Here is a 57091-nt window from a genome sequence, read left to right as displayed (position 1 = left end):
GGCACCCCCTGCTCCGGCCACTGCACGGCGGCGGCCAGCAGTGCCTCCTGCACCGCGTCCTCGCAGGTGTCGAAGGTGCCGTAGCGGCGCAGCAGCGCGGCGAGGACCTGCGGCGCCAGCTCGCGCAGCAGGTCCTCCACCTCGTGGGGCACGCGGATCACAGGTCCGCCCGGGACTCGTGCAGGACCGGCCACAGCTCCACCGGATCGACGTCGGCGAACGGCATGTCGGCGGCGATCTGCTGCGCCCGCTCCAGGTTCTCGCAGTCCAGCAGGTAGAAGCTGGCGATGTACTCCTTGGTCTCCAGGTACGGGCCGTCGGTGACGGCGGGGGCGCCGTCCTTCCGGCGCACCAGCTGCGCGGCGGCGGCGTCCGCGAGGCCGTACGCCCCGAGCAGTTCGCCGCTCTCGCGGTACTTCGTGTTGAACGCCTCCTGCTTGGCGATCGCCTCCGGCCACGCCTCGGCGGGGAAGGAGTCCCACTTGGCCTGGTTGCCGTAGATCATCGCGACGTACTTCATTCCGGGTGTCCTCCCCGTCCTGCGTGCCCCTGCGGCACGCCGTCACCCATCAGTCGGAGCGGGACACCGGTCCTCGACATCCGGTCCCAAAGTATTTCGGACAACCGCCCGGGGCGCGGAGGAATACACAGTCAGATGCGGTGGAGGGCCTCGCCGGCGGGTTCGCGGGCGGCGCGGAGGGCGGGGAGGGCGGCGGTCCCGGCGGCGGCCGCCACCGCGGCGAGGACGAGGGCGGCGAGGGCTGCGGCGGACGGGGTGTGGGCGAGGCCGGCGCCGACGCCGGTGGCGGCGCCCTGGGCGTCGATGAGGGCGAGGGCGAGAGGCACACCGACGGCGGTGCCGAGCAGGGCGCCGAGCAGGGCGACGGTGGCGCAGCGGATCACCACGAGGGCCATGGCCTGCCGCGGGGTGAGGCCGATGGTGCGCAGCAGGGCGAGGTCGCGGCGGTGGGCGCGCAGTGCGGCGGCGGCGACGGTGAGCAGTTCGGCGAGGGTGATCAGGGCGAGCAGGGCGACCAGGCCGACGACGGCGGCGCGCAGGGTGGCGAGGCCGGTGAAGGGGGCGCTGGTGGGGCGGACGTCGAGCCGGCCGGGGAAGGCTGCGGCGAGGGCGGCGGAGACCCGGTCGGGGTCGGCGCCGGGGTGCAGGGTGATCGTCCAGTAGTCGGGCTGCGGGTCTGCGGTGGCCGCGTCGGCGAGGGTGTCCAGGGTGGTGGAGACGATGCGTCCGCCGCGGTCGGGTTCGACGACGCGTCCGACGACGTGGAGGATGCGCGGGGTGCCGTCGGTGGTGACGCGGGCCCACTGGCCGACGTGGATGCCGAGCAGGTCGAGGGCGCCCTGGCCGGCGACGGCCTCGTTGACGGCGCGGACGGGTCGGCCCTCGACGACGTCGAAGGGGTAGGGGCGGCCGGTGGTGCCGAGGGCGCGCAGGGTGACGGTGGCGGACTGGCCGGGGGCGAGGGCTTCGCGTTCGGCGCCGGGGTGGACGCCGGAGACGGCGGGGTCGGCGGCGAGGGCGGCGGGCAGCGGATCGGCGGGTCCGGCGGCGCGGACGGTGAGGGTGGCGGGGGAGCCGGCGGTGGCGGTGCGGCCGAGGCCGTCCAGGGTGGACCAGGCGGTGAGGGCGAGGGTGCAGGCGACGACCGGTACGGCGATGCGGACGGCGGCGAGCGCGGTGCGGCTGCGGCCGCGGACGGCGCCGCGGACGCCGAGCACCAGGGCGGGCGGCATCCGGCGGAGCAGGGCGAGCCGGGCGGGGCGGGGCGGGCGGTCCGTGGCGGGTTCGCCGTCGGCGGGCGGGACGGCCGGGACGCGGGCGGCTCGCAGGGCGGGCAGGGCGGAGGCGAGGGCGACGGTGAGCAGGCAGGCGGGGGCGGCGAGGACGGCGAGCGGTCCGCTGCCGAAGACGGCCTGCCAGAGCGACCAGGGGGTGGTGGAGACGCCGGGTTCGGGGGCGAGGGCGGGCAGCAGGGCGGCGGCGGTGAGGGCGCCGATGCCGCCGAGGAGGAGTCCGGCGCCGGCGAGCAGCAGGTGCTGGAGGACGAACATCCGGGTGATGCCGGCGGGGGTGAAGCCGAGGGCCTTGAGTGTGGCGATGTCGCCGAGGCGGGCGCCGATGCGTCCGGCGGCCGCTCCGGCGACGGCGAGGGCGGCGGCGGCGAGGGCGGCGAGTCCGCATAGGCCGAGCAGCAGGCCGGCGGGCCGGCTCTCGCGTTCGTGGGAGTCGCGGGCGTCGGTCCAGGTGGCGACGCGGGTGACGGTGTCGCCGCCGAGGGCGGTGACGGCGCGCTGGGCGGTGTAGTCGGCGTCGACGGGGTGGGCGAGGCGCAGGCCGACGGCGTGGCCGCGGCGTTCGGCGGCGGGTTGGACGGCGTCGAGGGTGCCGGGCAGTACCCAGGCGAGGCCGGGCCGCAGGTCGGGGTAGCGGGCGCGGTCGGGGCTGTCGGCGATGCCGCGGACGGTGACGGTGTGCACCTGGCCGTCGGGGCCGCGGAGGGTGAGCAGGTCGCCGGGGCGGGCCCAGGCGGCGGCGGCGAGGGAGTGTTCGAGGACGATGCCGTCGGGGTGGGCGGTGTCCAGCCAGCTGCCGGAGGAGGGCAGCGGGGTGGAGACGGCGGGCGGCTGCGGGTCGGCGGCGCGCAGGGCGAGGGGGAGGGCGGGGCCGGTGACGGGCCGCCCGTTGCGGGCGGTGACGGTGGCGGTCGCGGTGGGGTAGGGGCCGGCGATCGCGGTGACGCCGGGCAGCAGGGCGAGTGCGGTGTCGGCGTGTTCTGTGCGGGTCTCGATCCACACGTGGGCGCCGTCGGCGCGGGCGAACTGGCGCTGCCAGGGCCCGGTGACGTTGTTGAGGAGGGCGCCGGCGAGCAGCAGCGCGGCGGAGACGCCGGCGGTGGCGAGCACGACGAGCAGGGCGGGCAGCCGGTTGGCGGCGAGGTCCGCGCGTATCCAGCGGAGGGCGGCGCGCACGGGATCAGCCGCCCAGGTCGAGGACGTCGCCGACGCCGCGGGCGGGCGGGGTGTCCGTGACGCGGGCGTCGTCGGTGATCAGGCCGTCGAAGAGGCTGACCACGCGGTCGGCGCTGCTCGCGACCCGGGCGTCGTGGGTGACGAGCACGATGGTGCGGCCGCGGGCGTGGTGGCGGGTGAGCAGGGCGAGGACCTCGCGGGCGCTGCGGCTGTCGAGGCTGCCGGTGGGTTCGTCGGCGAGCAGCAGGTCGGGGTCGTTGACGAGGGCGCGGGCGAGGGCGGCGCGCTGGCGTTCGCCGCCGGAGAGGGCGGCGGGGGAGGCGGCGGCCCGGTCGGTGAGGCCGAGGTCGGCGAGGAGTTCCTCGCGGCGTTCGCGGGCGGCGCGGGCGCTCTGGCCGGCGAGCAGGGCGGGCAGTTCGACGTTGTCGGCGACGGTGAGGTCGGAGACGAGGTTGCCGGTCTGGAAGACGATGCCGATCCTGCGGCGGCGCAGGACGGCCCAGTCGGCCTCGCGGAGGGTGTCGACGCGCCGGCCGTCGAGGTGGATCTCGCCGGCGTCGGGGCGCCGCAGGCCGCCGAGGAGGTGGAGCAGCGTGGACTTGCCGGCGCCGGAGGGGCCGGTGATCGCCACGAAGTCGCCGCGTTCGACGGTGAGGTCGACGCCGCGGACGGCCTTCACCTCGGCGCCGCCGCGCCCGGCCCGGTGGGTCTTGACGAGCCCCGTGGCGCGCAGCACCGGGACGGCGTTGTCCTGGCCTGTCACGTGAGTTCCTCCTGGCAGCGCTCCAGCCAGTCGAGGTCGGCCTGCAGGTGCAGGACGGCGCCCTCGATGAGGAGCTGGGAGACCTGGTTTCCGCGTTCCTCGGCGGCCATCCGGTTGAGGCCGCGCATGACGTTGAGATAGTGCCGGCGCTGGTTGTTGATCAGCGTCAGCCGGTCGGCCAGTTGCGTCTCGGGTGCCAGGATGAGTTTGAGGAAGAACTCGTCGCGGACCCTCGGCCCCTCGGTGGGCTCGGTGAGCCACTTGGCCACCTCCTGGCGGCCGGTGTCGGTGATGGCGTAGACGCGCTTGTCGGGCTTGCCGTCCTGGGCGACGTCCCGGCCTTCGATGAGGCCGGCCTTCTCCAGGCGTCCGAGGGTGACGTAGACCTGGCCGATGTTCGCACGAGGGTACGCCGCGCCGAAGGTCTGCTCAAGGGCCTGCTTCAGCTCGTATCCGTGGGCGGGCTCCTTGGCGAGCAGCGCGAGCAGCGGTAGCCGCACTCGGACCCTCCCCTCCCTTCTTCGCCCGGCATACTCTGTGGTCATTGGCGTGTCGTCCGGCCGGTCCCGAGGGTCCGGCAAGGTCACACGGTACGCGAGGCAGACCGTCTGGCCCATCGGCGGGCGGAGTGGAGGTCGGTGCGGTGCGCCGTCGGAGTCTTGGGAAGTTGGCGGGGCTGCTGGCCGGTGTGCTGCTGGCGGGCGGGTGTTCGCTGCCCGACGGGGATGCGCAGCGCGGCGACGAGTCGGGGATCGGGCCGGTCACGCTGGTGACCGGCCGGGACCGGGCCGGGTATCTGCAGGGGCTGTTGGACAGTTGGAACACCGGCCATCCCGGGGAGCGGGCGACGCTGGTGGAGCTGCCGGACGCGGCGGACGAGGTGCGTGCGCAGCTCGCCGAGGGGCTGGCCCGGGGCAGCGACCGCTTCGACGTGGTCAACCTGGACGTGGTGTGGACGGCGGAGTTCGCGGAGAAGGGCTGGATCGCGCCGCTGGACGCGGCGCAGGCGCCGACCGGTCCGCTGCTGCCCGCCGCGGTGGGCACCGGGCACTGGCACGGGAAGCTGTACGCGGTGCCGTTCACGACCAATGTCGGCCTGCTGTACTACCGCAGTGACGTGCTGGCCGCGGAGGGTGCGCAGCCGCCGCGCACCTGGGCCGAGTTGGAGCGGCTCGCGCGGGAGGCGGCGCCGCGGCACGGTCTGGACGGCTACGCGGGGCAGCTGTTGCCGTACGAGGGCCTGACGGTGAACGTCGCGGAGGCGGTCGGTTCGGCGGGCGGGCGGCTGCTGGACGACCGGGGTGCGGTCGCGGTGGACGGCCCGCAGGCCCGGGCGGGGCTGGAGTTCCTGTCGCGCGGGGTGCGGGAGGGCTGGATCCCGCGGGCGGCGCTCGGTTACCGCGAGGAGGAGTCCCGGCAGGCGTTCCAGGACGGGCGGCTGCTGTTCCTGCGCTGCTGGCCGTACGCGTACCCGCTGGCGGAGGGGCCGGGGTCGGCGGTGGCCGGGAAGTTCGGGGTGGTGCCGCTGCCGGGGCCGGACGGGCCGGGCACCTCGGTGCTCGGCGGTTCGGACCTGGCGGTCAACGCGGGTTCCCGGCACCAGCGGACGGCGCGTGAGCTGATCCGCTTCCTGACCGGCCGGGACGTGCAGCGCCGGGTGCTCACCGAGGGCGGTCTGCCGCCGGTGTGGGCGGACCTGTACACCGACCCTGAGCTGGTGCGACGCTATCCGTACCTGCCGGCCGTCCGGCAGGCGCTGGACGGCGCGGTGCAGCGGCCGGCGTCGCCGGAGTACCAGCAGCTGAGCCTGGCGGTGAGCGCGGCGGCGTACGACGCGCTGCTGGGCCGCAGTAGTGCGGACGAGGCGGTCACGCGGATGGCCGCAGACCTCAAGGCGATCACCGGCTGAGGCCGATCCCGACCCGACGAGGGCCCAGATACTTACTTGTTAAGTATCTGGGCCCTCGACTTTTGCCCTCATCTATAAAGTTTTGTCTGTGTTTACGGCATGCGGGGGCTCTGGACTCATCCCGTCTACCTACCTAACATGCATGTATCCCCGCCGCCCGGGACGGCGCGAGCGGGGACCGTGCTCCTCCGCGGCGCCGCTCCGCCGTGTCCTCCCTGAAGGTGACGAATGCTCACGTCCCCCACCCCGGGCGACCCGCCGGCCACCCCCGGCCGCGCCCTGCTCACCGCCCCGCCGGCCGCCGGCCCCGACCGCCGCTGGTGGCGGGACGCGGTCGTCTACCAGGTCTACCTCCGCAGCTTCCAGGACTCCGACGGCGACGGCGTCGGCGACCTCGCCGGCGTCCGCACCCGCCTCCCGTACCTCAAGCGCCTCGGCGTGGACGGCATCTGGCTCAACCCGTTCTACGCCTCCCCGCAGCACGACCACGGCTACGACGTCGCCGACCACTGCGCCGTCGACCCGCTGTTCGGCAGCCTCGACGACTTCGACCTGCTCGCCGAGGACTGCCGCCTGCTCGGCCTCAGGCTCATCCTCGACGTCGTGCCCAACCACTGCTCCCGCGAGCACCCGTGGTTCAGGGCCGCCCTGCGCGCCGCACCCGGCAGCCCCGAGCGCGCGCTCTTCCACTTCGCCGACGGCCGCGGCGAGGGCGGCGAACTGCCGCCCAACAACTGGCGCGCGATGTTCGGCGGCCCCGCCTGGACCCGCATCCGCGAGGCCGACGGCAGTTGGGGCCAGTGGTACCTGCACCTGTTCACCCCCGAGCAGCCCGACCTCAACTGGCGCCGTCCCGAGGTCGCCGCCGAGTTCGAACGCATCCTGCGCTTCTGGCTCGACCGCGGCGCCGACGGCTTCCGGATCGACGTCGCCGCAGGCCTGTTCAAGCACCCCGAACTGCCCGACTCACCCGACCCGGAGGCCGACGAACGCACCCGCGACTCGGTCAACCCGCTCGCCTGGAACCAGCCCGAGGTGCACGGCATCTGGCGCCGGTGGCGGGCCGTCTGCGAGGAGTACACCGCCCGCGACGGCCGCCAGCGCCTCCTCGTCGGCGAGGCCTCCGTGCCCACCGCCGCCGAACAGGCCGCCTACCTGCGCCCCGACGAACTCCACCAGGCCTTCTTCTTCCACCTGCTGCACGCCCCCTGGGACGCCGCCCACTGGCACCGGGTCGTCGACGACGCCGTCCGCGACATCGCCGCCACCGGATCCACCGTCACCTGGGTGCTCAACAACCACGACCAGGTCCGCACCACCACCCGCTTCGGCGCCGACGACCCGCTCACCGGCGCCGCCCGCGCCCGCGCCGCCGCCCTCCTCATGCTCGCACTGCCCGGCGCCGCCTACCTCTACCAGGGCGAGGAACTCGGCCTCCCCGAGGTCGAGGACCTGCCAGACGAGGCCCTCACCGACCCCATCTACCACCGCACCGGAAACCGCACCGGCATCCGGGACGGCTGCCGCATCCCGATGCCCTGGTCCGGGCAGGAGCCCCCGTTCGGCTTCGCCCCCGAGGGCGCCAAGCAGCCTTGGCTGCCGCAGCCCGTCCACTTCGCCGCCCACACCGCCGAACGCGCCCTCGCCGACACCGGCTCCGCCTGGCACCTCTACCGCGAGGCGCTCCACCTGCGCCGCGTCCTGCCCCAGCTCGGCGAAGGCACCCTGCGCTGGATCGACACCCCGCCCGGTGTCCTCGCCTTCGTCCGCGGCGACGGCCTGATCTGCGCCGTCAACTTCGGCGACGAACCCGCCCTGGCCCCCGTCGACGGCGAACCGCTGCTCGCCAGCGGCCCCTGCCCGCCCTGCACCCTGCCCGCGGCCACCGCCGCCTGGTGGATCGCCGGCAACGCCAAACTCTGACGCATCGTCACCACCGTTCCGGCACACCCCCGGACGGGCCGCGCGCCCACACCCGCGGCCCCGGCCGCCCCGGACCTCACCGGTGCGGCGGCCACCGGCCCGCCCCGCGGCTCCCACCCGCCCCCGCGGGACGGGCCACCCCCTGAAACGTCCGCGCGACCTGCCTCCCCGCGCGGCGCCGGCCGCCCACACGGCCGAGCCCGCCCCGCCGCCCGCTGCGCCACGCACCTGCGCGGCGGCGGGGCGGGCACCCACGACACTCCTCCACCGGCAGACCGGCCGCCCACGGCCGGCCCCACCCCCGCACGGCTCCCGGCCCCGGCCGGGAGCCGACGAGAGGACACCACCATGCGATTCCTGCGAACGGCCACCGCCCTGGCGGCCACCCTCGGACTGGCCGTCACGGCCACCGCCTGCGGCAGCTCCGGCACCGCCGGCGACAACGCCGCCGGCAAGACCTCCGCCAAGCCGCTCGACGGGCAGACCGTCAGCGTCGCCGCCGCCTGGACGGGCGTCGAGCAGAAGAACTTCCAGAAGGTGCTGGACGCCTTCAGCGCCAAGACCGGCGCCAAGACGGTCTACATCTCCACCGGTGACAACGTCTCCACCCTCGTCGGCAGCAAGATCGAGGGCGGCGACCCGCCGGACGTCGTGATGATGCCGCAGCTCGGCGTCCTCCAGCAGTTCGCCCGCAAGGGCTGGCTGGAACCGCTCGCCCCCGCCGTTGCCGACAGCCTGAACCGCGACTTCGCCAAGATCTGGGCCGACTACGGCACCGTCGACGGCAAGCTCTACGGCCTGTACTTCAAGGCCGCCCACAAGTCCACCGTCTGGTACAGCCCTTCGGCCCTGGAGACGGCCGGCGTCAAGCCGCCCGCCACCTTCGACGAACTGCTCGCCGCCGGCCGCGCCGTCTCCGACTCCGGTCTGCCCGCCTTCTCCGTCGCCGGCGAGGCCGGCTGGCCGCTCACCGACTGGTTCGAGAACATCTACCTCTCCCAGGCCGGCCCCGACAACTACGACAAGCTCGCCAAGCACCGGATCCCGTGGACCGACCCGACCGTGGTCGCCGCCCTCACCACCCTCGGCAAGGTCTTCGGCGACCCGCAACTCGTCGCCGGCGGCGGCAAGGGTGCCCTGCAGACCGACTTCCCCGAGTCCGTCCAGGCCGTGTTCGGCGACAAGCCCGCCGCCGCCATGGTCTACGAGGGCGACTTCGTCGGCGGTGTCATCTCCGGCGAACTGAAGAAGAAGGTCGGCGAGGACGCCAAGTTCTTCCCGTTCCCGGCCGTCGGCGGCGGGAAGCCCCCGGTGGTCGGCGGCGGCGACGCGGCCGTCGTCCTCAAGGACGCCAAGCACAGGGACGCCGCCCAGCAGCTGCTGGCCTACCTCGCGAGCCCCGAGGCCGGCGAGGTCTGGGCCGGCGCCGGCGGCTTCCTCTCGCCCAACAAGGCCGTCAAGCCCGCCGCGTACCCGGACGACACCACCCGGCAGACCGCCGAGTCGCTGATCGCCGCCGCGGACGGCTTCCGCTTCGACCTCTCCGACCAGGCGCCCGCCGCCTTCGGCGGCACCCAGGGCAGCGGCGAGTGGAAGCTCCTGCAGGACTTCCTGGCCAACCCCGCCGACGTCAACGGCACCGCCCAGCGCCTCGAAGCCGCCGCGGCCGCCGCGTACAAGGGCTGACGGACCGAACCATGAGGACACCCACCCGTCCCCGGAGCTCCGGCGCCGCCCTGCGGCGCCGGGGCCTGGCCCTGGTCTTCCTGCTGCCGGCCCTCGCCCTGCTCGGCGCGTTGGTGCTGTACCCCATCGGCTGGTCCGTGGTCCGCAGCCTCTTCGACGCCTCCGGCACCGGCTTCGTCGGACTCGGCAACTACCGGGCCGCGTTCGCCGACGACGCCACGCTCACCTCGCTGCGCAACAGCGCGATCTGGGTGGCCGTCGCCCCCGCCCTGGTCACGGCCCTCGGCCTGGTCTTCGCCGTGCTCACCGAGAAGGTCCGCTGGGGCACCGCGTTCAAGCTGCTGGTCTTCATGCCGATGGCGATCTCCTTCCTCGCCGCCGGCATCACCTTCCGGCTCGTCTACGAGCAGGACCCGCAGCGCGGCGTGCTGAACGCCGCCGCGGTCGCCGTCCACGACACCTTCGACCCGGACCCGTCCTACCCCGGCGCCCGGCCCCGCCCCGGCGGGCCCGCAGTCGCCCCCGACGGCTCCGTGCGCACCGCCGCGGCCGGACCGGGCGCCGCCGTCACCGTGCCGCTCGTCGGCATCAAACCGGCCACCCTGCCGGCCGCGGCCAGGCCCGCCGCCGCACCCGCCGACGGCGGCGGCGTCCACGGCACCGTCTACCTCGACGTCACCCCGGGCGGCGGCACCCCCGGCACGGTCGACCCGGGGGAGCGGGGGCTCCCCGGTCTCACCGTGAACCTCCTCGACGGCGGGAAGGTCGTCGCGGTCACCACCACCGCGCCCGACGGCTCCTTCCGGTTCGCCGGGCACCCGCGCGGCACGGTGGAGCTGCCCGCCGCGAACTTCGCAGCCCCCTACCGCGGCGTCGCCTGGCTCGGCCCCGGGCTCGTCACCCCGGCGATCATCGGCGCCTACATCTGGATCTGGGCCGGCTTCGCGATGGTGATCATCGCCGGCGGCCTCGCCAACCTCCCCCGGGAGACCCTGGAGGCGGCCCGGATGGACGGCGCAGGCGAATGGCAGATCTTCCGCCGGATCACCGTGCCGCAGCTCGCCCCCGTCCTCGGCGTGGTCCTGGTGACCATGGTGATCAACGTGATGAAGATCTTCGACCTGGTCTTCGTCATCGCCCCCGGGCCCGTCCAGCAGGATGCCGGCGTCCTCGCCCTGCGCCTGTGGCTGGTCTCCTTCGGCGGCGGCAACGACCAGGGCCTCGGCAGCGCCCTCGGCGTGCTCCTGCTGCTGCTCGTGGTACCCGCCATGGTCCTCAACATCCGACGTTTCCGGAGGAGCACACGATGACCGAGCTGCTCTCCCGCGCCGCCTCCGACCCGGCCCCGGCGCCGGCCCGGACCGGCCCGCCGCGGCGTTCCCTCGCCGCCCGGCTCGGCGCCCGCACCCGCAGCGGCATCGTCCAGGCCGTCCTGCTGGTCGCCGCCGCGCTGTGGCTGATGCCCACCGTCGGCCTGCTCGTCACCTCGCTGCGGCCCAAGGAGGACAGCGCCGCCTCCGGCTGGTGGACGGTACTCGGTGCACCCGCCCGGCTCACCCTCGACAACTACACCGCGCTGCTCGACGGCGGTCAGGTGGTCGGCGCGTTCTGGAACACGGTGCTCATCTCGGTGCCCGCCACCGCACTCACCGTCGCCCTCGCCGCGCTCGCCGGATACGCCTTCGCCTGGCTGGACTTCCCCGGCCGGGACTGGCTCTTCCTGGTGGTGGTCTGCCTGCTGGTCGTACCCGTGCAGATCGGCCTCATCCCGGTCGCCCGGCTGCTCGGTGCCGTCGGCCTGTTCGGCACGGTCCCCGGCGTGGTGCTCTTCCACGTCGCCTACGGGCTGCCGTTCGCCGTCTTCCTGCTGCGCAACCAGTTCCTGGAGATCCCGCAGGAACTCCTGGAGGCCGCCCGGATGGACGGCTGCGGCGAGTGGACGATCTTCCGCAAGCTGGCCCTGCCGCTCGCCCTGCCCGCCCTCGCCTCGCTGGCGATCTTCCAGTTCCTGTGGGTGTGGAACGACATGCTGGTGGCGCTGGTCTTCGCCGGCAGCGACTCCCAGCCGCTCACCGTCCTGCTGCAGTCCCAGATGCGGCAGTTCGGCAGCAACCTGGACGTGCTCGCTCCGGGCGCGTTCCTGTCGCTGCTCGTGCCGGTGATCGTGTTCTTCTCGTTCCAGCGCTACTTCGTGCAGGGCGCCATGGCCGGCTCGGTCAAGTAGCCCGCCGGCGGCGCCCGTACCCCGGTACGGGCGCCGCCGCGCGTGCGCTCAGGGCTTGCGTCCGACCCCCGCCCAGATCGCCACCTCGGCGTCGGTCGGCGCGGGCGCCGTGTCCGGCCGCCACAGCGGCGCCGTCACCAGGCCGGGCTCCAGCAGCTCCAGACCGTCGAAGAACTTCAGCACCTGCTCCCGGCTGCGCATGCTCAGCTGGGCCGTGGCGCTGCGGTAGATCGCCGGGCCCTTCGCCGCGTCCTCGGCCGGCACGAAGTCGCCGGTGGCGTGCGAGATCGCCAGGTGGCTGCCGGACGGCAGCGCGTCCACCAGCGTCCGCACGATGCCGTACGGGTCGTCCGCCTCGTCCACGAAGTGCAGCACCGCGAACAGCAGCAGCGCCACCGGACGCCCCAGGTCCAGCAGTTCGCGCACCTGCGGGTCGGCCAGGATCTTCGCCGGGTCGCGCAGGTCGGCCTGGGTGACCGTGACCGTGCCGCGGCTGGAACCGGCCAGCAGCGCCCGGCTGTGCACCAGCACGATCGGGTCGTTGTCCACGTACGCCACCCGGGCGTCCGGGTGCAGCAACTGCGCCGTCTCGTGGGTGTTGCCCGCGGTCGGGATGCCGGTGCCGATGTCCAGGAACTGCTTCACCCCGGCCTCGGCGAGGTGGCGCACCGCCCGCTGCAGGAACGCCCGGTTGGCCAACGCACTGATCCGCACCAGCGGGCTCAGCGCCAGCACCTTCTCCGCGGCCTCGCGGTCCGCCGGGAAGTTGTCCTTGCCGCCCAGGTAGTAGTCGTACATCCGGGCCGGGTGCGGGACCTCCGGGCGCAGGTCGACCGGCACGTGCGCCTCGCCGCCGCCGGACATCCAGTCCAGCGATATGTCCTGATGCTCGGTCATGTCCGCTCTCCCCGAAGCCGTTCGACTCTCACCCCGGCAGCATAGACGGGCAGCACGCGCCCCCAGCGGCCGAACGCCCGATCAGGCCCGCCGTCCCGCATACCGGTCAGGAGCCCCGGCACGAAGGCCCCGTCGGTCCGTCAGCCCGTCCCCTCCGCCGGGCCCGGCTCGGGGCCGCCCGCCGGGTCCTGGGTCAGCAGGTACCGGGCGCCGGGACCGGTCGCCGCCGCCCGGTCGCCCGCGTTGTACAGCGCGCAGCGTGACAGGGACAGGCAGCCGCAGCCGATGCACCCGGTCAACTTCCGCTTCAGCAGCTCCAGTTCCTCGATCTGCCGGTCGATCCGCTCGTGCCAGGTGACGGCCACCGCACTCCACTCGGCGGTGCTCGGCGCCCGGTCCTCCGGCAGCCGGTCCAACGCGGTGCGCGCCTCCTCCAGCGACAGGCCGACCCGCTGCGCCGCCCGGACGAAGGCGATCCGCCGCAGCGTCGCACGGGCGTACCGGCGCTGGTTGCCCGCGGTGCGCTCGGCGGAGATCAGCCCCATCCGCTCGTAGTAGCGCAGTGCCGAGGGGGCGAGGCCGCTGCGGGCGGCCAGTTGCCCGATGGTCAGCAGGTCGTGCCGGGTGGGTCCCATGCGGCCGAGGATAGCCGCTTGACCTGAAGCCGACTTCAACTTGCAGGCTGGTCGGCATGACCACCGCAACCACCCGGCCGCGGCCGTACGGGTTCACCGACCTGCCCGCCCTGATGGGCCTGATGACCGGCGACGAGAAGCACGGCCCCGCCGCCACCTCCACCCTGGACGCCCTCTGGGTGCTCTACGACCGCGTCCTGCGCGTCACCCCGCAGACCGCCGACGACCCCGACCGGGACCGCTTCCTGCTCTCCAAGGGCCACGGCCCGATGGCCTACTACGCCGTCCTCGCCGCCAAGGGCTTCCTGGACGAGGCCGTGCTGCCGAGCTTCGGCGCGTACGACTCCCCGCTCGGCCACCACCCGGACCGGCTGCTGGTGCCCGGCGCCGAGATCGCCTCCGGCTCGCTCGGCCACGGACTGCCGCTCGCCGTCGGCACCGCCCTCGGCCTGCGCGCCCAGGGCCGCACCGACCCGGCCGTCTGGGTGCTCGTCGGCGACGCCGAGTTCGACGAGGGCAGCAACCACGAGGCCGTCGCCTTCGCCGGCGCCGCCGGCCTGGAGCGGCTGCACACCGTGGTGATCGACAACTCCTCGGCCACGCACGGCTGGCACGGCGGCATCGCGGCCCGCTTCGCCACCGAGGGCTGGTCCACCGCCACCGTGGACGGCCGCGACCACCGGGCCCTGCACGCCGCCTTCACCGCCCCGCACCCCGGCCGCCCGCACGCCGTCGTCGCCCGCGTCGAACCCAAGAACTGACCCCGAACTCCGGACACCCCCGCCCCGAGAAAGGCCCCGCACCCGTGGACACCATGCGCGAACGCTTCGCCGCCGTCACCACCGAACTCCTCGACGACGACCCCCGGCTCGCCCTCGTCCTCGCCGACATCGGCGTCGACGCCTTCCGCCCGGCCGCCGACCGCCACCCCGACCGCGTGGTCAACGTCGGCATCCGCGAACAGCTGCAGATCGGCGTCACCGCGGGCCTCGCCCTCACCGGGCTGCGCCCGATCGCCCACACCTTCGCCAGCTTCCTGATCGAACGGCCCTGGGAGCAGGTCAAGCTCGACCTCGTCCACCAGGGCGTCGGCGCCGTCCTGGTCAGCGCCGCCGGCTCCTACGACTGGCCGGCCGGCGGCCGCACCCACATGGCACCCGGCGACGTCGCCCTGCTCGACACCCTGCCCGGCTGGACGGTCCACGTCCCCGGCCACCCCGACGAGGCCGAGACCCTGCTGCGGCACGCCGCCGCCGACGGCGACAGCCTGGTCTACCTGCGGCTCTCCGCCCACCAGAACGCCGCCGCCCGGCCGGTCGAACCCGGCCGCCTGCTGCCCGTCCGCACCGGCCGCCGCGGCACGGTCGTCGCCGTCGGCCCCATGCTCGACGCCGTCCTCGAGGCCACCGAGGGCCTCGACACCACCGTGCTGTACGCCGCGAGCATCCGGCCGTTCGACGCCGCCGGGCTGCGCGCCGCCCTCGGCGACCGGGCCGACGTCGTCCTCGTCGAGCCGTACCTGGCCGGCACCTCCGCCAATGCCGCCCACGACGCACTCGCCGACCTGCCGCACCGCGTCCTCGCCCTCGGCGTCCCGCGCGAGGAGCACCGCCACTACGGGTCGATCCCCGAGCACCTCGCCGCCTACGGCCTCGACGCGGCCGGCCTGCGCGCCCGGATCGCCGCCTTCCTCCGCTGAGCGGGCCCGGTCCCTGGTAGCTTCGCGGACGAAGGGGGATGCCATGACCACGCAGTACCGCACACCGCTGGACGTCCGCTGGATCCACGGATCGACGTCCTCGAAGCACAACACCGACCCCGACCTGCAGGTCCACCAGGTCGACGAGGCGACGTACATCCTGCGGCAGAACAAGGCCGTCCACTACGAGGCGCCCTTCCTGTACCTGCTGTTCGGCACCGAGCGGGCCGTGCTGATCGACACCGGCGCCACCGCCGACCCGGCGCACCTGCCGCTGCGCCGCACCGTGGACGAGCTGATCGAGCGCCGCAGCCCGGGCCTGCCGCTGCTGGTGCTGCACAGCCACGGGCACGGCGACCACACCGCGGGCGACGGCCAGTTCGCCGGCCGGCCGGACACCGAGCTGGTGCCCGCCGGCGAGGCGCTCGCCTGGTTCGGCTTCCGCGGCGAGGAGAGCCGGGCACTGGACCTGGGCGGCCGGGTGCTGGAGTGCCTCGCCACCCCCGGCCACCACGCGGCCGCCATCACCTATTTCGACCCGCGGACAGGCTTCCTGCTCACCGGCGACACCGTCTACCCGGGCCGCCTGTACGTCGGCGACTGGCCGGCCTTCACCCGCACCGTCGACCGCCTGGTGGAGTTCGCCGCCACCCGCGAGGTCACCCACGTGCTCGGCTGCCACATCGAGATGACCACCGAGCCGGGCACCGACTACCCGCTCGGCACCACCCACCAGCCTGACGAGCCCCCGCTGGAGCTCTCCGTCGCCGACCTGCACGAGCTGCAGGCCGCCTGCCGGGAGATCGGCGACCGCCCCGGCCGCCACCCGTACAAGCGCTTCGTCGTCTGCAAGCCGGAGTAGGAGCACCGACCGAGCAGCGGGCGGCCCCCGGTGGCCGCCCTAAGCGACTTGCAGGACGGCAGTCGACTCCGCCGCCAGGTGCAGGGAGCCGTCGGACTCGGGCCAGCAGTCGCCGTACAGGGCGAGGGTCTGCGCGTAGGGCCGGTCCAGGGTGATCCGCCGCGGGCCGTCGGTGCCCAGGTGCACCACCACCCGGTACGGCCCGCGGTGCACCACCAGCCACTGCTCCGCGGCGTCGTACGCCACCCGCACGGCGCCGAGGTCCGGGTCGGTCAGCTCCGGATGGGTGCGCCGCAGCCGGATCAGCCGCCGGTGCCAGTCGAGCAGCCCGGCGTGCGGCTCCCGGGTGCGTTCCGACCAGTCGAGCGTGGATCCGAGCACGGTGGCGCGGGCCTGCGGGTCGGGCACGTCCTCCGGCTGCCAGCCGTGCGCGGCGAACTCCCGCCGCCGGCCCTGCCGGACGGCCTCGGCGAGGCCGGGGTCGGTGTGGTCGGTGAAGTACTGCCAGGGGGTGCTCGCCCCCCACTCCTCGCCCATGAACAGCATCGGCGTGAACGGCGAGGTCAGCACCAGGGCCGCGCCCGCCGCCAGCCGCCCGGGGGAGAGCGTCGCGGAGAGCCGGTCCCCGGCGGCCCGGTTGCCGATCTGGTCGTGGGTCTGGGCGTAGCCGAGCAGCCGGTGCCCGTACCCGGCCGGGAACGGCCGGCCGTGCGAGCGGCCGCGGAAGGAGGACCAGCTGCCGTCGTGGAAGAAGCCCCGGGTGAGCGCCTTGGCGCAGGCCGCGTACGGGTCCGCGGCGAAGTCCGCGTAGTAGCCGCCGGACTCGCCGGTGAGCAGGGCGTGCAGGGCGTGGTGGAAGTCGTCGCTCCACTGGGCGGTCAGCCCCAGGCCGCCGGCCTCCCGGGGGGCGGTGGTGCGCGGGTCGTTGAGGTCGGACTCGGCGACCAGGAACAGCGGCCGCCCGGTCGCCTCGGCCAGCTTCTCGACCTCGGTGGCGAGTTCCTCCAGGAAGTGCAGGGCCCGGTCGTCGGCGAGGGCGTGCACCGCGTCCAGCCGCAGCCCGTCGATCCGGTAGTCCCGCAGCCAGCCGAGCGCACTGCCGATCAGGTAGCGCCGCACCTCGTCCGAGCCCGGCGCGTCCAGGTTCACCGCCGAACCCCACGGCGTGTGGTGCCGGTCGGTGAAGTACGGCCCGTACACCGGAAGGTAGTTGCCGGACGGGCCGAGGTGGTTGTGCACCACGTCCAGCACCACGCCCAGCCCCTTGCGGTGCGCCGCGTCGACGAACCGCTTCAGGCCGTCCGGCCCGCCGTACGGCTCGTGCACCGCCCACAGCGACACCCCGTCGTAGCCCCAGCCGTACCGGCCCGGGAACGGGCAGACCGGCATCAGCTCGACGAAGTCCACCCCCAGCGCCACCAGGTGGTCCAGCCGCTGCGCCGCCGCCTCGAACGTCCCCGCCGGGGTGAAGGTGCCCACGTGCAGCTCGTACACCACCCCGCCGGGCAGCGGCCGCCCGCGCCACGGCGTGTCCGACCAGCGGAACGCCGCGTGGTCGACGGCCCGGCTCAGCCCGTCCGGGCCGTCCGGCTGGCGCGGGGAGCGCGGGTCGGGCAGCGCCCGGCCGCCGTCCAGCCGGAAGCCGTAGTCGCCGGCCGGCGCCTCGCCCCGCCACCAGCCGCTGCTCCCGTCGCCCTCCCGGGCCATCGGGTGCGGCCTGCCGTCGACCTCCACCTCCACCATGTCCGCCTCGGGCGCCCAGACTCGGTACGTGGTCAACGGCCCTCCGTGAGCAGTGCGACCGGGTGGCGTTCCAGCAGCCAGGAGACCGGCAGCGGCCCGCCCTCGTAGCGGCGCTGGGTCAGCTCGTCCGTCCAGTGGCCCTCGGGCAGCTCCAGCACCGTGTCGCCCCAGCCGCCGGCCCGCTGCAGCCCGTACGGCAGCCGCGTCACCGCGGCGATCACGCCCGGGCCGCGGAAGAACGCCAGCAGGTGCGCCGCCTGCGCCCCCGCCGCGGGCAGCGGGCGGTACGCGCCGAGCGGGCGGCTGCGGCGCAGGTGCAGCGCGGTGGTGGTCAGGTGGAGCTTCTCCCGGGCGAGGTCGCCGCCGCGGTCGACCGCCGAGTCGGTCAGCCGCACGGCCAGCGCCCCGAGGTCGACCGGCGCCCGGTTGTCCGGGTCGACGAGCGTGTACAGCGGCTCCTCGCTGCCCTGGTACACGTCCGGCACGCCGGGCACGGTCAGGTGAAGCAGGGCCGCCGCCAGCGTGTTGACCCGGGCGTACGGGGCGAGCAGCTGGACGAACCCGGCGATCCGCGGGCACAGCCCGGCGTTGGCGAGCGCGCCGCGGGCGTAGCCGGTCAGCGCCCGTTCGAAGGCCTCGTCCGGCGCCGTCCAGGAGGTGCGCAGCTTCGCCTCCCGGGCGGACTTCAGCACCACCTGCACGAGCCGTTCCTCGCCGATCGGCCAGGCCGCGACCATCGTCTGCCACAACAGCCACGCGGTGGAGCGGTCCGGGCAGGGCCCGGCCGCGGCCGTCCAGGCCGCGCACTCCGCCGCCCAGGCCTCCGGCAGCTCGGCGAGCACCGCCAGCCGGGCCCGGGCGTCCGCGCTGCGCTTGGTGTCGTGCGTCGACAGCGCGGTCATCCCGTCCGGCCAGTCCCGCTCCTGGTCGGCGCACCAGCGGTGGAAGGCCGCCGGGCTCAGGCCGGGCCGGCCGGGCTCGCCGCCGACCTCGTTCAGCGAGACCAGCGCGTTCCAGCGGTAGAAGGCGGTGTCCTCCACGCCCTTGGCGGCGACCGCGGACGTCGTCTGCGCGAACCGGCGGCAGAACTCGTCCTTCTCCGGGCTGCGCCCGAGCCGCCCGAGGGCGAGGTCGCGCAGCAGCCGGTCGCTGCTGCCCTCCGCGCCGCCGGCCAGGTGGGCGACGGCCTCCTCCGGCGCCGTCTCGCCCGGCACCACGTACGGCCGGTACACGGGGTGGTCGGTGAGCAGCGCGCACAGCGCGTCCCGCACGGCGGGCAGCGGGTGGTCGGCCAGGGCCGGATCGGCGGCGCAGATCCGGCGGACCAGCCGCAGCAGCCGGTCGACCTCGGCGGCGAGCTCCCCGCGCGGGCCGGTCAGCTCGGCGCGGCCGCGCAGCGCGGCCTCCGCCGCACCCGTCCGGTCGGCGACGTCCCGCTGGTAGGCGGCGACCAGCCGCTCGGCGCCGGCGTGGTCGGTGAGGACGCCGTCGATGCGGCGCAGCGCGTCGTAGCCGGTGGTGCCCGCGCACGCCCAGTCCTGCGGCAGCCGCTCGCCGCCGGTGAGGATCTTCTCCACCACCGTGTACGCCCCGCCGGTGGCCTCGGCCAGCCGCTGCAGGTAGCCGCGCGGGTCCGCCAGGCCGTCCGGGTGGTCGATCCGGAAGCCGTCCAGCACGCCCTCGCCGTGCAGCCGCAGCAGCACGCCGTGGGTGGCCTGGAAGACCTCCGGCACCTCCACCCGTACCGCGATCAGGTCGTTGATCGCGAAGAACCGCCGGTAGTTCAGCTCGCTGCTGGCCAGCCGCCACCAGGCCAGCCGGTACCACTGGCGGTCGAGGAGGTCCGGCAGCGGCAGGTGCGCGGTGCCGGGGCGCAGCGGGAAGGCGTGGTCGTGGTAGCGGAGCACGTCGCCGTCGACCACCAGTTGGCCGAGCACGGCGCCGAGCCGGTCGCCGAGCAGCGGCAGCAGCAGCCGGCCGCGGCCCGGCGCGTCGGACGGGCCGGGCTGTGCCGTCCAGTCGATGTCGAACCAGGTCGCGTACCGGGAACCGGGGCCGTCCCGCAGCACCTGCCAGAGCGGCTGGTTGAGCTGCTCGGGGACGGGCAGCGCCATGTGGTTGGGCACCACGTCGGCGATCAGCCCCAGCTCGTGCCGGTGCGCCTCCTCGGCCAGGGCGCGCAGTGCCGTCTCGCCGCCGAGCTGCTCGCTGATCCGGCTGTGGTCGACGGTGTCGTAGCCGTGGGTGGAGCCGGGCGCGGCCTCCAGCAGCGGGGAGAGGTGCAGGTGCGAGACGCCGAGCGCGGCCAGGTACGGCACCGCGCGCTCGGCGTCGTGCAGGGTGAAGCCCGGCTGGAGCTGGAGCCGGTAACTGGCCGTCGGAGGATGTGCGGCGGCGGACGTCATGGGCTGATCCCTACCCGGGCCCGGGCAAGGCTATGGCCCGGGTGGCACGAATGGCCCACCCCGGCCGCCGGGGACGCCCCGCCCGTCACGCGGGTCGCTGCAGCACCATGAGCGAGCGGTCGGTGAGCCACAGCGAGTCGCCGGCCTTCACCCGGGTGCCGGTGCCGCGGGCGGGCAGCACGGGCAGCGCGGTGTCGACGGCGATCTGCCAGGCCTCGCCGTGCCCGGCGGGGACGCTGAACTCCAGGGGCTCGGAGTGGGCGTTGAACATCAGCAGGAAGGAGTCGTCGACGATCTTCCCGCCGCGGCGGTCCGGCTCGGAGATGGCGTTGCCGTTGAGGAAGACGGAGAGCGACTTGGCGTAGCTGGTCGACCAGTCCTGTTCGGTCATCTCCTCGCCGCCGGGGGTGAACCAGGCGATGTCGGTCAGGTCGTCGTGGGTGCCGGAGACCGGGCGGCCGTGGAAGAAGCGGCGGCGGCGGAAGACCGGGTGGTCGCGGCGCAGCCAGATCATGCCCTGGGTGAACTCCAGCAGCTGCGCGGCGGCGCCGCCGCGCTCGGGCCAGGCGACCCAGGTGATCTCGTTGTCCTGGCAGTAGGCGTTGTTGTTGCCCTGCTGGGTGCGGCCGAACTCGTCGCCGTGCGCCAGCATCGGCACGCCCTGCGACAGCATCAGGGTGGCGATGAAGTTGCGCTGCTGGCGGGCTCTGAGCTCCAGCACCGCCTCGTCCTCCGTCCCGCCCTCGGCGCCGCAGTTCCAGGAGCGGTTGTGCGACTCGCCGTCCCGGTTGGACTCGTGGTTGGCCTCGTTGTGCTTCTCGTTGTAGGAGACCAGGTCACGCAGGGTGAAGCCGTCGTGGCAGGTGACGAAGTTGATGGAGGCGATCGGGCGGCGGCCGTCGTCCTGGTAGAGGTCGGAGGAGCCGGTCAGCCGGGAGCCGAACTCGGCGAGCGTCGCGTTCTCGCCGCGCCACAGGTCGCGGACGGTGTCGCGGTACATGCCGTTCCACTCCGTCCACAGCGGCGGGAAGTTGCCGACCTGGTAGCCGCCCTCGCCCAGGTCCCACGGCTCGGCGATCAGCTTGGCCTGGGAGACGACCGGGTCCTGCTGGACGAGGTCGAAGAACGAGGACAGCCGGTCGACCTCGTGGAACTGCCGGGCCAGGGTCGCCGCGAGGTCGAAGCGGAAGCCGTCGACGTGCATCTCGGTGACCCAGTAGCGCAGCGAATCCATGATCATCTGGAGTACGTGCGGGCTGCGCATCAGCAGGCTGTTGCCGGTGCCGGTGGTGTCCTCGTAGAAGCGGCGGTCCTTGGCCGCCAGCCGGTAGTACGAGGCGTTGTCCAGCCCGCGGAAGGACAGCGTCGGGCCCAGGTGGTTGCCCTCCGCGGTGTGGTTGTAGACCACGTCGAGGATCACCTCGATGCCCGCCGCGTGCAGCGCCTTCACCATCGACTTGAACTCCTGCACCTGCTGCCCGCGGTCGCCCGTCGACGAGTACGAGGAGTGCGGCGCGAAGTACCCGATGGTGTTGTAGCCCCAGTAGTTCGACAGGCCCAGGTCGCGCAGCCGGTGGTCCCGGACGAACTGGTGCACCGGCATCAGCTCGATCGCCGTCACGCCGAGCTTCGCCAGGTGCTCGATCAGCGCCGGGTGGGCCAGCGCCGCGTACGTGCCGCGGATCTCCTCCGGGATGTCCGGGTGCAGCCGGGTCAGGCCCTTCACGTGGGCCTCGTACAGCACCGTGCGGTGGTAGTCGGTGCGCGGCGGCCGGTCGGTGCCCCAGTCGAAGTACGGGTTGATCACCACCGAGTGCATGGTGTGCGGCGCCGAGTCCAGGTCGTTGCGGCGCTCCGGCGCGCCGAAGTGGTACCCGTACACCGACTCGTCCCAGTCGATGTCCCCGCTCATCGCCTTGGCGTACGGGTCCAGCAGCAGCTTGGCGCTGTTGTGCCGCTGGCCGAGCCCCGGGTTGTACGGGCCGTGCACCCGGAAGCCGTACCGCCGGCCGGGCTGGACGCCCGGCAGGTAGGCGTGCCGCACGAAGGCGTCCGTCTCCCGCAGCTCGATCGCCGTCTCCGAGCCGTCCTCGTCCAGCAGGCACAGCTCGATCCGGTCCGCGCTCTCGGAGAACACCGCGAAGTTGGTCCCGGCCCCGTCGTACGTGGCGCCGAGCGGGTAGGGCTGCCCTGGCCAGACCTGCATGGGGGACCTCAACTTCCTTGCTCCGTGGGGGAACTGGCGCTCCCTCGGATCTGCCCGGGGGCGGGCCCCGGCATGTGCGGACCGCCCTCGGCGTGACGCACGGCACACGTACGGCACATGTCGCATACTCCCCAACCCCCGCCCGCCGACCGAACCCATTCACCTGTTGTTCGCCCGAACGGGTGTCCGTGGCGCGAAAACCCGGCGCTCGGGCCCACCGCCCGCCCTCCCTTCGAATTGTTGTGCCGTCAACAGGCTGCGTCCCGCCCGGAGCGGGCAGTACCCTTGATCGTCCGGCGGCGCACACCCGTCGGCCCATGCGGAGACAGGCTCTGCCAAGGCCGCCATGGTTGAGACGCTGTCAGTGACGGCCCGCCACTCACGGTGAGTGGCAGGGTCGAGAGGTGAGGTAGTGCATGGGGTTCCCCGTCGACGGCCGGGGCGACGGCCTCGACGGGCCGGAGCCCGGCCGCAGCGAGGCGCCGACCGTCGTCATGCGCTCCGGCCTCCCCGGCCGCCAGGCCGGCCCGGCCCCCGGCGACGGCCCCCCGCTCGGCTGGACCGCCCTCGAATGGGAGGGCGCCTACCGCCGCGTCCGCCTCACCGGCCGCGCCTACGTCTGGCTCAACCTCGTCGAACAGCGCCTGCGCGCCCTCGTCGACGAGGCGCTGCGCCCCGTCTACGCCCCCGCCCACGGCGAGGACTGGGTCACCGCCGCCGCCGGCCCGGCCGGCGAGGAATGGGTGCTGCGGTCAGGCGCCGTCCGCGAGGTCAGCCGCCGCAAGGGCTACCTCCTCGACCCCGCCGACGACGACCCGCTGGTCTTCCTCACCCTGCCCCAGCTGCGCGAACTCATGGTCCAGCACTGGCCCTGCTTCGAGCCGTACGTCGTCGACCGGCGCGAGGTCGAACTCGCCCTCGACGAACTCGAGGTCGCCCGGCACGTCGTCTCCCGCAACCGCAGCCTCTCGCAGACCGTCCTCGACCAGACCGAGCGGGCCGCCGCCCGGCTGCTCGCCCTCCTCGACGGCGGCACCGGAGGCGTACCCGCCGACGTCGTCGAGGAACTCGTCGCCGGCCGCTACGCCGACGTCGTCGCCGTCCACGCCGACCGCGTCCGCCTCCAGCGCGAGCTGCCCGTCGAGGACCTCCTCGACGGCGCCCGCCGCCTCGACGCCCTCGGCATAGGCCTCGGCATGCTCTGCCAGAACTACACCGGCAAGCGCCTCGTCCGGCTCGCCACCGACGGCTGCCGCGTCCGCCTGCTCTTCCTCAATCCCGCCAGCAGCGCCGTCCGCCGCCGCGAGCGCGAACTCGGCCTCGGCCGCGGCGAACTCGGCCGCTCCATCGAGATGAACATCATGCACGTGCGGCGGGTCCGGGCCCGGCTGCGCGACCCCGGCGGCTTCGAGATCCGGGTCTTCGACGAGATGCCCCGCTTCACCGCCTACCTGGTCGAGGGCCCCCGGCTGCCGGGCCAGCCCGGCAGCCGCCGCCGCTCCGGGGACATCGGCGTCGTCCAGCCCTATCTGCGGCGCGCCCGCGGCATCGAGTCGCCCGCCCTGGTGCTCCGCGGCGGCGCCGGCCAGGAGCCCGGCGGCACCGAACCGGGGCTGCTCGAGGTCTACCGCGAGGAGTTCGAGGGCAGCTGGGCGGACTCCCGCGCGGTGTCCTGACGGACCGTGCGGGCCGTGCGGGGCGAGCCGACCGCACAGGGCATCCCTTGGGGCGCGGGGAACTGCGCGCAGCGGAAAGGGCGCCGGCCCGCAGTCTTCCGCCTGGCGCAGTTCCCCGCGCCCCTTGTGGTTGGCCGTGCCTGACAGGGCGACGGCTGTCCCGGTGCGGCCGGTCGGCGGATCGGGGGTTCCTCCGGGGTGCGGTGGCGGGCTCTGCGCAGCACCGTTGATCCGTGTGCGAAGCGGCCGCGACGGCCGACCGCCGCCAGCCCCCACTTCGCCCGACACCGGGAGCCCCCGATGACCGAGCCCGCCGCTGCCGCGCCCGCCCGCCGCAGCTTCGTCAAGGCCACCCTCGCCGCCGGCGCAGCCGTCGCCGCCGGACCGGTCCTCGCCGCCGAGCCCGCAGCCGCCGAGGCAGCCGCAGCCACCGAGGCGGCCGCCCGCCGGGAGGCCGTCCCCTTCCACGGCGCCCACCAGGCCGGGGTCACCACCCCGCCGCAGCGGTTCGCCGCCTTCGCCGCCGCCCGGGTGACCGTCACCGACCGGCAGGGCCTCGAGGAACTGCTGCGCACCCTGACCGCCCGCATCCGCTTCCTCACCGCCGGCGGCACGCCGCCGCCCGCAGGCGCCGGCGACCCGCCCTCGGACACCTGCCTGCTGGGCGCCGAGGTGCCCGCGGACGGACTCACCGTCACCGTGGGCGTCGGCGCCTCCCTCTTCGACGGGCGCTTCGGGCTGGCCGCCGCCAGGCCCCGGCGGCTCACCCCGATGCCCGCCTTCCCCGGCGACGACCTCGGCACCGAACTCCACGGGGACCTCTCCCTGCAGGTCTGCGCCGACAACCGGGACACCGTGCTGCACGCCCTGCGCGACCTCGCCCGGCACACCCGCGGCGCGCTGCGGACGGTGTGGCGGGTCGACGGCTTCCAGAACCCGGCCCGGCCCGACGGCGCCCAGCGCAACCTGCAGGGCTTCAAGGACGGCATCTCCAACCCCGACGCCGGCTCGGACCGGCTGATGGACCGTCTGGTGTGGGTGCAGGCCGACGGCGACGAGCCCGCCTGGGCCGTCGGCGGCAGCTACCAGGTGCTGCGCATCATCCGGATGCTGGTGGAGCCCTGGGACGCCGTCCCGGTCGCCACGCAGGAGCGGATCGTCGGGCGGCGCCGCGACACCGGCGCACCCCTCGGCGGCACCGCCGAACAGGACGCGCCCTCCTACGGCCAGGACCCGGACGGCGCCGTCATCGCCCTGGACGCGCACATCCGCCTCGCCAACCCGCGCACCGCCGCCGCCGCCGACTCCCGCATCCTGCGCCGCGGCTACAACTACGACCGCGGCACCGACGCCGCGGGCGACCTCGACATGGGCCTGCTCTTCTGCTGCTACCAGCAGGACGTGGCCCGGCAGTTCGAGGCCGTCCAGGCCCGGCTGAACGGCGAGCCGATGGCCGCCTTCCTCGCCCCCACCGGCGGCGGCTACTTCTTCGTCCTCCCCGGCGTGCCGGACGAGGACGGCTGGCTCGGCAGCGGCCTGCTCGCCGCCGGCTGACCGGCCGGCCCGCGGCGCCCGCGCCCGCCCCCGACGGCACCGGAGAGCACCGGTGACGGCCCCGCCCGGCGACCCGCCCGGCGGGGCTGTCACTGGTGCGGGCGATGATGGTCCCCGTCACGGCAGGAGCGACGGAAGGAACGCCAGATGACCAGATGGAGGGGGACACCGGCCGCATCCGCCCCGGCCGGCCGGGGCGCGGCGAGGGGCCTGCGATGAGCTGGCTGGGCGCCAGCCTGCTGGCCTTCGACCTGGAGACCACCGGCACCGACATCGAGAACGACCGCATCGTCACCGCGGCCCTCGTCCGGCTCGAACCGGACGGCAGCGCCTCGGCCGAGCGCCACTGGCTGGTCGACCCGGGCATACCCATCCCCGCGCAGGCCACCGCGATCCACGGGATCGACACCGAGCGGGCCCGCGGGCGCGGCGTCCCGGCGGCCGGTGCGGTCGAGGAGATCACCCGGGCGATCGCCGAGGCGCTGGGCTCGGGCATCCCGCTGGTGATCATGAATGCGCGCTACGACCTGTCGCTGCTCGACCGCGAGTGCCGCCGGCACGGCGTCACCCCGCTGTCCGCCCGGCTCGGCGGCACGCCCGCCCCGGTCATCGACCCGCTGGTGCTCGACAAGCACGCCGACCGCTACCGCCGGGGCAAGCGCAATCTGCAGGCGCTCTGCACGCACTACGGGGTGGCCCTCGACGGGGCGCACCAGGCCGGCGCCGACGCGGTGGCCGCCGCCGGCGTGGCCCGCCGCCTCGGCGAGGTCTTCCCCGCGGTCGGCGGTGTGCCGCTCGCGGACCTGCACGCGCTCCAGGTGCGCGCCGCCGCCGAGCAGGCAGCCTCCTTCGAGCAGTACCTGCGCCGCACCTCCGACCCGGAGGCGCGGGTCGAGCCGGCCTGGCCGGTCGTCCCGTACGGCGCGGTCGCGGCGGCCGGCTGAGGCGGGCTCACCGGAGGCGGTGTCGGGGCGGGGCGTCAGCCGCCGGCGGGGAAGTCGAAGGTGTAGCCCTGGGCCTGCAGCCAGGGCAGCAGCTGCTTGAGCGCCTCGATGGTCTGGCTGCGGTCGCCGCCGCCGTCGTGCATCAGCACCACCCCGCCGGGGCGCAGGTGCTGCTGGACATTGGCGACGATGGCGGGCGCGCCGGGCTTCGCCCAGTCGCGGGGGTCGACCGACCAGCCGAGCGACGTCATGCCGTGGTCGGCCGCTATCTGCTCGTTCTCGGCGGTGAAGTCGCCGCCCGGCGCCCGGAACCAGGGCACCTCGGCGCCGGGCCCGGCGGCCCGCAGGATGCTCTGCTTCGCATCGGCGATCTCGTGCACCTGCCGGTCGTGCGGGCGGCTGTGCAGCGGCTGGGGGTGGTCGACGGTGTGGTCGCACAGCCGGTGGCCCTCGGCGACGATCCGGCGGACGGCCGCCGGGTCGCGCTCGACCTCGTTGCCGACCAGGCAGAAGGTGGCGTGGGCGTGGTACTCGCGCAGCAGGTCGAGGATCGGGCGGGTGGCCGGGCCCGGGCCGTCGTCGAAGGTCAGCGCGACGCTGCGGCCGCCGTGCGCGGTCCAGCGGACGATCTGGTGGGACCGGCCGTCGCCGGTCGGGGACGGCGTGGCCGAGGGGCTCGCGGGGGCGCTGCTCGGTGCCGCGGTCGGCGAGCCCGTGGCCGGTGCGGACGAGGGGCTCTTGGCGGCGGTGGAGGGCGGCGCGGTGCGCTGCCCGGGGATGCTCGCGGAGGGGCTCGCGGGTGAGGGCGAGCCGGTGGTGCCGGCGCTGTCGCGCGGGGTGACGGCGGCGGCGGTGGTCCGGGCGCCCTCGGCGCTGGTGGTGCGTGCGGCGGTGGCCGAACCGCAGGCGGCGATCATGGACGGGGCGAGCAGCGCGGCGAGGCCGAGGCCGAGGGTGCGACGGGATCGGGGGCTGGGCATCCGCATGGTGACGACTCCTGACGTCGTACCGGCCACCCCTGCTGGGGGCATGTGCCGGGGACGACGCCGCGCGGAGACCGCCGGTTCCGTCGTCGTGTACGAACGGACCCGGTTGTCGGGTCTCAGAACGGATACCAGCGTACGGAGGTGAGGCCGTCGCGCAAGGAGTCCACCCGGCGGCGGAACTCGGCCGCGGCGGCCGGGTTGCCGGGCACCTGCTGGGCGACCCAGGCGGCGCTCGCGGTCTCCCGGGCGCCGCGCAGCACGGCGAAGCCGTCCCACTCGCGCACGTCCCAGCCGTAGGCGTCGGTGAAGGCCCGGTAGTCCTCCTCCGGTACGCCGTAACGGTCGTGACCGAGTGCCAGGACGACCAGGTCGTGCTCGCGCAGGTCGACGCAGGCGTTCTCCAGGTCGAGCAGGACCGGCCCGTCCGGACCGACACGGACGTTCCTCGGGAGGGCGTCGCCGTGCACCACGCCGGGGGCGAGGTGGGGGGTGAGGGCGGCGACCGCCGTGACGAAGCTCTCCTTCCGGTCGCGCAGGAACGCCGCGTCCTTCGGGTCGACGTGTCCGGCGGCTGCGGCGAGCCAGCGGTCGACCGGGGCGAGCAGGTCGCGGCGGCCGAGCGGCAGGCCGGGGGAGGGCAGGGCGTGCAGGGTGCGCAGCAGGGGCGCGAGGTCGGCCGGGCGCGCCGGGCGGACGGCCTCCGGCAGTCGGTGCCAGAAGGTGACGGGGTGCCCGTCCGCGGTCACCGGAGCGGTGTGCCAGGGGCGGACGACCGGGACGCTGCGGGTACCGAGCCAGCCTGCGACGGCCAGTTCGCGCTCGGCGCGGGCGAGGAGCCCGGGGCTGCGGCCGATCTTGGCGACGACGGCGGGGGAGCCCAGGTCCAGGACGGCGTTCTCGCCGAGTGCCAGCAGCCGGGCGCCGTCCGGGGCGGGCAGGCCGGCCGTCCGGCAGGCCCCGGCCAGCAGCTCGCGGGCGCGGGCTTCGTCGAAGGCGGTCACGGCGCTCTCCTCGGGTGCGTTCCGGTCCATCCTGGCGCACGGCGGCCGGGCCCCGCGCAGTGCGGGGCCCGGCCGTGGGGGAGTGCGCTCGGGGCGGGGTCAGACCCGGGCGCCGCCGGCGGGCTGCCCGTCCGGCAGGCTCAGGCCGGCCGGGGCGGGGGCGGCCGGGGTGACCGGCGGGAAGGACTCGCCGTGCGAGAGGTTCGGCAGCCAGTTCAGCCAGCGCGGCAGGTACCAGTTGCGCTCGCCGAGCAGGCTCATCACCGCGGGCAGCAGCACGGCGCGGATCACCGTGGCGTCGATCAGGACGGCGACGGCCAGGCCGACGCCCATCTGCTTCATGGACTGCATCGACAGGGTGCCGAAGACCGCGAACACACCGACCATGATCACCGCGGCGCTGGTCACCACGCCGGCCGTGGAGCGGATGCCGTACGAGACGGCGGCCGCGGTCGCCAGGCCCCGGTCGTGCGCCTCCTTGATCCGGGAGACCACGAAGACGTGGTAGTCCATGCTCAGGCCGAAGAGGATCACGAACAGGAACAGCGGCACCCAGGACTCCACCGCGCCGACCCCGGCCGTGCCGAACAGCGAGGCGCCGACACCGTGCTGGAAGACCAGCGCGAGCACGCCGTACGCGGCGCCGACCGACAGCAGGTTGAGCACCACGGCGGTGAGGGCGATGCCCAGCGAGCGGAACGAGCAGAGCATCAGCAGGAAGGCGAAGGCGACGACGAAGCCGAACACCGGGAGCATGGAGTCGGACATCTGCTCGTTGAAGTCGTGCGAGCCCGCCGTGCTGCCGGTGACCGGGGCCTCGGTGCCGGGCACCTTGAGCACGGTGTTCGCGACCACGTCGCTGCGCAGCGCCTCCAGCGCCTCGGTGCTGGCGGTGTCGTTGCCGGTGCCTGCGAGCGGGATGTCGACCAGGGCGATGTTCTGCTCCTTGTGCACGGTGACCTGGATCGGCTCGTGCATCTTCCCGGAGGCCAGCGCCCGGGACTTGAGGTCGGCGAGCGCCTGCTGCATCTCGGGGGAGTCGACGGCGCGGGCCTTGACGACGACCGTGGCGGGCGCCGGGCTGCCGGGGAAGGCCGTCTCGATCCGCTGCGAGGTGGCGACCAGGGCGTTGCCCTTGGGCAGCTGCTGCTGGAAGGTCAGGTTGGCGGTGTGCATGGTGAGCAGCGGGGCGGCGAGGCCGAGCAGCAGGCCGCCGGCCAGGACGGTGGCGGCGAGCGGGCGGTTCAGCACCGGGGTGAGCAGGGCGTTCCAGAGCTGGCCGCCGGCCGCGGCCTCGTTGCGGCGCAGCTTGTGCAGCAGCGGGAGGCGGCCCTTCTCGACGCGGTCGCCGAGCATGGACAGCAGGGCGGGCAGCACGGTGAGCGAGCCGAGCACGGCGGTGATCACCACGAGGATGGTGGCGAAGGACATCGCCTGGAAGTCGGCGATGCCGGTGAGGAAGAGGCCGGCCATGGCGACGACCACGGTGACGCCGGAGACCAGCACGGCCCGGCCGGAGGTGGCGGCGGCGACCTGGAGGGCGGTGGCGGCGTCGCGTCCGGCGGCCCGCTCCTCGCGCTCGCGGCGCAGGTAGAACAGGCAGTAGTCGACGCCGACGGCGAGGCCGACCAGCAGCATCACGGAGCTGGCGTCGTCGCTGGTGTGCAGGATGCCGCTGGAGAGGGCGACCAGGCCGCCGGCGGCGATGAAGGCGGTGATCGCGAGGACGACCGGCAGCACGGCGGCGACCATGGCGCCGAAGGCGATCAGCAGGATGCCCAGTGCCAGCGGGACGGCCGTCCACTCGGCGCGCTGGAAGTCGTTCTGGAACTGCTCCTGGAACCACTTGCCGGCGCTGGCCTCGCCGAACTCCTCGACGGTGAGGTCCTTGTGCTTCGCCTGCACCCCGGCGACGGCGTCCAGCAGCGCGGGCACGTTCTCGACGGCCTTCTCGCGGTCCTCCCCGACCACGGTGAACTGCAGCAGCGCCGAGTGCCGGTCGGCGGAGACCGCCCCGGTGTCGTACGGGCTGCGCACGTCCGCCGCCTTGCCGGTGGCCCCGACGGCGGCGGCGGCCTCCTCGACCACGGCGCGGAAGGCCGGGTCGTCGGCGGTCAGTGCGGCGCTCTGCACGAGCACGGTCTCGCCGGCGGGGGACTTGATCCCGGCGTCGTCGAGGATCTTCGCGGCGCGGGCCACCTCGCCGGGCATCATCTCGGAGTCGGTGACCTTGGTGCTGCCGTGGAGGCCGCCGAGGAAGGCGGCGAGGACGACGAAGAGCAGCCAGCCGAACACTGCGGTCTTGCGGTGTCTGGCGCTCCATGCGCCCATGGCGGCGGCGAGTCCGAGCTTGGGTGTCACGGGTCCCCCAGGGAGAGCGGCGGGTGCGGTCCGCCGGAGCGTGGTGCCGGGGTCTCCCGGCTGCTGGAACGACCCTAGGGAGCGGGGAGTTGACGGAGTATCCGGCTGGCGGGTGAGTCGTCCCTGGGCCTGCCCCGAGGTCCGGGGTGGGGTTTTCCCCACCCCGCGCTCCTCCTGGCGGGCAGGTCCGGCTCCACCCTGAGGGGGAGGCGAATCCGCCCGAAGCAGGAGGTGCGCAGGGTGTGCCGCAGGTCAGGATGGTCGGGGGAGCCGGCCGGTACCCCCTAGGGGTGCCCCTGGGGGCAGGGTTACCTGCCGACCGGCTAGTGGCATCGCATAGGATGCCGACACACGTACTTGCCTGCCGACCGGCTAGGGATTTTCCCGGGCCGGTCCTGCCGTTGCCCGGTTTCCGTCCCCCGAGGGCTGCGGTGAACCATGCCCAGGAGGCATCACGAGCATGTTCCACCGAATCGGACACTTCGTCGTCAGGCGGGCCTGGTGGGTGATCGGAGCCTGGCTGATCGCGGCCGTCGCGATCATCGGCTCCGCACCGACGATGACCGCCCAGACCGACGAGAGCGCCTTCCTCCCGAAGCACTACGAGTCGATCCAGGCCGCCGAGCTCCAGGCCAAGGCGTTCCCGGCGAACTTCTCGCCCGGCGCCTACGCCGTGTTCGAGCGGAAGGACGGCGGCAAGCTGGATGAGGCCGACAAGGCCACCGCCGAGAAGGTCGTCAAGGGCCTCACCGACAAGCACATCGAGTACGTCGAGACCGTCCTGCCGGTCGGCAAGTCCTACTCCCCGGACGGCACCTTCGGCATGTCGATGATCGCCGTCGACAAGAAGGTCATGCAGAAGCCCGAGGCCGCCGACGCCGCCAAGGCGCTGCGCGAGGCGGGCGCCGAGCTCACCGCCGGCACCCCGGTCAAGATGCTGCTCGGCGGACCGGCCGCCAGCATCCTCGACCAGCAGGACTCCTCCAAGCTGGCCGAGGCCCTGATCGGCGTCGGCACCGTCGTGATCATCCTGCTCACGCTCTGGCTGATCTTCCGCAGCCCGATCGTCGCCCTGCTGCCGATCGTGTCGATCTTCGTCTACTCGATGGTCGCCAACGGCCTGATCGCCGACGCGAGCAAGATCTTCGGCCTGAAGGCGGACAACTCGATGTCCGCCATCCTCATCGTGGTGCTCTTCGGTGTCGGCACCGACTACTTCCTGTTCCTGATGTTCCGCTACCGCGAGCGGCTGCGCGCCGGCGACGACCGCAAGGAGGCCGTGGTCAACGCGGTCGGCCGGGTCGGCGAGGCGATCGCCTCCGCGGCCGGCGCCGTCGTCGCGGCCTTCGCCGTCCTGGTGCTCTCCAGCCTCGGCATGTTCACCGCGCTCGGCCCGGCCCTGGCCATCGCCGTCGCGGTCACCGCCTTCGCCTCGATCACCCTCGTCCCGGCCGTGCTGTCCGTGCTCCCCGAGCGCGTCCTGTTCCGCCGCGTCGTCGAGTGGTTCCGCTGGGACTGGCGGCAGCTCGCCTGGCTGGCCCGCGGCGCCCGCCGCCCCCGCCCGTCCGGCGGCTTCCCCGAGCACTGGATGCGCCAGGCCAAGGGCACCCGCTTCGCCGCCCTCGGCGGCGGCGTGCAGCGCCGTCCCGCGGTCGCCGCACTGGCCTCCGGCCTGGTGCTGGTCGCCCTCACCGTCGCCGCCCTCGGCTACAAGGGCACCTTCGACCTGGCCAGCGGCTCGATGCCGAAGACCAAGGAGTCGATGGTCGTCCAGGACAAGATGATGAAGGCCTTCTCGGCCGGCGCCGCCGACCCGAGCCACGTCTACCTGACCTCGACCGGCGGGGCCAAGCTCGACCCGGCCGGCCTCGACGGCTACCGCTCCGCGCTCGCCGGTACTCCGGGCGTCGCCGCGGTGCCCGCCGAGCGGACCCAGCTCAGCAAGGACGGGCTCACCGCGGACATCACGGTGATCCTCAAGGACGCGCCCGCCACCAACAAGGCCATCGACACCATGGACGGCCTGCGCGACACCGCCCACGGTTCCGCCCCGAGCGGCACCAAGGCCCTGGTCGGCGGCCAGACCTCGGTGTTCAAGGACATCAACACCGCGATGGTCCACGACTACACGCTGGTGTTCCCGCTGGCCGCGCTGCTCATCCTGGTCATCCTGGCCCTGCAGTTGCGCAGCGTGGTCGCCCCCTGGTACCTGATGGCCTCGGTCGGCCTCGGCTTCGGCGCGACCCTCGGCGCCACCTCGCTGATCTTCCAGAAGATCGGCGGCGAGCCGGGCCTGATGTTCATGCTGCCGATCTTCATCTACCTCTTCGTGGTCGCGATCGGCACCGACTACAACATCCTGATGATCGCCCGCCTCCGCGAGGAGGTGAAGGAGGGCCGCACCCCGCGCGAGGCCGCCGGCGAGGCGGTCAAGCACGCCGGTCCGACCGTCGCCGCGGCCGGGTTCATCCTGGCGGCCACCTTCGGCACCATGCTGCTGGCGGGGAACTCGCTCTTCAGCCAGATGGGCTTCTCGATCGCCTTCGGCATCATCGTCTCGGCCTTCGTGATGGCGATGTTCTTCACCCCGGCGATCACCGCGCTGCTGGGCCACGTCGCCTGGTGGCCGGGCCACGGCGACAGCCCGGCGCAGGACGGCCCCGCCGCCGTCCGGGACGCCGAGCCGGAGCCGGCCGGCCGGCTCTGACCGCACCCGAGGGCGGGGCATACGAACCAAGCCGTATGCCCCGCCCTCGGGCCGTTCAACCGTGCCCGGCGCACGGTGTGACGAGGAAGACTTTCCCGATCATCGCCGGCTGCCACCGTGCTACAGTCGAAGCAGTTGCAGTTTTGGTTCCCATGAACGTGTGTGTGCGCCTGCTGGTTCCAACCGCCAGGCGCATTTGTTTTTATCCGGTGTTTTGTCTCCGGATGGGGATCGCGGCTACTCGGGGTCTGCGAGGTGCAGTCCCCTGATGCCCCAGAAAGAGGAGACGGTTATGGCTACCGGCACCGTGAAGTGGTTCAACAGCGAAAAGGGCTACGGCTTCATCGAGCAGGACGGCGGCGGCGCCGACGTCTTCGCCCACTACTCGAACATCAACGCCCAGGGCTTCCGTGAGCTCATCGAGGGCCAGAAGGTCGAGTTCGACGTCACCCAGGGCCAGAAGGGCCCGCAGGCGGAGAACATCCGCCCCCTCTGAGTCCGGCCTGCGCCGACTCAAGCAATAAACGAGTGAGGGTCCGCACCTGCGGGTGCGGGCCCTCGCCCATTGCCGCCGAACGGCCGGGGCGGCTCCGCATCCACACCTGACGGCCGACCCGCAAGGTCCGGGCGCACGGCACCGCCGTGCCCGCCGGCCGATCAGGATGGAGCAGCATGACCGATCAGGCACGCCCGCAGCGCGGCACCACCTCCCGACGGGCCGCCGGTACCGGCCGCCCCCAGCGCGGCAGCGGCCCCCGCGGCGGCGCCGAGCGCCGCATCCAGCGCGCACCGCGAAACCCGCGCCCCGCAGCCGCCGAAAGCCAGGACTTCACCGTCGTCCAGGGCACCCCGGCCCGCCCGCCGGCGGCCACCTTCGCCGAGCTCGACATGCCGAAGGCGCTGCTCACCGCGCTCACCCGCGAGGGCGTCACCGAGCCCTTCCCGATCCAGTCCGCGACCCTGCCGGACTCCCTGGCCGGCCGCGACGTCCTCGGCCGCGGCCGCACCGGCTCCGGCAAGACCCTCGCCTTCGGCCTCCCGCTGCTCGCCCGCACCGCCGGCAAGCGCGCCGACGCCCGCCGCCCGCTCGCCCTCGTCCTGGTGCCCACCCGCGAGCTCGCCCAGCAGGTCACCGAGGCCCTCGCCCCGTACGCCCAGGCCCTCCAGCTGCGGATCGCCACCGTCGTCGGCGGCATGCCGATCGGCCGCCAGGCGAACCAGGTGCGCCGTGGCGTCGAGGTCCTCGTCGCCACCCCCGGCCGGCTCGACGACCTCATCAACCGGCAGGACGTCAACCTCGGCGACGTGGTGACCACCGTCCTCGACGAGGCCGACCAGATGGCCGACATGGGCTTCCTGCCGCAGGTCAGCAAGCTGCTGGAGCAGGTCGCCGAGGGCGGCCAGCGGATGCTCTTCTCCGCCACCCTCGACCGCAACATCGACCGGCTCGTCCGCCGCTTCCTCGACGACCCGGTCACCCACTCGGTCGACCCGTCGGCCGGTGCGGTCACCACCATGGACCACCACGTCCTCCAGCTCGACCCCGCCGACAAGGCCGCCGCCACCGCCCACATCGCCTCCCGCGAGGGCCGGCTGCTCATGTTCGTGCACACCAAGCACGGCGCCGACCGGCTCGCCAAGCAGCTGCTCGCCAGCGGCGTCAAGGCCGCCGCCCTGCACGGCGGCAAGTCCCAGCCGCAGCGCAACCGGGTCCTCGACCAGTTCCGCGACGGCCGGGTCACCGCACTGATCGCCACCAACGTCGCCGCCCGCGGCATCCACATCGACGGCCTCGACCTGGTCGTCAACGTCGACCCGCCGATCGACCACAAGGACTACCTGCACCGCGGCGGCCGCACCGCCCGCGCCGGCGAGTCCGGCACCGTCGTCACCCTCGTCCTGCCCGAGCAGCGCCGCGAGGTCAACCGGCTGATGGGCACCGCCGGCATCCGGCCCACCGTCACCAAGGTCCGCCCCGACGACGCCGAACTGCGCCGCATCACCGGCGCCCGCACGCCCACCGGCGTGCCCGTCACCATCGCCGTCCCCGAGCAGGCCGCCCCCGCCGACTCGGCGGCGGGCGAGAAGACCGCCGCCAAGGCCGGTACGCCGCGCCGCCGCCCCGGCAAGCGCTCCGGCCTGCCCAAGGACGTCGACGCCAACGGCAACGCCCGCCAGCCCCGGCCCAAGCAGCGGATCGGCGGCGGCAGCAGCCGTACCGCGGCCGGCTTCATCGGCCGCTCCTCCGGCCGCTCCAAGCCCGGCTCCGGCTCGCGCAGCGGCGGCAACTACGGCACCGGCCGCCAGCGGCACGACTACAACTGACCCACCGTCAGGGAAGGGGCGCCGACCGCACCGCGGTCGGCGCCCCTTCGGCTTTTCCCCCGTCGGTCCCGGCACCCCGCCGGATCGGCGACGAACCCTCACATCACCCGCCGCAGTGCGCGCGAACAGGTGTGTTAGCTTCTTTGTCCGTTCATGGCTTTTCCATGACCTGAATCGGATGTTCCATCAATTCCGCGCCGCCCGAGGCGCACTGCACGGGGGAGGACACGTCGTGTCAGGGGAGTACCGCGTCGATCCGGAGGCCCTGCGGCGATTCGCCCGCACCTCCGCCGACCGCTCGGAGAAACTGCGCGCCATCCGCGCCGAACTCGGCGCCCACCAGCTGTCGGTCGGCGCCTTCGGCAAGCTGCCCGAGGCCGAGGAGACCGGCCGCGACTACACCGAGCGCGCCGACGGGGCGGTCGAGAACCTCACCTCCGCCGCCGACACCATGGCCCGGATCGACGAGCACATCCAGAGCGTCGCCCGGAACTACGAGCAGGCCGAGGCCGCGACCGCCGATTCCCTCAACGCGATCGTCAGGGGGCTGTGATGAGCGGACCTGTTTCGGGCGCAGTCGACGCCTACAGCAAGATCAACCAGTGGATGAGCCCGCTGGGCAGCGTGATCGACGAGATCATGCGGCCCATCGTCGAACCGCTCGCCGAACCCCTCGAGTTCGTCACCGGCGACCCCGAGGGCCTGGAGGCCGCCGCCCAGCTCTGGCGCCGTCAGGCCGTCGAACTGCGCGAGGTCGTCGCCGACCAGCGCCGCGACCGCGCCGCCCTCGCCTACGACTGGCAGGGCGAGGCCGCCGAGAAGTTCCTCCAGGAACTCGCCGAGTACGAGACGGCCCTCGAGGCCGAGGCGGACGACATGGACGCCACCGCCGAACTCCTCGAGGAGGCCGCCGCCGAGAGCCGGATGGCCCAGGACCTCGTCGAGACCGTCATCCGCGAACTCATCGAGTGGGCCATCATCACCCTGGCCGCCTCGCTCGCCTTCAGCGTCGTCACCGCCGGCATCTCGCTCGCCGCCGAAGCCGCCGCGGCCGCCGCCGAGGGCGCCATCGCCAGCGCCCGCATCGCCAGTCTGGTCGCCAAGCTCGCCCGCGCCCTCAAGAAGGTCGCCGACGCGATGAAGGCCCTCAAGGCCATCGGCAAGCGCCCCCACCTCAACCCCGCCAAGCCCTGGACGTGGAACAGGCCGATCGACATCCCGGCCTACCTCGCCAAGAAGACCACCAAGACCATCGGCAAGGCCGCCCTGGGCGCCATCGGCCTCACCGGCGACCCGGTCGGCCAGACCGTCCAGCAGGCCGTCCAGTCCGGCGCCGGCATCGTCGCCGACGAGATCGACGACCGGATCGCCGGCAACCCCCACCCCTCCACCGCCGCCCGCGAACACGCCGGCATCGCCCAGCCCCGCCAGGAGCCGGAGCTCAGCCCGGAGGAACGCAAGGCCCGCTTCGACGCAGCCTTCGGCTGACCGGGAGGACCACCGTGCTCAACCGCGACCGCGACATCGTCGCGCCCTTCCTGCACCCCGGCGAACAGCTCCTCGGCGCCGCCTCCATCGACCTCGCTCCCGGAGTTCCGCGCCCGCCGGCCGAACTCCTCGCTCCCCGGCGGCCCAGTGAGCTGGAGCAGAAGCTCGGCAAGCCGTTCAACGTGCTGCGCCGCGCCTACGCCGTCGTCAACCCGGTCTCCGCCACCGTCGGCGCGGTCGAGGACCGGATGATGGACGCCGTACCGGACTCGGTCTGGCACGGCGAGGGCATGGCCGGCGGCTGGCACAGCGAGGCCGGCCGGTTCGTGCTGCGCATGCGCGAGGAGAACAACGGTGGCGGCACCTTCGCCGTCACCGACCGGCGCCACCTCGTGATCGTCGACCGCTCCAAGCTGTGGCAGCTCAAGGAGCAGTACGCGCTGCACTGGGAAGCACCCCGGCACGCCGTGGCCCTGCACCGCAACCCCACCGGCGTCCTCCAGCGGGGCCGGATCGACCTGTGGTTCGCCGACCGTTCCTGGGCCGCCGTCACCACCCCGCTGCCCTCCACGGCCGACGAGGTCGCGGCCGTGGCCGCAGGCCCCTACCGCTGACCCGCGGTCAGGCCCGGGCGGACGCCAGATCCGCAGAGGAGGCCGGGACGAGCCGCCGCAGGCGCTCCCCGGTCTCCTCGTCCCGCGGCGAGGCCACCACCACCTGCAGCCCGCCCGGCGCACGCAGCACCACCTGGTCCAGCCGCAGCACGCCCACCACCTCGTGCCGCACCTCCTTCTCGGTGCCGGCCTTCTCGCTCACCCGGTGCTCGTCCAGCCAGCGGTCCGCCTCCGGGAACGACGACCGCAGCCGCTCGATCAGCGCCGCCAGCCGCCGCGCCCGCGGCGAGCCCGCCCCGCCCTGCTCGCCGTACGCGGCCCGCAGCTCCGCCAACGTGCGTCGGGCGTGCCGCTCCCAGTCCACCGTGCGCGTCCGGATGTGCCCGTCCGCGAACACCAGCCAGGCCAGATTGCGATCCTCCGGCGGCAGCCCGGCGAACTCGAACATCGCCTCGGCCGGAGCATTCCACGCCAGCACGTCCCACTCCGCGTCCATCAGGAACGCCGGCGCGGGCGCCTGAGCGTCCAACAGCCGCCGCAGTGCCTCCGGCACATCCGCCGACGCCTCGTCCCCGCACCCGTCGGGGTACGGCCCCGCCCCCGCCAGCCGGAACAGGTACGCCGTCTCCGCGGCGTCCAGCCGCAGCGTCCGCGCCAGACTCGCCAGCACCTCAGGCGACGGATTGATGTCCCGTCCCTGCTCCAGCCAGGTGTACCAGGTCACCCCGACCCCGGCCAGCAGCGCCAGCTCCTCCCGCCGCAGCCCCGGCGTCCGCCGCCGCACCCCCGGGGCGATCCCCACGTCCGCCGGGGCCAGCGCCGCCCTCCGGGTCCGCAGGAAGTTCGACAACGCCCGCCTCCGCACGTCCTGACCGGCCAAGGTTCCTCCCCCTAAAACTGGTGGCCCGACTACCAGTATCGCCACGCACTGCCGCGCGGCCGCACCGGGCGGAAGGCTGGAAACCGTCCGAACACGCCGTACTGACGGGAAATCAGATGAACCGCCGCACCCGCAGCGCCGTCCTGCTCGCCGCCCTCGCCGCCGCACCCGCCGTCCCGGCCGCCGCCGCGCCTTCCACCGCCGTCCACTGCGGGCCCGCCGCGATCGCCGGCCACGCCGACACCCTGCACCCCGAAGGCGCCACCTGGGACGCCGCCCGCGGCCGCTTCCTGGTCGGCTCGCTCCGCCACGGCACCGTCTCCGCCGTCCGCCCCGACGGCACCACCACCACACTGGTCGACGACCCGGCCGTGCTGGTCTCCACCATCGGCATCCACGTCGACGCCGCCCGCAACCGGGTCCTCGTCGCCAACGGCGACCCCGGCACCTCCCTGCGCACCGACCCCGCCGGCTCCGGACGGATCGCCGGCATCGGCGCCTACGACCTCACCACCGGCCGCCGCCTCTTCTACACCGACCTCGCAGCCACCGCCGGAGACGGCGGCCCCCACTTCGCCAACGACCTGGCCCTCGGCCCCGACGGCACCGCGTACGTCACCGACTCCTTCGCCCCGATCGTCTACCGCGTCGCCCCCGACGGCACCGCGGGCATCCTCCTCCGCGACACCCGGCTCGCAGCGCCGCAGGGCGGCTTCGGCCTCAACGGCATCGTCCGCCACGGCAGCACCCTGGTGATCGGCAAGTACGACGACGGAACCCTCTGGCGCCTGCCGATCGACCGCCCCCGGGAGCTCGCCCGCATCCCCGTCACCGGCCCGGCCGGCTCCCTCACCGGTATCGACGGGCTGCTGCTCCGCCCGGACGGCACCCTGCACGGCATCACCAACCACATCGGCGGCAACGGCGCCAACGCCCGGGTCGAGATCCGCTCCACCGACGGCTGGCGCACCGCCCGCAGCTCGGTGCACCCGCTGACCGATCCGGCCCCCACCGTGCTCACCCCCGGCCCCGCCGGCAGCACCTACATCCTCGACGGCCGCGCCGACCTCCTTTTCGCGGGCACCCCCGTCGACACCTTCACCCTCCACCGCCTCTGAACCACCAGCCTTCGGCCGGCCCGGCAATCGCCAGGGGCGCGTGGGGGCACCTCCCGGCCGAAGGCTGGGGGAGAACTGCGCGAGACGGAAGGTCACGGTCCGCACCTTCCGTCTCGCGCAGTTCCCCGCGCCCCTGTTGTGGTACCCGAACCGGCCACCTTGCGATATCCCGGGCTGCGCAGTTCCCGCGCCCCCTTGGGGTTCCCGGTTCTCCCACTCCGTCAGGCCGCGACTGCGGCGGGTTCCGGTGCGGTGGCCGGTGCGGTGCGGCGGCGGGCGGCGGCGAGGCCCACGGCGGCAAGCCCCAGGCCGGCCCACAGGAGCAGGGTCAGCAGCGGGCCGCCGGCCCCCGCGCCGTCGAAGTAGGACACCGACCGCAGCAGCGTCCCGGCCGCCCCCGGCGGCAACTGCTGCCCGAGGACGCCCGCCGGGGCCGGCAGCATTTCGGGTGCGGAGGCGACACCGGAGAAGGCATTGCCGATCAGCACCATCAGCAGGCCGGCCACGGCGAGGCCTGCGGTGCCGAACAGTGCCGCCGCTCCGGCGGCCGTGGCGCCGACCGCGAGGACGGTCAGCCCGATCACCCCGGCCTCGGCCCACCAGTCGCCGGTCAGCGTCCCCAGCCAGCCGTGCGCGAGGGCGGCGCCGCCCAGGCCGGTGAGCAGTGCGGCCCCGAGGAGTGCGGCGATCGCCCGGCCGCCGCGCAGCCGCATCGCCGTCACCACCCCGCCGGCCGCCACCCCGGCCAGCACCAGTGGCAGCAGCCCTGCGCCGAACGCCGCCCCGCGCGGGTCGGCGGCCGGGGTCGGCACCACGTCCGTCACGTGCACGGAGGTGCCGGCCGGGGCGGCGGAGTCGGCGGCCGTGCGGAGCAGCTGCGCCACGGCCGGCCCGGCGGCCGAGGCGGTGAGCAGCTCGGGGCCGCCGGGGCCGGCCACCAGGGCGCCGTAGACGTCGCGGTCCTCGACGGCCTGCCGGGCGGCGGCCGCGTCGGCGTAGTGGTGGATCTCGAAGGCGCCGGGGTGGGCGGCCAGCCGCTGTTCCACGGTCGCGGTGGCGGCGGCCGGCCCGGCGACGCCGATCGGCAGGTCGCGCGGGGCGGTGCGGGCGGCGGGCCAGGCGAAGGCCCAGAGGGCGAGGGCGGCCAGCAGCGGTACGAGTGTCCAGACGGCGACGAGGCGCCGGGAGGCGGGTGCGGACTCGGGGGAGGCGGACATGGCAGCCCCTCGATTCAAAGAGAAGGATCGTTCGTTTTACGTGGCTCACTCTCCGCCCGCCCGTCGCGCTTGTCAAGAATGAACGTTCGTTTTACTGTTGCCCCATGGCTCGCGTATCCCAGGCGCACCTCGACGCCCGCCGCCGGCAGATCCTCGACGGCGCCGCCCGCTGCTTCGCGCGCAACGGCTTCCACGCCACGTCCATGCAGGACGTGCTGCGCGAGTCCGGGCTGTCCGCCGGCGCCGTCTACCGGTACTTCGCGAGCAAGGACGAGATCGTCGCGGCCATCGCCGACGAGGCCTTCGGCCTGGTCCGCTCCGCCTTCGCGGACGCCGCCGCGGCCGTCCCCCCGCCCACCCCGGACGTCCTGCTCGGCCGGGTGCTGACCGCCGTCTTCGACCAGGCCCCGCCCGAGGGCGACCGCCAGGCCTTCGCCCGCCTCATCGTGCAGGTCTGGACGGAGACCCTGCGCAACCCCGCCCTCGCCGCCACCCTCAACGAGGGCTACACCGCCATGCGCAAAGCCTGGGCCGACCTGGTCGGCACCTACCGCGAGGCCGGCCTGATGCCGCCCGGGCCGGACGCCGACCACGTCGCCCGCACCCTGATCGCCACCGCCCAGGGCTTCATCGCCCAGCAGGCCCTGTTCGGCGACGCCGACCCCTCGGTCGTCGAGGACGGCCTGCGCGCCCTCACCACCATGCGCAACGACGCCTCCCCGGAGGCCCGGTGAACGGCGCACCCGGCCCCGCCGCCGAACGGCTCGACCTCCAGGAACGCGCCCTGGACGACCTGCTCGCCGCCCTCGGCCTGCCCTTCGAGGAACCGGACGACCCCCGGGTGGCCCGCCTCGCCGAACGGCACCCGCACTACCCCCAGTACCACCGCATCGGCCACAAGCGGCAGACCGCCTACCGCGCCCTCGCCGCCGACCGCAGCCTCACCCGTACCCACGAGGACGCCGTCTACCGGGCCCTCGTCCACGACGACGACCCGAGCTCCCCGCGCTGGCTCGCCGCCGTCCTGGTCACCGCCACCGGCGCCCGCCGCCTCCAGGACCGCCTCCTCACCACCCTCGCCACCGGCACCTCCCACGAACGCACCTGCGCCGCCCGGGCCTGGCGCTGGGCCGACGCCGACCCCGCCGACCCCCGCTACATCGCTCTCCTCCCGCGATCGGGCGAGTGACCGCGGGGCCTCCGCCTCCCGTCGCGTCCGGCCCACCCACGGCGGGGAGGCCGCCACTGCGGTCAGCCGGTGCGGCGGGAGCGGGTCAGGGCCAGCCCGCCGAGAACCGTGGCCACCAGGCCCACCAGCAGGGCCACCACGGCACCGCCCAGACCGTTGCCGGTGCCGAGACCGCCGGAGGCGGTGGCCGCCACCAGCCCGCCGAGGGCCATGCCGGCCGGCCCCGACACCAGGGCCAGGACGGCTCCGCTCCGCCCGGCGCCACCGCCACCGCCGGTACGACCGCGCGAGCGGGACAGGGCCCTGCCGGCGGCGACCACGCCGACCACCGCCAGCAGCGCGGCCACCACGGCCCCCAACCGCCCGGCGCTCATGGTGAGGACACCCGCGGCCTGCTGGACGGTGGCGTGCGCGGACGCCGGTGCGGCGAACACGGATGGAACAGACATGGGTTCCCCTTCTTCTCCCACGGCCGGACACCTCCTGCGCCGGACGCCCTCCGAGCATGGCCGCCCGACCCGCCGCCGGTCGTCCGACGGACGCGGACAATCCGCGCTGCCGCCCGTGCCGCACCCGGTTGCGGCGGACGCAGCAGGAACCGCGGAGGTACCGCGGCTGCAGTAGTCGGCCGCTCATTCCCACGCAGGACCCCGCCCGCGCCGCCGTCCGGCTAGGGTGCGCGCATGGACAGGGGACGGATCGGTGTCGGGGACTGGGCGATCGCCGGCGGTGTGGCAGCGGCGCTGCTGGTCACCGGGATGTCCGGACGGCATCCCGCCACCGGCCCCGACCTGCTCGGCTGCGTCCTGCTGGCGGCCGGCGGTCTGGGGCTGGCCGCGCGCCGCCGGGCCCCGGTCGCCGTCCTGGCCGGTACCGGGCTCTGCGCGGTGGGCTACCAGGCGGCCGGTTTCGACGTGCCCGCCGTCGCCTACCTGTTCGCGGTGTACGCGGCAGTCCGGGCCGGACACCGCACCGCCGCGGTGGCGGTGAGCGTGGCCGTGCTGGCGGCCCTCCTGCTCGCGGCCCTGGCCTCGGGCCTGCACGACACGGGCGAGGCGTTCGCACGGGCCCGGGGAGCCCTCGAACTGGCCTGGCTGATCGCCGCGGGCGCCGCGGGCGAAGCGCTGCGGCAGGCAGAACGGCGGGCGGACGAGGCCGAGCGCACCCGGGAGGAGGCCGCACGGCACCGCGCCGACGAGGAACGGCTGCGCATCGCACGGGAGTTGCACGACTCGCTCACCCACCAGATCTCGATCGTCAAGCTGCAGGCCGAGGTCGCCGTGCACGTGGCCCGCAGACGCGGCGAACCGGTCCCCGAGGCCCTGCTGGCGATCCAGGCGGCCGGCCGCGAGGCGGCGCGGGAGCTGCGCGCGACCCTGGAGGCGCTGCGCGACGACGACACCACTCCGCCGCGCGGGCTCGACCACGTCCCGGAACTGGTGGAACGGGCCCGGTCCATCGGCTTGGACGCGACCCTGACGATCGAAGGACAACCCCACGACGTGCCCGCCGCGGTGGAGCGGACCGCCTACCGGATCGTCCAGGAGTCGCTCACCAACATCGCCCGCCACGCGGACGCCGCCAAGGCCTCCGTCCGGATCGACTGCCGTTCGGACGTCCTCGCGATACGCGTCGACGACGACGGCAGGGCCGCACCGGACAACGCCCCGACACCGGGCATCGGCCTGCTCGGCATGCGCGAACGGGTCACCGCCCTCGGCGGCCGGCTGCGCGCGGAACCGCGGAGCGAGGGCGGTTTCACCGTCCAGGCCGAACTCCCCGTGGAGGGGACGGCGTGATCCGTGTCCTGCTGGTCGACGACCAGCCGCTCATCCGCAGCGGATTCCGTGCACTCCTCGACCTCGAGGAGGACATCGAGGTGGTGGCCGAGGCCGCCGACGGGCAGCAGGGCCTGGCCCTCGCCGGGGAACACCTGCCCGACGTCGCCCTCGTCGACATCCGGATGCCGGTCCTCGACGGCATCGAGGTGACCCGGCGCATCGCCGCGGATCCGGCCCTGGCCCGGGTGCACGTCGTCATCCTGACCAACTACGGCCTGGACGAGCACGTGTTCAACGCGCTGCGCGCCGGGGCCGCCGGATTCCTCGTCAAGGACATCGAGCCGGAGGACTTCCTGCACGCCGTCCGGGTCGCCGCCCGCGGCGACGCCCTGCTCGCACCCTCGATCACCCGCAGACTCATCGACAGGTACGTCACCCAGCCGCCCGACACCGGCACCGGCACCGGCCTCGACGAGCTGACCAACCGCGAACGCGAGGCAGTGGCCCTGGTCGCGCGGGGCCTGTCCAACGATCGGATCGCCGACCTCATGGTGATCACCCCGATGACCGCCAAGACCCACATCAACCGGGCCATGACCAAGCTCCAGGTCCGCGATCGCGCCCAACTCGTCGTCCTCGCCTACGAATCCGGCCTGGTGACCCCACGCACCTCCTGACGTCCGCCGGCGCTGCGGTCTCCGGAATTCCCCGCGTGTCAGGGCCGGTGGGCGGGTAGTGTGCCCGGCATGCGATGCGGCATGTGCGGCTCTGAACGGCTGAGCGCGGTGGGGGACCTGACGACGGATTCGATGGCGACGGAGCGCATGCGCCTCCGTTTCCCGCGGCCCGGGAGATTCAAGTCCCGGCCGACCTTCACGGTCGCCTCGGCCCGGGCCTGCCGCGACTGCGGCACCCTCTTCCCCTGCCTCGGCGAGTACGAGCGGATGCAGCTCGACGCCACCGCCGACGACCTGGCCGAGTGACCCCGGGGGCCGGTCAGGCGGAGAGCGCCGCCGGGGCGGCAACGGCGAGGCGCGCGGCGTCGTAGCGCTGCAGTAGGAGTCCGGCGACCTCGGGGGCGGCGCCCAGCACACCGGCCAGCAGGTCGGCGCCGTCCGCGGCGGCCGCGATCCGGTCGGGCAGCAGCCCGGGCGCCAGCAGGTAGGGGGCGACAGCCACGGTGTCCGCACCGGCCTCCCGCAGCGCGGCGACGGCCTCCGGCACCCGCGGCCCGCCCGCGGAGGCGTACGCGACCTCGACGGCGGCCCAGCCGCGACTGCGGCGCCAGGTCTCGGCGACGGCCCGGGTGGCGGCGTCGGCGGCCGGGTCGGAGGAGCCGGCCGCGGCGAGCACACCACGCCGGTGCGGGCGCGCACCGCGGCACAGGCGGTGTCGAGCCCGGCTTCGGCGAGGCGCCGGTCCAGGGCGTCCAACAGCAGCGGGGAGGGGCCGAGCACGTCGGCGAGCGGCAGGTCGGCGCCGGCGGCGCGCAGCGCGGCGGGGATGTCGCTCTTGGCGTGGAAGGCCCGGTTGAGCAGCAGCGGCACGGCGACGGCGGCGCCGAGCCGGCCGGCGACCTGGGGGATGCGCGGGGCGCAGTGGTCCAGGTAGGAGGTGGCGACGGTGAGCCCGGGCCGCAGGCCGCGGACGCGGTGGACGAGGGCGTCCACGGTGGCGGCGTGCCGCGGGTCGCGGCTGCCGTGGGCGATCAGCAGCAGGGCGGGGCTGCCCGCCCCGCCGTGGCGGGCGGGGGCGGGCAGCAGACCGGTGCGCATGGCGGCCGTCCTCAGCGGGTGGTGACCAGCAGGCCGCGGTTGCGCAGCACGCGGCGCTCGATCGGGGAGAAGACGAGCAGGTCGATCGCCACGCCGACGACGAGGATCAGGACGATGCCGAGCAGGACGCCGGACATGTCGTTGAACTCGCGCTGGTTCTCCAGGTAGCGGCCGAGGCCGAGGCCCAGGTCGGGGGAGGAGGCGATGAGTTCGGCGGCCATCAGCGAGCGCCAGGAGAACGCCCAGCCCTGCTTGAGGCCGGCCAGGTAGCCGGGGAGGGCGGCGGGCAGCAGCACGTGGCGGGCGCCGGCCAGGCCGGTGGCGCCCAGGGTGCGGCCGGCCCGCAGGTAGATCGGCGGCACCTGGTCGACGCCGGAGACCAGGCCGTTGGCGATCGACGGGACGGCGCCGAGCAGGATGACCGCGTACATCGCCGAGTTGTTGATGCCGAGCCAGATGACCGCGGCGGGCACCCAGGCGACCGAGGGCAGCGACTGCAGGCCCGCGAGGACCGGCCCGAGGGCGGCGCGCACCGGCTTGACCCGGGCGACCAGCAGGCCGATCGGGGTGCCGATGGCGACCGCGGCGACGAAGCCGGACAGGCCGCGCCACACGCTCGTCCAGATGATCGAGAAGAGCGTGCCCTCGTACCAGAGGTCGGTGAGCGAGGACCAGACGGCCGCCGGGCTGGGCAGCTTGTCCGGGGTGGTCAGCTCCAGGCTGAAGGCGAGCTGCCACACGCCGAGGACGAGCAGGACGCCGAGGACGGGCGGCAGCACCTTCTGGCGCAGCACCTGGGTGATCGGGGTGCGCTGGACCTGGACGGAGTCCAGGGCGTCCAGGCCGGCCTCGACACTCGCGGTGTCGCCGGACCGGTCCTTGACCAGGGCGGTGGTGTCAGTGCTGGACATGGCGGCGGATCTCCCCACGCAGCTCTTCGGTGATCTCGATGGACAGATCCGCGACGCCGGCGTCTTCGATGCGGCGCGGCTGGGGCAGGTCGATCCGCCACTCCTTGGCGACCCGGCCGGGCCGGGAGGACAGCAGGACGACGCGCTGCGCGAGCCGGACGGCCTCGCGCACGTTGTGGGTGACGAACAGGACGGTCAGCTGCCGCTCCGCCCAGATGCGGGTGATCTCGTCGTGCAGGACGTCGCGGGTGATGGCGTCGAGCGCGGCGAACGGCTCGTCCATCAGCAGCACGCTGGCGCCCTGGGCGAGCGAGCGGGCCATCGCCACGCGCTGGCGCATGCCGCCGGACAGCTCGTGGACGCGCTTCTTGTGGGCGCCGCCGAGGCGCACCAGCTCCAGCAGCCGCTCGGCCTCGGCGCGGCGCTCGGCCTTGGGCACGCCGGCCAGGCGCAGCGCGAGCTCGATGTTCCTGCCGGCCGTCAGCCACGGGAACAGCGCGTGGTCCTGGAACATCAGGGCCGGGCGGCCGCCGGGCACCTCGATGTCGCCGGAGGTCGGCCGGTCGAGGCCGGCGACCAGGTTGAGCAGGGTGGACTTGCCGCAGCCGGAGGCGCCGAGCAGGGTGACGAACTCGCCGGGGGCGACGTCCAGGTTGATGTCGTCCAGGACGGGGGTGGCCGCGCCGGGGCGGCCGAAGGACTTGTGCACGTGCGAGAGGCGGACGGCGGGCCTGTCGAGCGTGGCCGCGGCAGCGCTGGTGGTGGCGGGCTCCGTGGTGGTCAGTGCCGGGGTCATCCGGGGACCTCCTCCGTGAGTGGACGGGCAGCTGGCTGGTGGCTCTCGGGGGCCGGGGTCCGGCCCCGCCCCGCCCGGTGACTGGGCATCGACTGGGCAGGGGCGGGGCGGACCGCGGGGTTATCGGGTGCGCGTCACTTGGCGCCGAGTCCGGCGTCCGCCACGGCGGGCTTGCCCTGGGCCTGGAGCACCTTGTTCAGCAGGGTCAGGTCGTAGATCCCGGCGAGGTTCGGCTTCTTCAGCAGGCCCGCGGTGACCGCGTGGTCGGCCTCGGCCTGCAGGGTGTTCGCCAGCGGGTCGTCCAGGAACTCGATGTCCTTCCACGCCGGGTCGAGGATCGCGGCGTCCAGCGCGTTGCCGGCCGCCTCCTTGATCGCGGCGTTGGCGGAGGCCTTGGCCTGGTCCGGGTTGGCCTTGATGAAGGCGTTGGTGTTCACCGAGCCGCGCAGCACGGCCTCCACCACGTCCGGGTGCTCCTTGAGGAACTTCTGCGAGACGATGATGTTGGTGATGACGAACTTGCCGTCCGGCCAGACCTGCTTCTCGTTCAGCAGTTCCTTGGCGCCGAGGCTGACCAGCTTGGAGGCGGTCGGCTCGGGCACCCAGGCACCGTCGATCGAGCCGGACTTGTAGGCGTCCGGGGTGACCTTGTTGTCGGTGCGCACCACGCTGACGTCGCCGGCACCGGACGCGGCGTCGACCTTGTAGCCCTTGGTGGCCAGGTAGTTGAGGAGCGCCACGTCCTGGGTGTTGCCGAGCTGAGGGGTGGCGATCTTCTTGCCCTTGAGGTCGTCCAGGGTCTTGATCTTGTCGGGGTTGACCACCAGTCGCACGCCGCCGGAGGCCGAACCGCCGATGATCCGCAGCGACTTGCCGTCGGACTTGGTGTAGCCGTTGATGGAGGGGGAGGGGCCGATCCAGCCGATGTCGATCGAGCCGGCGTTGAGCGCCTCGATCTCGGTCGGGCCGGCGTTGAAGATCTGGGTCTTGATCTTCGTGCCGCCGAGCTCCTTCTGGATCAGGCCCTCCTTGAGGCCGACCAGGGCGGTGCCGTGGGTGAGGTTGGCGAAGTAGCCGATCTTCACGGTGTCCGCGGAGAGCTTCGCGCCGGAGGCAGCCGTGGCGGGGGCCGCCGAGCTCTTGTCCTCGCTCTTGGAGCCGTAGCTGCAGGCGGACAGCAGGCCCGCGGCGGTGATCGCGGCGACGGCGACTGCGGCGGGCCGTCTGAAACGGCCGCTGCCGAACCGTCCGGAGGTATGCGTGGTGGCGGAGTCGAGTGCCATGGGAGTCGTCCCGTTCACGGTGGGCGCCGTGGGAAGCGCCGATGGAAGAAGTCGGTGTGGTGCTGACGGCATGTCGTATGCCGGGCAAGCCGGGCCGGTGCCCGCTGCGGGAAGGGACCGGCCCGGTGACAGGGGCTCAGCGCCCCTGTCCGCCTCCACATCGCGTCAGGCCGCCCTGGCCGCTGCCGAGGACGCCGCTGCCGATGCGGCCGCCTTCCTTGTCCATGCCCGAGAACGCCTCGCTGGGCATCAGACCCAGTCCTCCTCGATCGGTTCGGTGGTGGCGCGTACGGTGTCGAAGGCCTCGCCCGCCATGCCGGCGGTGAGGGTGGTGCCGTCGGCCGGGTCGATCAGCAGGAACGAGCCCGTCCGGCGGTTGTCGGTGTAGCTGTCGAGCGCCAGCGGCTCGGCGGTGCGCAGCACCACGTGGCCGATGTCGTTGACCTCCAGGCCGTCGGCACCGGAGCGCTGCTCCAGGGTGTCGATGTCGATCCGGTAGGAGATCTCCTTGACCAGCGCGCGCACGGTGCGGGTGGTGTGCTTGAGCAGCACCTTTGCGCCGGGGCGCAGGGCCCGCTCGTTGAGGTGGCAGACGGTGGCCTCGATGTCCTTGGTGGACACCGGGGCGGGACCGGCCGCGATCAGGTCGCCGCGGGAGATGTCGATGTCCTCGGCGAGGCGGACGGTGACCGACTGGGGGGCCCAGGCGATGTCCGTCTCCCTGCCGAGGGCGTCGATGCCCGCGACGGTGGTGGTGTGCCCGGACGGCAGGACGGTCACCGGGTCGCCGACCCGCAGCACGCCGGAGGCGAGCTGGCCGGCGTAGCCGCGGTAGTCCGGGTGGTCCTCGGTCTGCGGCCGGATCACGTACTGGACGGGGAACCGGGCGGGCTCGCCGCTCGGGTCGCTGCCGACCGGGACGGTCTCCAGGTGCTCCAGCAGGGTCGGGCCGCCGTACCAGTCCATGTGCGCCGAGGGCTCGACGACGTTGTCGCCGGCCAGGGCGGAGATCGGCACCGCGACGACGTCCTTGACGCCCAGCGAGGCCGCGTAGGCGGTGAACTCCTCGGCGATGGCCGCGAAGACGGGCTCGGCGTACTCGACGAGGTCCATCTTGTTGACCGCGAGGACGACGTGCGGGACGCGCAGCAGGGCGGCGACGGCGGCGTGCCGGCGGGTCTGCTCGACGACGCCGTTGCGGGCGTCGACCAGCACGACGGCGAGCTCGGCGGTGGAGGCGCCGGTCACCATGTTGCGGGTGTACTGCACGTGGCCGGGGGTGTCGGCGAGGATGAACCGGCGCCGGGCGGTGGCGAAGTAGCGGTAGGCGACGTCGATGGTGATGCCCTGCTCGCGCTCGGCGCGCAGGCCGTCGGTGAGCAGCGCCAGGTCGGGCGCCTCCTGGCCGCGGTTGCGGGAGGCGTGCTCCACGGCCTCCAGCTGGTCGGCGAGGACCGACTTGGAGTCGTGCAGCAGACGGCCGACCAGGGTCGACTTGCCGTCGTCCACGGAGCCGGCGGTGGCGAACCGCAGCAGCGAGGTGGCGGTGGTCTCCGGAGTGGCGGTCATCTTAGAAGTACCCCTCACGCTTGCGGTCCTCCATCGCGGCCTCGGACAGCTTGTCGTCGGCCCGCGTGGCGCCGCGCTCGGTGAGGCGGCTGGCGGCGATCTCGGTGATCACGTCGGCGATCGTGGTGGCGTCGGAGTCGACGGCGCCGGTGCAGGACATGTCGCCGACGGTGCGGTACCGGACGAGGCGGTTCTCGACCGGCTCGCTCTCCTTGGGGCCGCCCCACTCGCCGGCGGTCAGCCACATGCCGTTGCGCTGGAACACGTCGCGGTGGTGGGCGTAGTAGATCTCGGGGAGCTCGATGCCCTCGCGCTCGATGTACTGCCAGACGTCCAGCTCGGTCCAGTTGGAGAGCGGGAAGACCCGGACGTGCTCGCCGACCGCGTGCCGGCCGTTGTAGAGCGACCACAGCTCGGGGCGCTGGCGGCGGGGGTCCCAGGCGCCGAACTCGTCGCGGAGGGAGAAGACGCGCTCCTTGGCGCGGGCCTTCTCCTCGTCGCGGCGGCCGCCGCCGAAGACGGCGTCGAACCGGTTGGTCTCGATGGCGTCGAGCAGCGGGACGGTCTGCAGCGGGTTGCGGGTGCCGTCGGGGCGCTCGCGCAGCCGGCCGTCGTCGATGAAGTCCTGGACGTGGGCGACGTGCAGGCGCAGGTTGTGCTCGGCGACGGTGCGGTCGCGGTACTCGATGACCTCGGGGAAGTTGTGCCCGGTGTCGACGTGCAGCAGCGAGAACGGGACCGCGGCCGGCCAGAACGCCTTCAGCGCCAGGTGCAGCATGACGATGGAGTCCTTGCCGCCGGAGAAGAGGATCACCGGCCGCTCGAACTCGCCCGCCACCTCGCGGAAGATGTGCACCGACTCCGCCTCCAGGGCGTCGAGGTGCGACAGCGCGTACGGGTTCTCCTGGGTGTCCAGGAGGCTGTGCGTGGCGGTCGTCATGCGAGGCCCCTTGTCGTCAGGAAGGCGTGCAGCTCGGCGGCGGATTCGGCGACCGCGCGGCCCTGGGTCTGCAGGCGCAGCTCGGGGTTCTGCGGTGCCTCGTACGGGTCGTCGACGCCGGTGAGACCGGAGATCTCGCCGGCGGCCTGCTTGGCGTACAGGCCCTTGACGTCGCGCTCGGCGCAGAGCTCCACCGGCGTGGCGACGTGGATCTCCAGGAAGTCGGTGCCGTTGGCGGCGTGCCGCTCGCGGACGGCGGTGCGGGAGTCCGCGTACGGGGCGATCACCGGGGCGAGGACCTTGACCCCGTTCGAGGCCAGCTTCTCGGCGACGAAGCCGATCCGGGTCACGTTGGTGTGCCGGTCCTCCTGGGTGAACCCGAGGCCCTTGGAGAGGAACTCGCGGATCTCGTCACCGTCCAGGACCTCCACCTTGTGGCCCTCGGCGCGCAGCCGCTCGGCCAGCGCGAACGCCAGGGTGGTCTTGCCCGCGCTGGGCAGCCCGGTCAGCCACACGGTGGCGCCGCGCTCGCAGGGGGCGGCCGCGCGGGCCGCCTCTGCGGCTTCCCCGGCGTCCAGTGTGTCGGCTGTGGTCACGGTGATCTCTCCTGAGGTCTCGTCGGTCTGGCGGATGGTCAGAGGTGGATGCCGCACTCGGTCTTGCCGGAGCCCGCCCAGCGGCCGGCCCGGCCCTCCTCGCCCTCACCGGGCTTGGCGGTGCAGGACAGCGGCGAGCAGCCGATCGAGGTGTAGCCCTCCCACAGCAGCGGGTTGAGCAGCACCCCGTTGGCCTGGACGTACGCGTCGACGTCTTCCTGCGTCCAGCGGGCGATCGGGGCGAGCTTGACCTTGCGGCGCTTGGCGTCCCAGGCCACCACCGGGGTGTTGGCGCGGGTCGGCGACTCGTCGCGGCGCAGCCCGGTCGCCCAGGCGTCGTACCCGCCGAGGCCGCGGTTCAGCGGCTCGACCTTGCGCAGCGAGCAGCACAGGTCCGGGTCGCGGTCGTGCAGGTTCGGCCCGTACTGGGCGTCCTGCTCGGCCACGGTCAGCTTCGGGGTGAGCGTGATGACGTTGACCGGCATGGTCGCGGCCACCGCGTCCCGGGTGCCGATGGTCTCGGCGAAGTGGTAGCCGGTGTCCAGGAAGACCACGTCCACGCCGGGCAGCACGCTGGAGGCGAGGTGGGCGACGACCGCGTCCTCCATCGAGGAGGTGACGCAGAACCGCTTGCCGAAGGTGTCGGCGGCCCACTGCAGGATCTCCTGCGCGGTCGCGTCCTCGAGGTCGCGGGCGGCCGCGGTGGCCAGTGCCTCGTAGTCGGTCGTGGTGCTCACTCGCCACCTCCTTCGGTGTGCTCGGTGTCGGTCGTGGTGCCGGTGGAGCCGGTCGTGGTGCCGTCGGGCCGGAGCAGGCCCAGGAACTTCAGCTGGAACGCCCTCCGGCAGGAGGCGCACTCCCAGCAGCCGTGCCCGGCCTCCGAGGGCCGCAGGTCCTCGTCGCCGCAGTACGGGCAGTGGAACGGGGCCGCGCGCTCGCTCACGCGTCCACCTCGCTGCGCTCGGCGGTCGCTTCGCGAGACACGCAGTGCTGGACGGTTCGCTCGCTGCGCTCGCTCACGAGAGCTGGTCCTCGGTGGCCCGGGCCGTCCACTGGGCGAAGCGCTCGCCCTCGGTGCGGTCGGCCTGGTAGCGGGTCAGCACGCGCTCGACGTACTCCGCCAGGCCGTCCTTGGTGACCTTCAGGCCGCGGACCTTGCGGCCGAAGCCGGCCTCCAGGCCGAGCGCGCCACCGAGGTGCACCTGGTAGCCCTCGACCTGCTCGCCGTTGTCGTCGGTGACCAGCTGGCCCTTGAGACCGATGTCCGCCACCTGGATGCGGGCGCAGGCGTTCGGGCAGCCGTTGATGTTGATGGTGAGCGGCTCGTCGAAGTCCGGCAGGCGCTGCTCGAGCTCGTCGATCAGGCGGCGGCCGCGCTCCTTGGTCTCGACGATGGCGAGCTTGCAGTACTCGATGCCGGTGCAGGCCATCGTGCCGCGGCGGAAGGTGGACGGCTTGACCTGCAGGTCGAGCGCCTCCAGGCCGGCGACCAGCGACTCGACGCGGTCCTCGGGGATGTCGAGGACGATCATCTTCTGCTCGGCGGTGGTGCGCAGGCGGTCCGAGCCGTGCTGCTCGGCGAGGTCCGCGATCTGGCCGAGGATCTTGCCGTTGACCCGGCCGACGCGCGGCGCGAAGCCGACGTAGAAGCGGCCGTCCTTCTGCCGGTGCACACCGACGTGGTCGCGCCAGCGGGCGACCGGCTCGGCCGGGGCGGGGCCGTCGGCCAGCTTGGTCTTGAGGTACTCGTCCTCCAGCACCTGGCGGAACTTCTCCGCGCCCCAGTCGGCGACCAGGAACTTCAGGCGGGCGCGGTTGCGCAGCCGGCGGTAGCCGTAGTCGCGGAAGATGCCGATGACACCGCCGTACACGTCCGGGACCTGCTCCAGCGGGACCCAGGCGCCCAGGCGCACACCGAGCTTGGGGTTGGTGGACAGGCCGCCGCCGACCCACAGGTCGAAGCCGGGCCCGTGCTCGGGGTGGACGACGCCGACGAAGGCGACGTCGTTGATCTCGTGGGCGACGTCCAGCAGCGGGGAGCCGGAGACGGCCGACTTGAACTTGCGCGGCAGGTTGGAGAATTCCTTGTTGCCGATGAAGCGGCGCTGGATCTCGTCGATGGCGGGGCTGCCGTCGATGATCTCGTCCTCGGCGATGCCGGCCACCGGGGAGCCGAGGATGACGCGCGGGGTGTCGCCGCAGGCCTCGGTGGTGGACAGGCCGACGGCCTCCAGCTTCTGCCAGATCGCGGGGACGTCCTCGATCCGGATCCAGTGGTACTGGACGTTCTGCCGGTCGGTCAGGTCGGCGGTGCCGCGGCCGTACAGCTCGGAGACCTCGGCGATCGCTCTGAGCTGGGCGACCGTCAGCCGGCCGCCGTCGATGCGCACGCGGAGCATGAAGTACTCGGCGTCCAGCTCGTTGGGGTCGAGGACGGCCGTCTTGCCGCCGTCGATGCCCTCCTTGCGCTGGGTGTAGAGGCCCCACCAGCGCATCCGGCCGCGCAGGTCGGCGGGGTCGATGGAGTCGAAGCCGCGGTGGGCGTAGATCGTCTCAATGCGTGTCCGCACATTGAGACCGTCGTCGTCCTTCTTGAACTGCTCGTTGGCGTTCAGCGGCGTGAAGTGGCCCATGCCCCACTGGCCCTCGCCGCGGTGGCGGGTCACCTTGCGGGCGGCGGCGGGGCGGCGCACGGGGGCGCCGGCGACCGTGGGCTCGACCGGTTCGGGGCTAGGGGCCATGGTGTCTCGTCCTTTGGCAGCTGGCTCTGATGGGGGGTTCGGCATCCCCGGGCACGCAACTGCTCTGACCTGCGCTGTTGCTGCAGGCGTCAGGGTGCAGTGACGCTGGCCGGAGGGCGCCCGCGCATCCGCATCGGCGGGGATTCGCGAGGTGCCGGCGCCGGTGCCGTGGTGGCGGCGGGGGTAGGGCTCAGGTCACCGGACAGATGGCGCTGGACACGCGGAGGAGATCGACGTGCAGTCGACCTACTAGGGTGGCTCCGGCGCTTGGCATGGCAAGAGATTCGCACGGCGAACGACCCTCGGTCCACTAACGTCCGTATTTTGGACGTGGATGTTTCGCATCATGGGATGCCTACCCGATTTGCCGTCGTCAGCGCGGTGCGCGCCTCGACGCAAGGCCCCGCCGAAGGTACCTGACGACCCCTCTGCAGCCCCTCTCCGGAGCCCTCGCGCGCGTGTGCGCGGGGGAGGGGTGCAGGCCAGTACGGTAGGGGCGTGCAAGCAGCAGGCAGTACTCCGCGGGAGATCCCAGGCCCGGCCGCCGAACGGCACCCGCGCCGCCGGGGCGGGCGCCGCCGCGCCCGCCGGAACGGCTGGCGCCACACCCTGTGGGCCCTGCTCAAGGACACCACCAACACCTGCGTCGAATACCGGGTCACCGGCCTCGCCGCCGAGGCCGCCTTCTTCACCCTGCTCTCGATCCCGCCGCTGCTCCTCTGCCTCGCCGGCACCCTCGGCTACCTCGACGACATCCTCGGCGCCGGCACCATCGACAAGCTGAAGAACGACGTCGTCTCGGCATCCGAAACGGTCCTCTCACCGGATTCGGTCGACCAGATCGTCCAACCCCTGCTGACCAGCGTCTTCGACAACGGCCGGCCCGACCTCATCTCCATCGGCTTCCTGCTGTCGCTCTGGTCCGGCTCCCGGGCGCTCTACATCTTCATCGACACCATCACCGTCATGTACGGCCTCGACGGCAAGCGCGGCATCGTCAAGACCCGCCTCATGTCCCTCGGCCTCTACCTCGGCGCCCTCGTCATCGGCTCGCTCGTCCTGCCGCTGCTCGTCGCCGGCCCCGGCCTCGTCATCGGCGCCCTCCCCGACTCCGCCGGCCTCGTCCAGGCCCTCTACTGGCCCGCCGCGATCCTGCTCCTGGTGATCTTCCTCACCACGCTCTACCACGTCGCCGTCCCCGCCAACACGCCCTGGCGCGAGGACATCCCCGGCGCCCTCGTCGCCCTGCTCGTCCTCGTCGTCTGCAGCGTCCTGCTCCGCGTCTACCTGATCAGCTCCGTCGAGGGCCCCTCCGTCTACGGCTCCCTCGCCGCCCCCGTCGCCGTGCTGCTGTGGATCTTCGTGGTCGCCCTCGCCGTCCTCATCGGCGCCGCCATGAACGCCGCCATCGACCGCCGCTGGCCCAGCGTCGAGACCGCCGACGCCCGCGCCGAGAACGAGCGCGCCAGCGAGGCCGCCGCCGCCACCGTCGTCCGCGAGGCCGCCGCCCGCCGCGCCCAGCAGCGCGCCTTCCTCGTCCGGGAACTCGGCCTCGCCGACGGCGGCGAGGACGACGACGAGGACGACGACGACATCCACGCTCCCGCCGAGTACCCCGAACGCTGGGCCGAGGTCCTCCCGCCGGACAGCCTGCTGCGCCGCATCCTCGGCGGCGGAGCCCGCCGTCGCCAGGCCCCGCCGCCGCCCGACACCGACCGGCCCACCGCCCCGCCGCGCAGCTCCCCGCACCACCACCCGCAGCCGCCGCACCCCCTCCAGCAGCAGCACGGCCAGCTCTACCCCCCGCCCCCACCCCCGATGCCCCCCGTCCCCCCGGCCCAGACCCCCCGCACCCCCTGGGACAGCCGCTAGCACCGGCCCACTCGGGTGCGCTTCGGGCCGGCCAAGCAGGGGCACGTGGGGGCACCTCCCAGCTGAAGGCCGGGGGAGAACTGCGCGACCCGGCAGGCGCCGGACCGCACCCTCTTTCCCGCGCGGCACCACTCCCCGCCCAGGTCCCATGCGTGCGGCCCGCCCGCCCCGCACGAAGCCATGCCACGCCTGCTCTCCCGGCTGCACCCCACCTGTGCCGGTGATGCGGAGAAAGAGGAGAAAGCGTGAAGAGGGTGCGGCCATTCGGAGGTGTAGGGCTTGGCGCGCCGATGCCCGGGCAGGCGCGCGAGCAGGATGCGGAACCGGTCCGTCCGTCCATGAACAGAGGGAGTAGGCCCATGCCGCTGATCAACTACGTCGTGCTGGGTGCGCTGGTCGCGGAGCTGGACGCCCTTGCCGACGTGGCCGTGCCGGACGCAGCCGTCCGGCGGCGCCGGGAGGACGCCCTCTACACCGTGTGCGTGTACACCGGCGTCCGCGACCCCCTGCGGGCCCTCGTTCGGGCCCGCCGGCTGCTCGCCCGGCACGATGCAGCGGTTCTTGCCTCGCCGGTGGTACGGGCGGAGCCCGCCGTCCCCGCCGAGCTCGCCGTACCCGCGGAGCCTGTCGTCGCCGCGTAGCACTGCCGGGGCGCTGCGGCGCCCCCCGAGTCCGACGGGCTCGGCCGTGAGACTCGGCCCCCGTCCCGGAGCCCCCGCGCCGGAGGGTGTCGCCCGGGACGGGGGCCGACCACGTGGCCCGCACTGTTGCGGGGCGGCCCCGAGATCGACTTGTGAGCGCGAACAATTACACTCCCTTCCGCACAC

General features: G+C 73.9%; 50 protein-coding genes and 2 pseudogenes (1 of these 52 cut by a window edge). 25 read left to right on the top strand and 27 right to left on the bottom strand.

From position 1 onward, the window contains the following. From ACQ614_RS09530 to ACQ614_RS09510, 5 genes and pseudogenes are all read right to left on the bottom strand, one after another. A pseudogene (locus ACQ614_RS09530) lies at positions 1–152 on the bottom strand (RNA polymerase sigma factor) (it extends 1092 nt beyond the left edge of the window). A 5-nt stretch (positions 153–157) separates the two neighbouring features. After that, positions 158–520 (bottom strand): YciI family protein, encoded by a 363-nt coding sequence (locus tag ACQ614_RS09525; protein WP_431677994.1) that lies wholly within the window; start codon positions 518–520, stop codon positions 158–160. A gap of 131 nt (positions 521–651) precedes the next feature. Further along, complete coding sequence (locus ACQ614_RS09520) at positions 652–2988, bottom strand: FtsX-like permease family protein (RefSeq protein WP_431677993.1); 2337 nt, start codon at positions 2986–2988, stop codon at positions 652–654. 4 nt (positions 2989–2992) lie between these two features. Continuing rightward, positions 2993–3751 (bottom strand): ABC transporter ATP-binding protein, encoded by a 759-nt coding sequence (locus tag ACQ614_RS09515; protein ID WP_363491201.1) that lies wholly within the window; start codon positions 3749–3751, stop codon positions 2993–2995. Next, the gene (locus ACQ614_RS09510) at positions 3748–4251 is read right to left on the bottom strand and encodes a PadR family transcriptional regulator (protein WP_431677992.1); all 504 of its coding nucleotides are present in this window, start codon (positions 4249–4251) and stop codon (positions 3748–3750) included. Before ACQ614_RS09510 ends, ACQ614_RS09515 begins: the two co-directional genes overlap by 4 nt. A 167-nt stretch (positions 4252–4418) precedes the next feature. Here ACQ614_RS09510 and ACQ614_RS09505 point away from each other — a divergent pair, with 167 nt between their 5' ends. From ACQ614_RS09505 to ACQ614_RS09485, 5 genes are all read left to right on the top strand, one after another. Further along, the gene (locus ACQ614_RS09505) at positions 4419–5660 is read left to right on the top strand and encodes an ABC transporter substrate-binding protein (protein ID WP_431677991.1); all 1242 of its coding nucleotides are present in this window, start codon (positions 4419–4421) and stop codon (positions 5658–5660) included. A gap of 228 nt (positions 5661–5888) precedes the next feature. After that, positions 5889–7583, top strand: coding sequence for a glycoside hydrolase family 13 protein (locus tag ACQ614_RS09500; RefSeq protein WP_431677990.1), 1695 nt, complete (start codon positions 5889–5891; stop codon positions 7581–7583). A 348-nt stretch (positions 7584–7931) separates the two neighbouring features. Beyond that, the gene (locus ACQ614_RS09495; protein ID WP_431677988.1) at positions 7932–9269 is read left to right on the top strand and encodes an ABC transporter substrate-binding protein; all 1338 of its coding nucleotides are present in this window, start codon (positions 7932–7934) and stop codon (positions 9267–9269) included. An 11-nt stretch (positions 9270–9280) separates the two neighbouring features. Further along, positions 9281–10579 carry an ABC transporter permease subunit gene (locus ACQ614_RS09490; RefSeq protein ID WP_431677986.1) on the top strand — a complete coding sequence of 433 codons (1299 nt, stop codon included), beginning with the start codon at positions 9281–9283 and terminating at the stop codon, positions 10577–10579. Then, positions 10576–11493, top strand: coding sequence for a carbohydrate ABC transporter permease (locus ACQ614_RS09485; protein WP_431677985.1), 918 nt, complete (start codon positions 10576–10578; stop codon positions 11491–11493). Before ACQ614_RS09490 ends, ACQ614_RS09485 begins: the two co-directional genes overlap by 4 nt. A 48-nt stretch (positions 11494–11541) precedes the next feature. On the opposite strand, the gene ACQ614_RS09480 is transcribed toward ACQ614_RS09485, so the two are convergent. Together ACQ614_RS09480 and soxR are read right to left on the bottom strand one after the other, a co-directional pair. Beyond that, a complete protein-coding gene (locus ACQ614_RS09480) occupies positions 11542–12390 on the bottom strand; it encodes an SAM-dependent methyltransferase (protein ID WP_431677984.1) in 849 nt (282 codons plus the stop codon). A gap of 140 nt (positions 12391–12530) precedes the next feature. Further along, positions 12531–13025, bottom strand: coding sequence for a redox-sensitive transcriptional activator SoxR (gene soxR / locus ACQ614_RS09475; protein ID WP_431677982.1), 495 nt, complete (start codon positions 13023–13025; stop codon positions 12531–12533). A 56-nt stretch (positions 13026–13081) separates the two neighbouring features. Here soxR and ACQ614_RS09470 point away from each other — a divergent pair, with 56 nt between their 5' ends. Genes ACQ614_RS09470 through ACQ614_RS09460 form a run of 3 tightly spaced genes read left to right on the top strand, consistent with a single transcriptional unit; the run spans position 13082 to position 15586 of the window. Further along, positions 13082–13786, top strand: a complete 705-nt coding sequence (locus ACQ614_RS09470) for a transketolase (protein ID WP_431677981.1) — start codon at positions 13082–13084, stop codon at positions 13784–13786. A gap of 44 nt (positions 13787–13830) precedes the next feature. Continuing rightward, positions 13831–14724, top strand: coding sequence for a transketolase family protein (locus ACQ614_RS09465; RefSeq protein WP_431677980.1), 894 nt, complete (start codon positions 13831–13833; stop codon positions 14722–14724). Positions 14725–14767: 43 nt separating this feature from the next. Continuing rightward, the gene (locus ACQ614_RS09460) at positions 14768–15586 is read left to right on the top strand and encodes an MBL fold metallo-hydrolase (protein WP_431677979.1); all 819 of its coding nucleotides are present in this window, start codon (positions 14768–14770) and stop codon (positions 15584–15586) included. Between the two features lie 39 nt (positions 15587–15625). Here ACQ614_RS09460 and treZ read toward each other — a convergent pair whose 3' ends face one another. From treZ to glgX, 3 genes are all read right to left on the bottom strand, one after another. Continuing rightward, complete coding sequence (gene treZ, locus ACQ614_RS09455; protein WP_431677978.1) at positions 15626–17365, bottom strand: malto-oligosyltrehalose trehalohydrolase; 1740 nt, start codon at positions 17363–17365, stop codon at positions 15626–15628. Next, on the bottom strand, positions 17362–19734 hold the full coding sequence (treY, locus tag ACQ614_RS09450; protein ID WP_431677977.1) for a malto-oligosyltrehalose synthase: 2373 nt from the start codon (positions 19732–19734) through the stop codon (positions 17362–17364). Before treY ends, treZ begins: the two co-directional genes overlap by 4 nt. A gap of 85 nt (positions 19735–19819) precedes the next feature. Further along, positions 19820–21940: a glycogen debranching protein GlgX gene (glgX, locus tag ACQ614_RS09445; protein WP_431677976.1), complete on the bottom strand. Its 2121-nt coding sequence runs from the start codon at positions 21938–21940 to the stop codon at positions 19820–19822. Positions 21941–22356: 416 nt separating this feature from the next. Here glgX and ACQ614_RS09440 point away from each other — a divergent pair, with 416 nt between their 5' ends. From ACQ614_RS09440 to ACQ614_RS09430, 3 genes are all read left to right on the top strand, one after another. Next, the gene (locus ACQ614_RS09440; protein ID WP_363491229.1) at positions 22357–23616 is read left to right on the top strand and encodes an SAV2148 family HEPN domain-containing protein; all 1260 of its coding nucleotides are present in this window, start codon (positions 22357–22359) and stop codon (positions 23614–23616) included. Between the two features lie 300 nt (positions 23617–23916). Further along, the gene (efeB, locus tag ACQ614_RS09435; RefSeq protein WP_431677975.1) at positions 23917–25170 is read left to right on the top strand and encodes an iron uptake transporter deferrochelatase/peroxidase subunit; all 1254 of its coding nucleotides are present in this window, start codon (positions 23917–23919) and stop codon (positions 25168–25170) included. A 215-nt stretch (positions 25171–25385) separates the two neighbouring features. Further along, positions 25386–26114 carry a 3'-5' exonuclease gene (locus tag ACQ614_RS09430; RefSeq protein ID WP_431683874.1) on the top strand — a complete coding sequence of 243 codons (729 nt, stop codon included), beginning with the start codon at positions 25386–25388 and terminating at the stop codon, positions 26112–26114. Between the two features lie 35 nt (positions 26115–26149). Here ACQ614_RS09430 and ACQ614_RS09425 read toward each other — a convergent pair whose 3' ends face one another. The 3 genes from ACQ614_RS09425 to ACQ614_RS09415 form a co-directional block, all read right to left on the bottom strand. Further along, a complete protein-coding gene (locus tag ACQ614_RS09425; RefSeq protein WP_431677974.1) occupies positions 26150–27100 on the bottom strand; it encodes a polysaccharide deacetylase family protein in 951 nt (316 codons plus the stop codon). Between the two features lie 116 nt (positions 27101–27216). After that, positions 27217–28131, bottom strand: a complete 915-nt coding sequence (locus ACQ614_RS09420) for a phosphotransferase enzyme family protein (protein ID WP_431677973.1) — start codon at positions 28129–28131, stop codon at positions 27217–27219. 69 nt (positions 28132–28200) lie between these two features. Beyond that, positions 28201–30432, bottom strand: a complete 2232-nt coding sequence (locus tag ACQ614_RS09415; RefSeq protein WP_431683873.1) for an MMPL family transporter — start codon at positions 30430–30432, stop codon at positions 28201–28203. 490 nt (positions 30433–30922) lie between these two features. Here ACQ614_RS09415 and ACQ614_RS09410 point away from each other — a divergent pair, with 490 nt between their 5' ends. The 6 genes from ACQ614_RS09410 (at position 30923) to ACQ614_RS09385 (ending at position 37596) form a co-directional block, all read left to right on the top strand. Then, complete coding sequence (locus ACQ614_RS09410; RefSeq protein ID WP_431677972.1) at positions 30923–33169, top strand: MMPL family transporter; 2247 nt, start codon at positions 30923–30925, stop codon at positions 33167–33169. A gap of 292 nt (positions 33170–33461) precedes the next feature. Then, positions 33462–33665 carry a cold-shock protein gene (locus ACQ614_RS09405; RefSeq protein WP_263105940.1) on the top strand — a complete coding sequence of 68 codons (204 nt, stop codon included), beginning with the start codon at positions 33462–33464 and terminating at the stop codon, positions 33663–33665. Between the two features lie 176 nt (positions 33666–33841). Next, a complete protein-coding gene (locus ACQ614_RS09400) occupies positions 33842–35494 on the top strand; it encodes a DEAD/DEAH box helicase (RefSeq protein ID WP_431677971.1) in 1653 nt (550 codons plus the stop codon). 232 nt (positions 35495–35726) lie between these two features. Further along, positions 35727–36047, top strand: coding sequence for a hypothetical protein (locus tag ACQ614_RS09395; protein ID WP_431677970.1), 321 nt, complete (start codon positions 35727–35729; stop codon positions 36045–36047). Continuing rightward, positions 36047–36982 (top strand): WXG100 family type VII secretion target, encoded by a 936-nt coding sequence (locus ACQ614_RS09390; protein ID WP_431677969.1) that lies wholly within the window; start codon positions 36047–36049, stop codon positions 36980–36982. The genes ACQ614_RS09395 and ACQ614_RS09390 overlap by 1 nt, the downstream gene beginning before the upstream one ends. Positions 36983–36996: 14 nt before the next feature. Beyond that, complete coding sequence (locus ACQ614_RS09385) at positions 36997–37596, top strand: hypothetical protein (protein ID WP_431677967.1); 600 nt, start codon at positions 36997–36999, stop codon at positions 37594–37596. Between the two features lie 7 nt (positions 37597–37603). On the opposite strand, the gene ACQ614_RS09380 is transcribed toward ACQ614_RS09385, so the two are convergent. Further along, positions 37604–38446 carry a helix-turn-helix transcriptional regulator gene (locus ACQ614_RS09380; RefSeq protein ID WP_431677966.1) on the bottom strand — a complete coding sequence of 281 codons (843 nt, stop codon included), beginning with the start codon at positions 38444–38446 and terminating at the stop codon, positions 37604–37606. Positions 38447–38592: 146 nt separating this feature from the next. Between ACQ614_RS09380 and ACQ614_RS09375 the strand changes: the two genes are divergently transcribed. Further along, complete coding sequence (locus tag ACQ614_RS09375) at positions 38593–39594, top strand: hypothetical protein (protein ID WP_431677965.1); 1002 nt, start codon at positions 38593–38595, stop codon at positions 39592–39594. 221 nt (positions 39595–39815) lie between these two features. Here ACQ614_RS09375 and ACQ614_RS09370 read toward each other — a convergent pair whose 3' ends face one another. Next, entirely contained in the window at positions 39816–40811 is a 996-nt protein-coding gene (locus tag ACQ614_RS09370; RefSeq protein WP_431677964.1) for an ABC transporter permease, read from the bottom strand. 104 nt (positions 40812–40915) lie between these two features. Between ACQ614_RS09370 and ACQ614_RS09365 the strand changes: the two genes are divergently transcribed. Together ACQ614_RS09365 and ACQ614_RS09360 are read left to right on the top strand one after the other, a co-directional pair. Beyond that, positions 40916–41545 carry a TetR/AcrR family transcriptional regulator gene (locus tag ACQ614_RS09365; RefSeq protein ID WP_431677963.1) on the top strand — a complete coding sequence of 210 codons (630 nt, stop codon included), beginning with the start codon at positions 40916–40918 and terminating at the stop codon, positions 41543–41545. Then, complete coding sequence (locus ACQ614_RS09360; protein WP_431677962.1) at positions 41542–42000, top strand: hypothetical protein; 459 nt, start codon at positions 41542–41544, stop codon at positions 41998–42000. Before ACQ614_RS09365 ends, ACQ614_RS09360 begins: the two co-directional genes overlap by 4 nt. Positions 42001–42062: 62 nt before the next feature. On the opposite strand, the gene ACQ614_RS09355 is transcribed toward ACQ614_RS09360, so the two are convergent. Then, positions 42063–42449, bottom strand: coding sequence for a DUF6223 family protein (locus tag ACQ614_RS09355; RefSeq protein WP_431677961.1), 387 nt, complete (start codon positions 42447–42449; stop codon positions 42063–42065). 234 nt (positions 42450–42683) lie between these two features. Between ACQ614_RS09355 and ACQ614_RS09350 the strand changes: the two genes are divergently transcribed. The 3 genes from ACQ614_RS09350 to ACQ614_RS09340 all read left to right on the top strand — a co-directional run bounded on the left by ACQ614_RS09350 (position 42684) and on the right by ACQ614_RS09340 (position 44764). Next, on the top strand, positions 42684–43799 hold the full coding sequence (locus ACQ614_RS09350) for a sensor histidine kinase (protein ID WP_431677960.1): 1116 nt from the start codon (positions 42684–42686) through the stop codon (positions 43797–43799). Then, positions 43796–44458 (top strand): response regulator, encoded by a 663-nt coding sequence (locus tag ACQ614_RS09345; RefSeq protein WP_431677959.1) that lies wholly within the window; start codon positions 43796–43798, stop codon positions 44456–44458. The genes ACQ614_RS09350 and ACQ614_RS09345 overlap by 4 nt, the downstream gene beginning before the upstream one ends. A 147-nt stretch (positions 44459–44605) precedes the next feature. Beyond that, positions 44606–44764: a hypothetical protein gene (locus ACQ614_RS09340; protein WP_363495586.1), complete on the top strand. Its 159-nt coding sequence runs from the start codon at positions 44606–44608 to the stop codon at positions 44762–44764. 13 nt (positions 44765–44777) lie between these two features. Here ACQ614_RS09340 and ACQ614_RS09335 read toward each other — a convergent pair. The 11 genes and pseudogenes from ACQ614_RS09335 to ACQ614_RS09285 all read right to left on the bottom strand — a co-directional run bounded on the left by ACQ614_RS09335 (position 44778) and on the right by ACQ614_RS09285 (position 54666). Then, positions 44778–45556 (bottom strand): annotated as a pseudogene (locus ACQ614_RS09335) (sirohydrochlorin chelatase). Between the two features lie 11 nt (positions 45557–45567). Next, positions 45568–46467 carry an ABC transporter permease gene (locus ACQ614_RS09330; RefSeq protein ID WP_431677958.1) on the bottom strand — a complete coding sequence of 300 codons (900 nt, stop codon included), beginning with the start codon at positions 46465–46467 and terminating at the stop codon, positions 45568–45570. Then, positions 46454–47263, bottom strand: coding sequence for an ABC transporter ATP-binding protein (locus ACQ614_RS09325; RefSeq protein ID WP_431677957.1), 810 nt, complete (start codon positions 47261–47263; stop codon positions 46454–46456). Before ACQ614_RS09325 ends, ACQ614_RS09330 begins: the two co-directional genes overlap by 14 nt. A gap of 134 nt (positions 47264–47397) precedes the next feature. Further along, positions 47398–48546, bottom strand: coding sequence for an aliphatic sulfonate ABC transporter substrate-binding protein (locus ACQ614_RS09320; protein ID WP_431677956.1), 1149 nt, complete (start codon positions 48544–48546; stop codon positions 47398–47400). Between the two features lie 249 nt (positions 48547–48795). Further along, positions 48796–50115: a sulfate adenylyltransferase subunit 1 gene (locus ACQ614_RS09315; RefSeq protein WP_431677955.1), complete on the bottom strand. Its 1320-nt coding sequence runs from the start codon at positions 50113–50115 to the stop codon at positions 48796–48798. Position 50116: 1 nt separating this feature from the next. Next, on the bottom strand, positions 50117–51055 hold the full coding sequence (gene cysD / locus ACQ614_RS09310) for a sulfate adenylyltransferase subunit CysD (protein WP_431677954.1): 939 nt from the start codon (positions 51053–51055) through the stop codon (positions 50117–50119). After that, positions 51052–51633 carry an adenylyl-sulfate kinase gene (gene cysC / locus ACQ614_RS09305; protein ID WP_431683872.1) on the bottom strand — a complete coding sequence of 194 codons (582 nt, stop codon included), beginning with the start codon at positions 51631–51633 and terminating at the stop codon, positions 51052–51054. Before cysC ends, cysD begins: the two co-directional genes overlap by 4 nt. Positions 51634–51689: 56 nt before the next feature. Further along, the gene (locus ACQ614_RS09300; RefSeq protein ID WP_431677953.1) at positions 51690–52388 is read right to left on the bottom strand and encodes a phosphoadenylyl-sulfate reductase; all 699 of its coding nucleotides are present in this window, start codon (positions 52386–52388) and stop codon (positions 51690–51692) included. Then, the gene (locus ACQ614_RS09295; RefSeq protein ID WP_431677952.1) at positions 52385–52594 is read right to left on the bottom strand and encodes a hypothetical protein; all 210 of its coding nucleotides are present in this window, start codon (positions 52592–52594) and stop codon (positions 52385–52387) included. The genes ACQ614_RS09300 and ACQ614_RS09295 overlap by 4 nt, the downstream gene beginning before the upstream one ends. Positions 52595–52667: 73 nt before the next feature. Continuing rightward, a complete protein-coding gene (locus tag ACQ614_RS09290) occupies positions 52668–54392 on the bottom strand; it encodes a nitrite/sulfite reductase (RefSeq protein WP_431677951.1) in 1725 nt (574 codons plus the stop codon). Between the two features lie 190 nt (positions 54393–54582). Beyond that, positions 54583–54666, bottom strand: coding sequence for a putative leader peptide (locus tag ACQ614_RS09285; RefSeq protein ID WP_317634116.1), 84 nt, complete (start codon positions 54664–54666; stop codon positions 54583–54585). A gap of 224 nt (positions 54667–54890) precedes the next feature. Between ACQ614_RS09285 and ACQ614_RS09280 the strand changes: the two genes are divergently transcribed. Beyond that, positions 54891–56264 (top strand): YihY/virulence factor BrkB family protein, encoded by a 1374-nt coding sequence (locus ACQ614_RS09280; RefSeq protein ID WP_431677950.1) that lies wholly within the window; start codon positions 54891–54893, stop codon positions 56262–56264. A 359-nt stretch (positions 56265–56623) separates the two neighbouring features. Then, complete coding sequence (locus tag ACQ614_RS09275) at positions 56624–56905, top strand: DUF5133 domain-containing protein (RefSeq protein WP_431677949.1); 282 nt, start codon at positions 56624–56626, stop codon at positions 56903–56905. Positions 56906–57091: the final 186 nt, after the last annotated feature.

Source organism: Kitasatospora dryopteridis, from assembly GCF_050749075.1.
Classification (GTDB): domain Bacteria; phylum Actinomycetota; class Actinomycetes; order Streptomycetales; family Streptomycetaceae; genus Kitasatospora.
The sequence above is the reverse complement of the archived record's forward strand: the minus strand, read 5'-3'. Positions and strand labels throughout refer to the sequence as shown.

Coding starts and splice junctions, on each gene's coding strand:
- ACQ614_RS09525 (WP_431677994.1), bottom strand. CDS start 520: ATGAAGTACGTCGCGATGATCTACGGCAACCAGGCCAAGTGGGACTCC.
- ACQ614_RS09500 (WP_431677990.1), top strand. CDS start 5,889: ATGCTCACGTCCCCCACCCCGGGCGACCCGCCGGCCACCCCCGGCCGC.
- ACQ614_RS09495 (WP_431677988.1), top strand. CDS start 7,932: ATGCGATTCCTGCGAACGGCCACCGCCCTGGCGGCCACCCTCGGACTG.
- ACQ614_RS09490 (WP_431677986.1), top strand. CDS start 9,281: ATGAGGACACCCACCCGTCCCCGGAGCTCCGGCGCCGCCCTGCGGCGC.
- ACQ614_RS09485 (WP_431677985.1), top strand. CDS start 10,576: ATGACCGAGCTGCTCTCCCGCGCCGCCTCCGACCCGGCCCCGGCGCCG.
- ACQ614_RS09480 (WP_431677984.1), bottom strand. CDS start 12,390: ATGACCGAGCATCAGGACATATCGCTGGACTGGATGTCCGGCGGCGGC.
- soxR (WP_431677982.1), bottom strand. CDS start 13,025: ATGGGACCCACCCGGCACGACCTGCTGACCATCGGGCAACTGGCCGCC.
- ACQ614_RS09470 (WP_431677981.1), top strand. CDS start 13,082: ATGACCACCGCAACCACCCGGCCGCGGCCGTACGGGTTCACCGACCTG.
- ACQ614_RS09460 (WP_431677979.1), top strand. CDS start 14,768: ATGACCACGCAGTACCGCACACCGCTGGACGTCCGCTGGATCCACGGA.
- treY (WP_431677977.1), bottom strand. CDS start 19,734: ATGACGTCCGCCGCCGCACATCCTCCGACGGCCAGTTACCGGCTCCAG.
- glgX (WP_431677976.1), bottom strand. CDS start 21,940: ATGCAGGTCTGGCCAGGGCAGCCCTACCCGCTCGGCGCCACGTACGAC.
- ACQ614_RS09440 (WP_363491229.1), top strand. CDS start 22,357: ATGGGGTTCCCCGTCGACGGCCGGGGCGACGGCCTCGACGGGCCGGAG.
- efeB (WP_431677975.1), top strand. CDS start 23,917: ATGACCGAGCCCGCCGCTGCCGCGCCCGCCCGCCGCAGCTTCGTCAAG.
- ACQ614_RS09430 (WP_431683874.1), top strand. CDS start 25,386: ATGAGCTGGCTGGGCGCCAGCCTGCTGGCCTTCGACCTGGAGACCACC.
- ACQ614_RS09425 (WP_431677974.1), bottom strand. CDS start 27,100: ATGCGGATGCCCAGCCCCCGATCCCGTCGCACCCTCGGCCTCGGCCTC.
- ACQ614_RS09420 (WP_431677973.1), bottom strand. CDS start 28,131: ATGGACCGGAACGCACCCGAGGAGAGCGCCGTGACCGCCTTCGACGAA.
- ACQ614_RS09415 (WP_431683873.1), bottom strand. CDS start 30,432: ATGGGCGCATGGAGCGCCAGACACCGCAAGACCGCAGTGTTCGGCTGG.
- ACQ614_RS09410 (WP_431677972.1), top strand. CDS start 30,923: ATGTTCCACCGAATCGGACACTTCGTCGTCAGGCGGGCCTGGTGGGTG.
- ACQ614_RS09405 (WP_263105940.1), top strand. CDS start 33,462: ATGGCTACCGGCACCGTGAAGTGGTTCAACAGCGAAAAGGGCTACGGC.
- ACQ614_RS09400 (WP_431677971.1), top strand. CDS start 33,842: ATGACCGATCAGGCACGCCCGCAGCGCGGCACCACCTCCCGACGGGCC.
- ACQ614_RS09390 (WP_431677969.1), top strand. CDS start 36,047: ATGAGCGGACCTGTTTCGGGCGCAGTCGACGCCTACAGCAAGATCAAC.
- ACQ614_RS09375 (WP_431677965.1), top strand. CDS start 38,593: ATGAACCGCCGCACCCGCAGCGCCGTCCTGCTCGCCGCCCTCGCCGCC.
- ACQ614_RS09370 (WP_431677964.1), bottom strand. CDS start 40,811: ATGTCCGCCTCCCCCGAGTCCGCACCCGCCTCCCGGCGCCTCGTCGCC.
- ACQ614_RS09365 (WP_431677963.1), top strand. CDS start 40,916: ATGGCTCGCGTATCCCAGGCGCACCTCGACGCCCGCCGCCGGCAGATC.
- ACQ614_RS09355 (WP_431677961.1), bottom strand. CDS start 42,449: ATGTCTGTTCCATCCGTGTTCGCCGCACCGGCGTCCGCGCACGCCACC.
- ACQ614_RS09350 (WP_431677960.1), top strand. CDS start 42,684: ATGGACAGGGGACGGATCGGTGTCGGGGACTGGGCGATCGCCGGCGGT.
- ACQ614_RS09340 (WP_363495586.1), top strand. CDS start 44,606: ATGCGCCTCCGTTTCCCGCGGCCCGGGAGATTCAAGTCCCGGCCGACC.
- ACQ614_RS09330 (WP_431677958.1), bottom strand. CDS start 46,467: ATGTCCAGCACTGACACCACCGCCCTGGTCAAGGACCGGTCCGGCGAC.
- ACQ614_RS09325 (WP_431677957.1), bottom strand. CDS start 47,263: ATGACCCCGGCACTGACCACCACGGAGCCCGCCACCACCAGCGCTGCC.
- ACQ614_RS09320 (WP_431677956.1), bottom strand. CDS start 48,546: ATGGCACTCGACTCCGCCACCACGCATACCTCCGGACGGTTCGGCAGC.
- ACQ614_RS09315 (WP_431677955.1), bottom strand. CDS start 50,115: ATGACCGCCACTCCGGAGACCACCGCCACCTCGCTGCTGCGGTTCGCC.
- cysD (WP_431677954.1), bottom strand. CDS start 51,055: ATGACGACCGCCACGCACAGCCTCCTGGACACCCAGGAGAACCCGTAC.
- ACQ614_RS09290 (WP_431677951.1), bottom strand. CDS start 54,392: ATGGCCCCTAGCCCCGAACCGGTCGAGCCCACGGTCGCCGGCGCCCCC.
- ACQ614_RS09285 (WP_317634116.1), bottom strand. CDS start 54,666: ATGCCAAGCGCCGGAGCCACCCTAGTAGGTCGACTGCACGTCGATCTC.
- ACQ614_RS09275 (WP_431677949.1), top strand. CDS start 56,624: ATGCCGCTGATCAACTACGTCGTGCTGGGTGCGCTGGTCGCGGAGCTG.